This window comes from Pseudochelatococcus lubricantis (assembly GCF_011762225.1).
GTDB classification, from domain to species: domain Bacteria; phylum Pseudomonadota; class Alphaproteobacteria; order Rhizobiales; family Beijerinckiaceae; genus Pseudochelatococcus; species Pseudochelatococcus lubricantis.
Genome location: NZ_JAASQI010000006.1, coordinates 115,343 through 162,616, shown reverse-complemented (window position 1 = coordinate 162,616; position 47,274 = coordinate 115,343). Strand labels below are relative to the sequence as shown.

The following is a 47,274-nucleotide window of genomic DNA, read 5'->3' as shown; positions in this document are numbered from 1 at the left end:
AAACCGTCTGCACTCCTGGCATCCAGCAGGGCATGCAGAAATTCTGCCCGCTCCCCCGGCGTGAGGGCGAGTCTCTCCAGCAACCCCCCGTAAGCCTCGATCGCGGCAGCGCGATTATTCTGCAACGCGATATGGAGGCCCGGCAAACCGTCTGCACTCCTGGCATCCAGCAGGGCATGCAGAAATTCTGCCCGCTCCCCCGGCGTGAGGGCGAGTCTCTCCAGCAACCCCCCGTAAGCCTCGATCACGGCAGCTCTATTATTGTGCAAGGCCATAAACAGTCCCGGGATGCCGCGTGCATCCCGGGCCTTCAACAACTCAGGAAGAAGAGACGCACGTTCCTCCCCTGTAAGGTCGAGCCCCTCCAGTAACACCGTGAACGCCCCGATCCCGGCAGCGCAATTATTCTGCAACGCCATATGGAGGCCCGGCAAACCGTTTGCACGCTTGGCTTTCAGCAAACCGGGAAGAAAATCAGCGCGCTTTTCCGGCTCACCGGCAAACGTGCTCAGCATCTCCCCATAGGCCTTGATCGAAGCAGCGAGGTTATTCTGCAGCAGCATATAGAGCGCCGGCACACCGCCTGCACTCCTGGCCTCCAGCAGAGTGCGACGCTCCGCCTCATCCGGAATCGCCGCTATTTTCTGCCGGACAGCATCAAAAGCCGCCCGATCGCCCCCGGAACTCAGCAGATGGTGAAGCAGTATTTCGGAAACGCCGCGCTCCGACGCCGTTTCAAGCGTTGCAAACCTGGACTGCACCGGATCAGCGTCCGTGCAATCGAACAGGATCGACTCCTTCTCGCGTGCGCCGAAGTAAAGATCGTAGTCGTCGCTGCCGATAAAATGACGCAGCGTATATTGATCGCTTTCGAAACCGGCCGGATCGGCCAACCGGCAGCGAATTTTGACATCCGTCCTGTTGGGGTCGAAAAAGCGCACGACGTGCTCGTCATGACCGCCCGACTTGCCCGGCTTCCTGTGCAGCTCGAAGGCCATGGCGTGGTTGCCGGAACAGATGAGGAATTGCTTCTTCTCCCCGGACTGCATGTCACGGAAAAATGTCGCCAGGTGATGTCCGAACCTGTCATTGCTGACGATATGTTTCGCAGACGCTTCCTGCGTCATTCTTTCGAATTCCGCTTCCGTATCGCGCGTGACGTTTTCCGCTACAAGTTCCTTGCTGCCAAAGAGCCGATGCGGCAGCAGCTTGGCGGTTGCGCGCGCTTCCGCGATGAGGCGCACAGCCAGATGACGGCATGCGATCAAGTCTGCCATCTTCGATCCGCCATTAAAATAGGCCTGTCCGTTAAAATTACCGGCGGTCGCGACGTAACGCTCCGAATAATAGGGAACGCTCTTGTCATGCGCCGGTTGCCCTCCACCGGCGGGGAAAAGTCTGGCACCGTCAAGAAGGCGCACATGCGCGTGTTCGACCACCCGCACCGTGCGCTGTGGGAGAAGTATCGGATTGTCTGCAGCGGCATTGCGCACCGCTTCCGCATCGGGTGTCCGGGCGCTCTGCCAGAGGCGTTCAAACGATGCATGCTTGCGAAGCTTATCATCACTTTCGTTGCGCAAGCGGTTATCTTCAGCCTTCCCAAAATAACACGATTTCGAAATTGCTTTTCTCATTTTATTCCTCAGTGAAAATTGACATCGTTTTTAAATTCGGAGCTGCATAAAATACGAAGAGACAGACCATTGTTGCCTTCCCGAAGAACTTAACACTGGTTTAGATTGTTTTTCATGCAAACCGGTGCATCGAGTTGAATGAGAGTTTCAGTAAAATATAAAGTTAGAGCGCATTCTGTTCAGCTGATTCAATCTGGTCGGAAAGTAGCTTGGCTTGAATCGTGAGTTGATTCTCCAGCTTGTAATAGGCCTCTTTTGTGTTGCTGTTCGCCAGATCCAGGGCCATGGAGCGCAAGCGCCCTTTTCCCAGCGTCTCCAGCATTGCGCCAGCCTGATCGGGGGAAAGCAGGTTCAGCAGTTTCCCATAGGCCTCGATTGCGGCGGCGCAACTATGGGCCACCGCCATGAAGAGGCCCGGGATCTCGTCTGCATCTCTGGCTTCCAGCACATCGCGAAGAAAAGCCGTCCGCTCCTCCGGCGTAAGGGCGAGCCCCTTCAGCAACGCCCCGTATGCCTCGATCGCGGCCGCCCGATTCTCCTGCAATCCTATGAAAAGGCCCGGCACACGCTGTGCATCTCTGGCCTCCAGCAGGCCGCAAAGAAAAGCCGCCCGCTCCTCCGGCGTAAGGGCGAGCGCCTTCAGCAACGCCCCGTATGCCTCGACACCGGCAGCCTCATTACTTTCTAGTGCCGTGAACAGCCAGGGAGCACCGTCCGCATCCCTGGTCTCCAGCAGACCGGGAAGAAGAGCCGCGCGTTCGTCTCCCGTGAGGTTGAGTTGCTCCAGCAACCTCCCGTAGGCCTCGATACCGGCAACGCGATTACCTTGCAATGCCATGGTGAGGCCCGTGGTACCGTCGTCCGGTCGCCTGGCCTCCAGCAGGCGACCAAGAACCGGAATGCGTGCCTCCGGCCCGAGATCGAGCACCTTCAGCAACATTGTATAGGCCTTGATCGCCGCCGCTCCGTCAGTCTGCAGCGCCAGAAAGAGTCCCGGAACGCCGCCCGGATCCCTGGCCTCCAGCAGGCGGCCAAGAAAGGCATCGCGCCCGTCCGATCCAAGGTCCAGTGCCTTCAGCAGCGTCGCGAAGGCCTCTATTGTCACGGCCCGGTTATCTTGCAGGGCCATATGAAGCCCCGAAACACCGTCTGCATCCCTGGCCTTCAGCAGGCGGCGGCGCTCCATGACGTCAGGAATGGCTTCCATTCTTTGCCGGACAACGTCAAAAGCTGCCTGATCGCCGCTGAAGACCAGCAGATGATAGAGTAGTATTTCGGAAAGGTCGTGCTCTTCCCCCGTCTCAAGCGTCACCACCCTGGATTGAGCCGGCACTGCATCCGTGCAATCGAACAGGATCGACTCCCGCTCACCGACGCCAAAATATTCCCTATAGTATCTGTCACCAAGAAAATGGCGCAACGCATATTGATTGCACTCGAAACCGCCCGGATCATCGAGCTGGCAGCGAATTTTGATATCCGTCCTGTTGGGGTCGAAAAATCGCACGACGTACTCGTCATGACCGTCGGCGTTGCCGGGTTTGCGATGCAGTTCGAACGCCATGGCGTGGTTACAGGAACAGATGAGGAAATGCTTCTTCTCCCCGGACTGCATGCCACGGAAAAACGTCGCCAGATGATGTCCGAACCTGTCATTGCTGACGATATGTTTCGCGGACGCTTCCTGCGTCATTCTCTCGAATTCCGCTTCCGTATCGCGCGTGACGTTTTTCGCTACAAGCTCCTTGTTGCCGAAGAGCCGATGCGGCAACAGCTTGGCGGTCGCGCGCGCTTCCGCGATGAAGCGCACAGCCAGATGACGGCATGCGATGATGTCTGCCTCTGTCGATCCGCCCGCGAAAGGAAGCAGCGTATTGAGATTACCGGGGAATGCGACGTAACGCTCCGAATAATAGGGAAGACGCTTGTCGTGCCTCGGCTTTCCCACGCCGACCGGAAAAACCGTGACGCCGTCACGGATACGCACATGCGCATGCTCCACGACCCGCACCTTGCGCTGTGAAAGAAGCGCCGGACTGAGCAGGGCCGGGCTGCCCGCTGCTTTTACTTCAGGTATCCATCTCTTCGGTGCGAGCGGCCCGAATGGTCCGAACGGCCCGGATGGTTTATCTCTGGAAACGCGATTATTATCCTCGTTACGCGATAGATAACTTTGAATATCTCCCGCGTTTCGGCAATTTACCGGTATATCGCTCATATATTTCATTCCAGTATAGAATAATAATATACATCATTATATCACCGGAAAACGGGCTATCCATTTATCCGCTATTACCACATACATGGCTCCTTTTCGCAAGGCAAGTCCCTTGAGCTTTCCTGAAAACGGGCGGTGGGTGTCTGCCATGCCGCGCGCCTGAAGGCCGCGCTCCCGGTCAGGATATCCTCCCGCATACAGAAAAGAATTCCGGGGCGCGCACCGCAGGCGATGCGCGCCCCGCCGACGTCCGGCAACGATGAGGGGGCGTGCGGCCGGACGTCGTCTCCCTCACCCGTGGTGCGTCGGGGAGGAAGCGGCATGTTTCCCCTTTCCGAACAGGTCCTTGACCTTCTCGCGGACCGTCTGGAAGGTGACATAGAGCATCGGGATCAGGATGATGCCCAAGCTGCTCGCCGCGATCATGCCCATGAACACGGGCGAGCTGACGTTCTGGCGCGCAAGCATCGAGGCGCCGTTGGCCGTGACCAGCGGTACGAGGCCGAGAATGAAGGCGAAGGAGGTCATCATCACCGCGCGGAAACGCAGTTTCGCCCCCAGTTCGGCCGCCTCGCGGATGCCAAGACCGCTCTCCCGGCGCTCCTTGGCGAACTCGACGATGAGGATGCCGTTCTTCGCCGCCAGCGCGATCAGGACCACGAGGCCGATCTGGCCGTATAGATCGAGGGTGAGGCCCCAGCCGACGATCGCACCGAACGCGCCGAGCACGGCCACGACGACCGAGAGCAGCACCGGAACGGGGATGGTCCAGCTCTCGTAGAGGGCGACGAGGAAGAGATAGGCGAAGAGCAGCGCCAGCGCGAGGACGACGACCGTCTGCCCGCCCGCCTGCCGCTCCTGATAGGACGTGCCCGTCCATTCGAGTGCGTAGCCCGCCGGCAGCACCTTTGCCGTCACGGCCTCGAACGCATTCATGGCGTTGCCTGACGACACGCCGGGCGCCGGCGAGCCGTTGATGGTGACGGCACGATAGTTGTTGTAGCGGGTGATGACGGCAGGGCCGACGATGGTCTTCAGTTCCGCGATCGCCTGCAGCGGCACCATGTCGCCACTCGCGCTGCGGACGAAGATGTTCCACAGGGCGGGAATGTCGCGGCGGTTGTCGACCTCGCCCTGCACGTTCACCTGCCAGGTGCGCCCGAACAGGTTGAAGTTGTTGACGTAGGACCCGCCGAGCGTCGTCTGCAGGGCAGAAAAGATGTCGTTGATGCCGACGCCCAGCGCCTGCGCCTTCTCGCGGTCGATGTCGAGATAGAGCGAGGGCGCGTTCGCGGCATAGGTCGTGAAGACGCGGCTCAGCGACGGGTCCTGGTTGGCCGCGCCGACGACGGCGTTCACGATGCTGCCCATCGTCGCCGGATCGGCGCCCTCCAGCGATTCCACCATGGCCTCGAAGCCGCCGCTGGTGGACAGGCCGATGACGGGCGGCAGGTTGAACGGCAGGATCATGGCCGAGCGGATCTGCTGCACGCCGCCGAACACCTGGCCGATGATAACCTGAACCTTGTCGGTCGCCGCCGTGCGGTCCTCGAACGGCTTCAGCTGGACGATCATGAAGGCGTTGTTGCTGGCCGAGAAGCTGTCGAGCAGCGAAAAGCCGATGACGGAGGTGACGTTCTCGACCTGGGGCAACGCCCCCACCAGTTCCTCGACCTGGCGCACCGTCTCGCTGGTGCGGGCGACCGAAGCGCCGTCGGGCAGTTGCACGTTGATGAAGAACGCGCCCTGATCCTCCTCCGGCAAAAAGCCGGACGGGGTAATCTGCGACAGGCTGAAGATGCTGAAACCGCAAACGCCCACGATGACGAGAGACAGCACGGAAAGGCGCAGCGTCTTGCGCACGATCCAGGCATAACCGTCGCGCACCCCGTCGATGCGCCGGCTGATCCAGCCCATGATGCCGCGTTTCTCTCCCGTGTGGCGGAGGAACACGGCGCACAGGGCCGGCGACAGCGTCAGCGCGTTGAGCGCCGAGATGAGCATGGCGACGCTGATCGTCACCGCGAATTGCCGGAACAGCTCGCCGGAGATACCCGGAATGAAGCCGATCGGCACGAAGACGGAGAGCAGGACGAGCGTGATGGCGATGATCGGCGCCGTCACCTGTGTCATGGCCTTCTTGGTGGCATCCGCAGGCGACAGGTCCGGCTCCTCCTCCATCACGCGCTCGACGTTCTCCACCACCACGATGGCGTCGTCGACGACGATGCCGATGGCGAGCACCAGCGCCAGAAGCGAGACGGTATTGGCGGAATAGCCGAGCACCAGCAGCACCGCGAAAGTGCCGATGATGGAGACCGGGACGGCGATGATCGGGATCAGCGTGGCCCGAATGTTGCCGAGGAAGACGAACACGACGACGGCGACGAGGACGAAGGCCTCGATCAGTGTATGGATGACCGCCTCGATCGTGTCATAGACGAAGGTGGTCGAGTCATACATGATCTGCGCCTTCAGCCCCTCCGGCATGCGGGTCTGAAGCTGCTCGATCTTGGCCGTCACGGCGCTGGAAACGTTCAGCGCGTTGGCGCCCGGCGACAGATAGATGCCGATGGCGACGGACGGCTTGCCGTTGAGCCGGTTCAGCGAATCCTCGTTCTGCGCCCCGAGTTCCACACGCGCCACATCCCGAACCTTGAGGACGGAACCGTCCGGATTGGCACGCAGCACGATGTCGCCGAACTCCTCCGGCGTGCTGAGTCTTCCCTGCGTCTGCACGTTGAACTGGAACTGCTGGTCGTCCGGAACCGGGCGCGCGCCGATGCGGCCGACAGGCGCCTGCACGTTCTGGGCGGCGATGGCCGTGATCACGTCCGAGGGCACCATGCCGAGGCTCGACAGACGCTCGATATCGAACCAGATACGCATCGAATAGTTCATGCGGCCGAAAAGCGAAGCCGAACCTACGCCCTGCGTGCGCGCCAGCTCGTCGAGAACGTTGATGGTCGCGTAGTTCGTCATGAACAGCGGATCGTACCGCTCGTCCGGACTGCTCAGCGTGACGAACTGCAGGATGGAGGACGACTTCTTCTGCACCGTGACGCCGAGCGCCTGAACCCCGGCGGGCAATTGCGAGAGCGCCGTCTGCACGCGGTTGTTGACGTTGACCGTGTTGATGTCCGCGTCGGTACCGAGCGCAAAGCTGACAGTCAGCGTATAGGTGCCGTCGTTGCCGCTGGTGCTCTTCATATAGAGCGCCTTGTCGACGCCGATGACCTTCGACTCGATCGGCTGTGCGACGGTAGCCTCCAGCACTTCCGCCGAGGCGCCCGGGTAGTTCGCGGACACGGACACTTGCGGCGGCACGATATCCGGCAGTTGCGACACCGGCAGGCTGGTCAGCGCCAGGGCGCCGGCGATGGTGATGACGATGGCGATGACGATGGCAAGCCGCGGCCGGTCGATGAAGACGTCGGAGATCATCGCGGTCAACCTCCCGTTGCCGGTTGGGCGGGAAGCGGCTCGGGCGTAACCGGCGCCCCGGGCCGCACACGCTGGACACCCTCGACAACAATCGTGTCGCCGACGACGAGCCCGTCGACGACGGTTGCTGTGCCGGCGCTCGACTGCCCGATCCTGACCCGCCGCACCTCGGCAACCTTCTCCGCGTTAACGACATAGACGAAGTTGCCCTGCTGATCGGTCAGCACCGCCGCGCGGGGGATCGCCAGCACCTTCTGCGCCGTGACGGACTCCAGGATGACACGCACGAACTCGTCGTTGAACAACTCACGCCGGCCGTTCTCATCGGCCGGATTGGCGATCGATCCACGCAAGGTGATCGAGTCGGTGGCGGCGGCGACGCTCACATCCACAAAATCGAGCGTCCCGACCAGATGGTAGGCGCGCCCGTCGGGCAGGCGCAGCCGGAGCCTCAGCCCCTTGGATACACCGCCTTCCGCCGCGTGCCTCTGCTGCAGCTCGACGAGCTGGCGCGTGGGCACGGGGAACGTGACATGCATCGGATCCTGGCTGACCACCGTCGCCAGCGTGCCTGTGGTCGGCGACACCACGTTGCCGACGGTCGCGGAGACGCGGCCGATGCGGCCGTCGATCGGCGAGTGGATCTCGGTGTAGTCGAGGTTGATCTGCGACACGCGCAGCGCCGCCCGGGCGGCGCGAAGCTGCGCCGCGGCGGTTCTCTGCGCCGCGAGCGCATTGTCCAGCGCGCTCTGCGATCCCGAACCCGACTTGCGCAGCTGGTCCGCGCGGTCGAAGGCGGTATTGGCGTTATCGAGCTGCGCTTGCGCCTGCGCGACAGCCGCCTCTTTCGCCTCGATATCGGCCTCGTAGGGCGGTCGCTCCAGCCGGAAGAGAAGATCGCCACTCTTCACGTCGGCGCCCTCGACGAACAACTGCTCCTCAAGAAAAGCGGAGACGCGGGCAACGAGATTGACCCGGTCGGTGGCCTCAATGCGGCCGTTGAACTCCGTCGTCTCGGTCAGTTCCGTCTCCTGAACCGTCACGACGCCGACCGCCGGCGGCCCTCCCCCGCCCGGCATCTGGGCCAGCGCTGGCGCGGCGAGCACGATAAGGCAACAGGCGGCCACGAGTCCGCGGAAGGATCTACGCATGAAGGTTCCTCGACTGACATTCTCCGCGATTTATATATACAATCGTTACGTTTGTAAATACGTTTAGACAGAAACCCTGCGGCTCACCCGGCGCATGAGGACGCGGAACAGGCGTCATGATTGCCGGATCAACTCGGCGAGCGGGAGGAAAGCATGAAGCAGATCATTGCCATAAAACGGGCTCGGCGCGGGTCGGAGGCTCCACGGGCCTTCCACGGATCTCCAAGGCCGGTCACGGCAAGCCCGGCAAGGAAAATCACAAGTTCTGCGCGCCGGCAGTCGACAACAGGCGCAGGGGTGCCGAGTTCAACACTATCGTGGCCGGGAGTACCGTCAACTAGTGAGGGTTATTGCAATAATAAGAAACGTACCGTATGCCGGAATAAACAGACGATAAAGGCAAGGTGATGAGACGAACAAAAGAGCAGGCGGCCGAGACGGGACGTCAGATCCTCCAGGCCGCTGAGAGCTTATTCCTAGATAAGGGATTCGATAAGGTCAGCCTTGAGGAAATAGCTGCGGCGGCCGGCGTGACGCGCGGCGCCGTCCACTGGCACTTCAGGAACAAGCAGGGGCTGCTCACCGCCCTTCGGGACAGGGCTCAGGAGCCTTTCCGGAAGCTCGCGCAGACCCTTTCGGAGAGCCCCGATGCCGCCTCCCTCGCGAAACTTGGCGACCTTATCGCGGAGATGTTCGAGCGGCTGCAGACGGACCCTCGCCAGCAGGGGATGATCCGCGGCATCATGCGCCTCGATATCGTCATGGCAGACAACGCAGAAGAAGGCGGTTCGACGTTCCGCGAGGAGATGGTCAAGCACTTCGCCCAGATTTTCCAGCTCGTCGAGCGTGACGTCGGCCTGCCGCCTCCCTGGTCCCCCCAGACAGCTGCCGTGACGCTGAACGCCGCCGTCTCGGGCCTCGTCGGGGAATGGGCGCTGGACAAGGGAAGATGCCATCTGGTGCCCGAGGGGCAGGCATTCATCAAGCTGGTACTGTCCTCCTGGACGCGGGAACAGAAGAAAACCGGCGACGACCGACCGGCGCCGGACGGCGACCCCGTCGCTCGACAACCGCCGCATTGACGGGGTCGCGCCGCTTCGACCCACTCACCTCAGGTCGATCCGCACCACGCTTTCCTGCTTGCCCGCTTTCTTGCCATCGCCGTCGTTCTTGACCGTAACGTAGAGGATGTCGCCGTTCTCGCCCAGCGTGAGGCTGTTGGGATGCGGCGGCAGATCAATCGTCTGCAACAGCGCATAGGTGTTGGCGTCGTAAACGCCCAAGGTGCCCTTGCCTTCATCGACACGCACGCCGCCGCGGTTGGTCACGTAGAGACGCTTCCGCCCGGCATCCAGACGCAGGCTGATCGGGTCCGGGCCGGCGGGCACGTGGGCGAGCGTCTTGCCGGTGTCGGGATCCAGCGCGAAGAGCCTGTCTCCGGCGCTGCGGCGCTTGTATTCCACACCGAGCTGCATGTTGCGTACCTGGTCACGATCGATCCCCTGATCGACACCGAACAGGCGGTTCGTCCCGGGATCGTAGACGAGATTGAGCAACTGGTCGGCCTTGATCTCGTATTTTCCGATCACCTCAAGCTTCTGGGTGTCGACAACGATCAACTGGCCCTGCATGTTGGAGACGAAGACGCGGTTGTTCTTCTCGTCCAGCGCGATGCCGACGGCGTTGAAGCCGAAGCCGGGAATGGTTTTTTCCAGCTTCTGCGCCTTCGTGTCGACCACGAACAGGACGCTGTCGATGCCGAAACCCAGGCCCGGCACGAAGAGGCGTCCGTTGTGGCGGTCGACCGCAAGCTCGCGCAACCTGTAGGGATAGTCCTCGACGATCTTGTATTTTTTCAGTTGCTCGGCCGCGTATGCAAGTTGCTTCGGGGAAGCGCCTCGCTCCCGGTACAGATTCTCCAGATTGGCCTTGTCCACCAGCGGAATGCGGGTTTCCAGCGCGTTTCGGTTGGCATCCACGACCGCGATGGCGCCATTGAACGGCTGCGTCAGGTAGAGGCGGCCGGCTCCGGAATCCAGCGCCACGCCGAAGCCCTTGGACGTCAGCGCAATCTCCGCCTCTGTGGCGAGGGTTTCAGGGTTGAGCCGCAGTACCCGGGATCCGGCCTCTTCCTTCCAGTCGGGGGCGGCGACGAAGACCGCGTTTTGCCCGGCGCCGTATTCCAGTTCCACCACGTCGGACGCGACGGGCTGACGCAGGATCTCTTGTGTCTTCACAGCCGCCCCCGCCACTGTTTCGGAAGCCGCGGCGGAAGAATGCGGCGCCCAGAGGATCGCCCCACCCGGGACCGCGGCACCGGCCATGGCCGCGAGAATGGGGGTGATTTGAAGCCATCGTTTCATGTTTTTCTCCCATGATGCATATCGGGCGTTACATATTGTCGAAGCCCCGCCCGGTGCTCGGCTCCGCCCCGTGAGGAGACGCGCCGCCGGATGCCGGCGCTCCCGGCCTCCGGCCGCTCGCGCGGGTTTTGCTCAAGCACCGCACGGTGTGACTCTACCAGCGGTAGGAGAGCGTGCCGGTGATGGTGCGGCGGGGGCCGTAGACGCAACCGTTGTTCACGGCATAGCAGCCCGACACATATTCCTTGTCGAACAGGTTGTTGGCGTTAACTGCGACGTTGAAGCCCTTCAGTTCCCCGAACCGCGCACCGAGGTCGTAAGACAGCACAGCATCGACAAGCGTATAGGCGGGCACGGTGGCGCGCACGGGCGGGAAACCGGCCACGGTAAACCACCCCGTGCTGTCGCCGGGCGTCACGCCGACATAGCGCACGCCCGCGCCGAGCGACAGCCCGCGCAGCGCGCCTTCCGAGAAGGTGTAATGCCCCCACAGCGAGGCCGTGTGCCTGGGCACGCCCACCGGCGTGCGCCCCAGCGTATTGACGTTGTTGTCCTTGGTGACCTTGGCGTCGATGAAAGTATAGGCGCCGATCACGTCGAGCCCGTCGAGCAGGTTGACACGCGCCTCCACCTCGACGCCCCGCGAGCGGATTTCGCCGGTCTGCACACTGAAGTTGGCATTGACAGGATCGCTCGTCAGCACGTTGGTCTGCGTCAGGTTGAAGGCCGAGACCTGAACGGAGCTGTTGAAACCGGCCGGCTGGTATTTCAGGCCGATTTCGTATTGCTCGCCTTCGGAGGGATCGAAGGTATTGCCATAGTAATCCGTGCCGCTGACGGGCTCGAACGAGGTCGAGAAACTCGCATAGGGGGCAAGGCCGTTATCAAACAGATAGACGACGCCGGCATTGCCGCTGAAGGCATCGTCGGTCTCCTTCGTGCGCCTGAAGACGGAACTGCCGGGGCTCGCCTGCGCGTTCTGGCGCGTCTCCACCCAGTCCTGCCGGACGCCGAGCAGAAACGCCCATTTGCCGAGCCTGATCTGATCCTGCGCGTAGAGGCCTGCAAAGTTCTGCTCGCGGTCGGTATAGGCAATCCCCGGCGCTGTAAACGGCTGGAAGTAAACGGGACGTGTGAAATCGATAGACGGGGCGGTTCCGCCGGAATTGAGCGAGCGGTTGGCCCAGCTGTATTGATAGTCGAGGCCGACCAGCGCCGTGTGGCTCAGCGCACCGGTCTCGAAACGCGCCTCGACCTGGTTATCGACGACAAAGCCGTTCATACGCTCGCGCGAGTATCCCGGCCGGCGGACAATGGTGCGCAGGTCACCCGCGATGCCTGCCGCGGCCAATGTCTTGAACTTGGACTCGATATGCTGGAAGCGCGCGTTCTGGCGCACGGTCCACGTATCGTTGAAGCGGTGCGAGAATGCATAGCCGATCTGGGCGGTGTCGCGGCTGAACCCCTCGAAAACCGGATCGCCAGGAAAAAACGAGGTCGGAATTCTGCCGTTCGGGTTGGGCAGCCGCGTGCCGGAAGCCGGCAGGCCGCCGTAGAACCCCGTTTCCGGATCGCGCTGATAGCTCGACAGGATGGTGAACGAGGTCGCCGCCGTCGGCTGCCAGGTCAGCGAGGGTGCGATGTAGATGCGCTCTTCCCGCGTGTGGTCGACCTGCGTATCCGCCGCCCGGCCGAGCCCGACGATGCGATAAAGCAGCTTCTTGTCGGGATCGACCGGCCCGCCGATGTCGAAGGCGCCCTGCAATTTGTTCCACGTGCCGCCCTGCAACTGGATTTCGCCGTGCGGTGTTGACTGCGGCCGCTTGCTGACCTGATTGACGATGCCGCCGGGGCTGACCTGCCCGAAGAGCACAGAGGCCGGCCCGCGCAGGATTTCGATGCGCTCCAGCCCGTAGACCTCGACGGAGGGAATGGCGTAGGAGATGCCGCGCTGCAGCTTCAGCCCGTCGAGATAGTTGATGTAGGCGGCCTGCGTGCCGCCGCCGCCGAAACCGCGCAGGAACACGCTGTCGTAGCGGCCGTTGGTGGGGCGCGTTTCGGAGACGACGCCGGCGGAATAGCGCAGGGCCTGCGAGACGCTCTGCGCACCCTGATCGACGATCTGCTGGCGGGGGATGACGCTGAGGGAGCGCGGCGTCTCGATGAGAGGCGTATCGGTCTTGGTGGCGGTGGCCGAGCGGCGAGCGATATACCCGTTCACAGGCCCGGCGGCGGTTTCCTTCGCCTCCTCCACGACGATGGTCTCGAGAACCGCCGTCTCGCCGTTGGACTGCGCTCCGCTCGCCCGCTGCGCAGCGGCATGAGAGGCTATCGCCAGCAAACTCGCAGTGATCAGCAGTCGCCCGCCTGCCCGCAAGATCGGCGTCGATCCCGATAAATTGCGCATCTGCACCTTCTCCAATGTGATTCCGCGCGAAATCTATCATCGTAAACAGGTATCAAATAGTGCACAAACAACACATAATTTAACAAAGTATTCAATGCATATTTTAATTATTATAAGAATAATATATAATTTTTACAATCGATTACATAAGAAAACAATACGCGGTAGACGCCATCGACTACTTGCCGCCGGCACGCAGGCCGCGTGACGATGTCGGGAGGAATACGGACGGCACGGATCGGGATGGAACCTCCACCCTCGCAACATCCGCTGCCGCCAACTCCGCTCGCCTCCTTCACAAGATATAACGTAAGATATATCTTGAAACCGATACCCCAGTTTGCTACTTACGATATATCGTAAGAACACTGGAGGCCACTATGGGTCATTTTCATCATTCCGAACAACACCAACGCCCTTGCGGCGGCGGCTTCTTCGCATTCATGGGCCCGCACGGCGGCAGGGGCGGCTTCGGCCCGTTCGGCCGCGGCCCGCGCGGCGGGCGCGGTGACGATCCGTTCCGCGTCGGCCGCATGGTCGGCGACGGCGATCTCCGCCTGATCGTGCTGTCCCTGCTTGAGCAGCAGCCGCGCCACGGCTACGACATCATCCGGGCGATCGAGGAGCTGACGAGCGGCGCCTACACGCCGAGCCCGGGCGTCGTCTACCCCACCCTGACCTTTCTCGACGAGGCGGGCCAGGCGGCAGCGACGACGGAGGGCAACAAGAAGGTCTATGCGATCACCGACGCCGGCCGAGCCCATCTCGAAGAGAACCGCGAGGCGGTCACCGCCCTCGTCGCTCATCTGAAACGGATCGGCGCGCGGATCGCCGAAGCCCGCGCCTGGTTCGGCGGCGAGCGGCCGGAAGGCCCCGGCATGCGCGGCGATCGCGACATTCCGGACGCCGTGCCCGAGCTGAATGCGGCACGCCGCGCGCTCAAGGCGGCGATCGCGGCAAGGATCGGCGCATCGGATGCAGAACAGAAGCGCATCGCCGATATCCTCAAGCGCGCTGCTGAGGAAATCGCCGGGCAAACGCCAGAGAACGACGTCGATCTCTGAAACCGCCCGGGAGCTTATACCAACGGCCCCGGCCTTCGACATCACACGTGCGGGATTTCCTTCTGGTTCCCGCACGTCCCGAAAAGGAAGCGGCGATGCGCGATAGCTCCAGCCCGCTACGGCGTAGCGCAAGATTTCCGCAGTCATGCATCGGGCATGGCCATCTCCGGAGACTGGCAGGTCCATAGCCCTGGCCTATCCTTCAAATCACACTATCCGTTTTCTTAATGCTGGCTGGAGCCGGAGGTTGGACCTAAACTGCCTTCTGCCAGAATCAACAACGATGAGCAGGACGATGACGATAAAGAGGCTGCACCCGGGCCCGCGCATGAGCGAGGCGGTGATTCACGGAGACACGGTCTGGCTGGCCGGCCAGGTCGGCGAGCCGGGCGACACGGTTGCCGAGCAGACCCGGCAGGCGCTCGCAAGCGTCGAGGCCCTGCTTGTCGAAGCCGGCAGCGATAAATCCCGCATTCTTCAGGTCATCGTCTGGCTGGCGGACATCGCCGATTTCGAGAGCATGAACGCCGTCTATGACGCCTGGATCGATCCGCAGAACCCGCCCGCCCGCGCATGCGGCGAGGCGCGGCTCGCGGCGCCCGGATACCGCGTCGAGTTCATTGTCACGGCTGCCCGCTGAAGCAGGGCCGTTATCCGGCTAACAGCAGCGAGACGTCCGCCATGATTCCGGACTTGTCGAATGTAGAGACTGCCACTCTCGGGCATTTTTTGCAGCACGGCTTCATGGCGCCGTCGATTCAGGCGCTGTTTCCAAGCCGGCGCATTTTCGGCCCCGCGCTGACCGTGCGCGTTCCCGGCGAGGACGATTCCGCGCTGATAGAGGCGCTGTCCATTGCCGCGCCCGGCGAGGTGATCGTCGTGGACCGCTGCGGCGACCTGCGTCATGCCTGCTTCGGCGCGGTGATGGCACAGGCGGCCCATGAACGCCGCGTTGCCGGCGTGGTCGTGGACGGCTTCGTCACCGACAGGGCCGCGCTGCTGGCGCTTGGCCTGCCGGTCTGGTGCCGCGGACGCTCCCCGATCACGACACGCAACCGGCGCCTGTCGGGCGAGGTCGGCGGCCTCATCACCTGCGGCGGCGTCAGGGTCGGCAAAGGCGACATCATCCTGGCCGACGAAAGCGGCGTCGTCGTGCTCGATCCCGCGCAAGCCGGACAACTGGCTGACACCGCGCTGCAGATGCAACGCGACGAGACCGATATTCTTCGCCGTCTCAAGGCGGGCGAGACGTTGAAACAGATCACCGCGCAGGCGCAGCCCCCGGACGGGCCGTGGCCGCAACGGCGGCGACGGAGTTTCCCGTGAACGGAGCCCGTTTCGCGGGCACCTCGCCCCCTGCTCCCGCAGTGCCGGCTGACAGGGGCTGCGGGCGTTGCCTATGGCGGGCTTTCCCGCACGTTTTGGGCTGCGAATAGGTATTGCTTATCGACGAAACGGATGCATCCTCTCCCCACTGCGGATATTTCGACAGGGGCCGATATGTCGTCACGGCCGGCGACGGCGGAGCTGAACTGGAATTTGTTGCGCATCTTCTGCGTGATCGCGGAGGAGAGCGGCATAACGCGCGCGGCCAAGCGGCTGCAGATGAGCCAGCCTTCAGTCAGCCTGGCGCTGCAGAAGCTTGAGGAGCAACTGGGTTGCCAGCTCGTGTTTCGCGGCAGCCGGCATTTCGCGCTGACCCTGCGCGGCGAGAGAATCTATCAGGAATGCGCCGAGATTCTGCGCGGCGTGGATCGCATCTCGCTATTGGCGGAGGACCGCAACGACGAGGAATTCGGCGAGTTGCGGCTGAGCATCATCAGCGGCCTGCACTCGCCGCTGTTCGACGAGGCACTGCGGCTCTATCATCATCGCTACCCCTCGATCGTCTGGCGCATCGACGTGCGGAACTCGCTGGAAACTGTGCGCCAGATCACCCAGGACAAGGCCGGAATCGGCATCTGCCTGCTGACCAAGCCGATGATCAACCTCGAATGCCGCCACCTGTTCCGCGAGGAATTCGGCGTCTTCTGCGGCGCCGAGCATCGGCTTTTCGGGCGCGAGCAGGTCGATACGCGAGAACTGGCGCAGGAGCCCTTCGTGACCTTCAGTTGCGCGAGCGAGGGGATGGGGCTTGAGCCGATGATCATGCTGCGGGACGGGCTGGGGCTGGGACGGCGCATCAGCGGCTCCAGCCACAACCTTCAGGAAATCAGGCGAATGATCATTGCCGGGCTCGGAATCGGCATCCTGCCCGTGGTTGCGGTCGCGGACGAGGTCGAGGCAGGCCACCTGTGGCCTCTGCGGCTTGCCGACCATTCGTTGGGTGCCGACGTGTTTCTGGTCTACAGCGGCCCGGACCAGCTGACAGTGCCGGAGCGGAACTTCGTCGTGCTGCTCGACGAGCTACTGAAGCTTTACCCCGACATGACGTAGCCGGCCGGACGCCGGAACGGAGAACGCGCCGGGACGGAAAGCGGACGTTCTACAGCCCAGCCACCTGCATGCCGGCCAGCAGATCCTCCTGTGAGAGGCCGACGGATTTGAAGAGCGTGCGTTCCGCGACGCTTTCGCGCCCGGTAACGCGGCCCTGCACAAGCTCGGTCAGGTCGCCCGCGATCCGCGATTCGTGAAACACCCCCGCGGCGATGGGTTGGGACAGGTCCCCCGACAGGACAGCGCCCGCGCGCCCGTCGACATAGACCCGCGCCTGAACGAGCGCGAGGTCGTCAGCCTCCCTCATGTCCGCCTTGAAGCCGCCGACCAGATCGAGATGGCTGCCTTCGGCCAGCCATTCGCCGCGGATGAAGGCCCGGGTAGAGGCCGTTACCGAGCTGACGACATCAGCCGCGCGGCAGCCGGCCTCGATATCGGCGCACAACCTTGCCGGCAATCCCTGCTCCGCGAGCGAATCGGCGACGGCGGCGGCTTTTTCCGGGCTGCGGCCCCAGATCATGATGCGGCTGTAGTCGCGCACGGTCGCGTGGGCTTGCGCCACCGCCGCGGCGAGCTGGCCGGTGCCGATCACCAGAAGCGTGCGCGCATCTTTCCGCGCCAGATAGTCCGCCGCCAGCGCCGAGGCAGCCGCCGTCCGCCGCGCCGTCAGCGCATCGCCGTCCATGGCGGAAACGAAGCGGCCGTCCGCTCCGTCGAACATCAGATAGCCTGCGTTGATGGTCGCCTTGCCCGCCGCCGCGTTGCCGGGGAAGAAAGTGACAACCTTGACCCCGATCGCACGACCGGCTTGCCATGCGGGCATGATCAGCAGCGAGACCTGCTGACCGTCGGGTTGCCCGATGGTGAGGACCTGACGTGCGGGCGCCTCGACGGAGGCGCCGGCGAAACCGTCGCGCAGGGTCTCGATCAGGCCCCGCCAGTCCAGACGCTCCTCGACAGCGTGATGATCGTACAACCGCATCAACGATCCGCCCTGTTCACGACGGCGTGCAACAGCATGTTCAGGCCGGCGCGGAAAGACTCCGGGTCGCAGTCTTCCTTGTTGTTATGGGTAATGCCGTTCTTGCAGGGCGTAAAGATCATCGCGGAGGGGCAGTGCATCGCCAGATGATAGGCGTCGTGCCCGGCCTGGGACTGGATGTCGCGCCAATTGCAGTTCTGGCGCACGGCCTCGCTGCGAATCAGGCCGATCAGTTCGGGATCGAAGATATCGCCGCCCCAGAACCATTCGTCCTCCACCTGGAGCGCGCAGCCGGCCTTCGCCGCGGCCTCGCTCGCCGCCCGGCGCATCTTCTCCGCCATGACGCGGGCGGTTGCCGGATCGGGATGGCGCACGTCAGCCACACATTCCGCGGTTTCGGACAGCGTTCCCGGCTTGTTGGGCCAGGCGGCAAGGCGCGATCCGGTGGCCTTGCCGTCAAGGATGGCGAATTCCCAGCCGATGTCGTCCACAGCCGTCAGAAACCGCGCCCCGGCAATCAGCGCGTTATGGCGCAAATCCATCGGCGTCGGCCCGGTGTGCGCCGTTTCGCCCGTGAAACGCACGCGCATGCCATAGCTGGGATAGCCGCCCGTCACCACGCCGACCTCGCGCCCCTCGGCATCGAGGATGGGCCCCTGTTCGATGTGCAGCTCGAAATAGGCGTCGATCTCGCCCGCCTTGCAGGGAATGTCGCCCTTGTAGCCGATCCGCTCCAGTTCGTCCCCGAAGCGCGCGCCGTCGTCGGCGATCAGGTCGTGGCACCACGCCGTTTCATAGCGGCCGACGAAACAGCCCGAGGCCACCATCGGCGGCGAAAACCGCGCTCCTTCCTCGTTCGTCCAGTCCACGATCGCGATGGGCCGGCGGGTCGTATGCCCGGCGTCGTTGAGCGTGCGGACCACCTCCAGCCCGGCCAGAACACCGGCAATTCCGTCAAAGCGGCCCCCGTTGATCTGGGTATCGAGATGGCTGCCGATCATGACCGGCGGCAAGGTGTCGTCCTGCCCGGCGCGGCGTCCGAAAATATTGCCCATCGTGTCGATCTCGACGCCGAGGCCCGCCTCGCGGCACCAGGCGACGAACTGGTTGCGCACGTCGCGGTCGGCATCTCCCAGCGTCAGCCGCGACAAACCGCCCGGCCGGCCGACGCCGATCTGCGCCGAGCGCTCGATCGTGCTCCAAAACCGCATCAGGTCGACACGGGTCTCTGCCGAAATTGTCATGAACGCCTCTTGATATCGGGGCCGGAATGGATCGGATTGAACCGACAACGACCCTTGAAGATAAACAGGTTCCTGCTATGCATTTGATAATAAATAATTATTACCATATACACGGCAGGCGCCTCATATCGGCGGCCCGCCGGGGCCGCAGCGGTTCCCGCGACGGCGCGCGGGATCAGGCGCCTTGCAGGCCGCCCAGATAGCTCGCCAGATTGTCCCCGAGCGCGGGCTGCATGTAGCCGCCCTCCTGCACGTTCAGGACCGGGAGGCCGAGGCCCGCGATCCGCCGCGCGATGCGCGAGAAACCCGCGGCGGTGACCTTCAGCCCCTGGAACGGATCGTCCTCATGCGCGTCCAGGCCGAGCGCCACGACCACGGCCGACGCACCGAAAGCCGCGATCTGGCCGAGCGCCCGGTCCAGCGCCGCCAGATACGCCTCGTCCCCCGCCCCGCGCGCCAGCGGCAGGTTGAGGTTGTAACCGACGCCGCGCCCCGCGCCGCATTCCTGCGCGCCGCCCGAATAGAAGGGATAGAACTCGGCGGGATCGGCGTGCAGCGAGATCGTCAGCACATCGTCACGATCGTAGAAGATGCCCTGCGTGCCGTTGCCGTGGTGCACGTCGATGTCAAGAATGGCCGGCCGGTGGCCTTTCGAACGCAGGTATTCCGCCGCTATTCCCGAGTTGTTGAGAAAGCAGAACCCGCCGGAGACCTCGCGATAGGCGTGGTGGCCCGAGGGGCGTGACAGGGCGTAGGCTGCCCGCTCCCCGGCGAGGACCAGATCGGCGCCGGTGAGCGCGGTCTGGGCCGACCAGTAGATCGCGTCCCAGCTCGCGGCCGATATGGGGCACGAGGTGTCCGCATTGTGATAGCCGATCTGCGCCTCTGTCTCGTAGGAGTAATGCACATTCCGATCGGGCGCGATGCGGCCGGGCACGACTTCGGCCAGTCCCGCGGCCAGGGCCGAGCGGCGCGCGTGAATGTTCCGCAGATAGTCCAGATAACGCGGCGTATGCAGGGCCGCCAGCGGTGCCATGCCGTGATCGGCAGCTTCCGTCAGCACGAGGCCGGCTTTCCCGACCCCCTTCAACAGTTCGCCCACACGCTCGGGACGATCCGGGTTCACGATAACCTTGCCGTCCTGCAGTCTGAACTGAGGATCGTGCTGCCGCTGGCGTTCATCAAAAACGGCCTTCATTCCCCTGCCTCCGTCGGGATTGCGGACAACGTCTTGCCCGGATTGAGGATGCCTTTCGGGTCCGACGCGGCCTTGATGGCGCGCATCACATCGAGCGCCGCCGGATCCTTGTGGCGCGCCACGGGCGCCAGCCTGGACAGGCCCACGCCGTGCTCTGCCAAAAAGGTTCCGTTCATTTGCTGCGCCGGCGCAGCGATTCCGGCGTGCGGGCGCGGCGCGATATCCGTGTCCAGAACGGGATACGGCTCCGCGAGCCGTTCGGTGAGATCGATCATGCAAGCCCCTCCAGCTCCAGCCCGGGTGCGGCCTCCAGCAGGTTGCGGGTATATTCCGCGCGTGGAGAGAGAAAGACCTGCTCGACCCGTCCGATCTCGACGATCCTGCCCTTTTGCATCACGACGATACGGTCGCAAATCTTGCCCGCGACGCGCAGATCGTGGGTGATGAAGATCATGGTCAGCCCCAGCCTCTGCTTGAGATCCTCAAGCAGATCAAGAACCTGGGCCTGCACCGACACGTCCAGCGCCGACACGGCCTCGTCGGCAACGACGACCTCGGGTTCGAGCGCCAGCGCACGGGCAATGCCGATGCGCTGCCTCTGCCCGCCGGAGAACTCGTGGGGGAAGCGGTCCATCGCGCTTTCCCTGAGCCCCACCAGCTTCAGCAGTTCGCGCGCGCGGGCCTGGGCGGCCTCACGCTTCACACCGTGGGCCATCTGGCCTTCCGTCAGGATGCGGCCGATGCGCGCGCGGGGGTTCAGCGAGGCGTAGGGATCCTGAAAGATCATCTGGATGCGTTTGCGGTGCGCCTTCAGCGCCGCGCCGCGCAGGTGCGAGATGTCCTTCCCGTCCATTTCGATGGTGCCGCTGTCGGGCTGCATCAACTGCACGATGGCGCGACCGAGCGTCGATTTACCCGAGCCGGATTCGCCAACGATGCCCAGAGTCTCGCCGCGCATCACGTCGATGGACACGTCGTCGCTGGCCTTGACCACGCGCTCCCCGATATGAAACGCCTTGACAAGATTGCGCACGCGCAGCAGCGGCACCTCCCGCGTGCCAGAGGGGTGAAACTCGACCTTCGGAATCGCGTCGATCAGGCGCCGCGTATACGGATGATCGGGGTTGACCAGCACCTTAGAAGCCGGCCCCTGCTCCACCAGCTCGCCCAGTTCGATCACCGCCACATCGTCGGCGATTTCGGCGACCACGCCGAAGTCGTGCGTCACGAACATCACGGCCATCCCGTGCCGTACCTGCAGTTCCTTGATCAGCTTCAGGATCTGCGCCTGCGTCGTCACGTCCAGCGCCGTGGTGGGTTCGTCCGCGATCAGAACCTTCGGCTCCAGCGCCAGGGCCATCGCGATCACCACGCGCTGACGCTGCCCGCCGGAGAGCTGGAAAGGATAGGCGTGCTGCGCGCGCTCAGGATCGGGAATGCCGACCTCCCGCAGCAGTTGAAGAGCACGCTCCCCGCGCGCGGAAGGCGTGAGCTGGCCATGCGCCTCGAACACCTCGGCGATCTGGGCGCCGATCCGCATCAGCGGATTGAGCGCCGTCATCGGCTCCTGAAAGATCATGGCGATGCCGGCGCCGCGAAGCGCCTGAAACTGCGCCTCGGTCAGGCCGGTGATGTCGCGGCCCTGAAACAGGATGCGGCCTGCGCCCACGGTCACGCCACGGGGCAGAAGCCCCATGACGGCATTGGCCGACATGGACTTGCCCGAGCCGGATTCGCCGACGATGCACAACGTGCGGCCGGGATAGAGCGCGAGCGATACATCGCGGATGGCGTGGGGCCGGTCCGCGCCTTCGGGCAGGTCGATCGTCAGACGTTCGATGCTGAGAGTCGGTTCCATCCTGATCTCCTCACGACCGGCGGCGCGACAGGCGCGGATTCAGGGCGTCGTTCAGGCTCTCGCCAATGAGGTTCAGCGCCAGCACGGTGATGACGATGGCCACACCCGGGAAGACGGAAAGCCACCAGGCATTGCGGATCACGGTGCGCGCGGCGCCGATCATGTATCCCCAGGACATCATGTTCGGATCGCCCAGGCCCAGGAACGACAGCGAGCTTTCCAGCAGGATCGCGCTCGCCACCATCAGCGAGGCCATCACGATGATGGGCGAGACCGCATTCGGCAGCACCTGCCCCAGGATGATCGAGCGGGCGGACAGCCCCTGAAGGATAGCGGCCTCGACGTATTCGCGCCGGCGCAGCGACATCACCTCGCCCCGCACCAGACGCGCCACCGGCGGCCAGGATACGACGGCGATGGCCAGCGTGATCGACACGACCGAAGGCTGGAAGATTGCCACGATCACGATGGCCAGCGCAAAGCTCGGCACGGTCTGGAAGAACTCCGTGATGCGCATCAGCACATCGTCGACCCAGCCACCGAAATAGCCGGCCAGCGCGCCGACGGGGATGCCGATCAACAGCGCCGCGAAAGTGGAGACCAGGCCGACCAGCAGCGAAACCCGCGCGCCGTGCGCCAGCCCGGCAGCGACATTCCGCCCCACGGTATCGGTGCCGAGCAGGAGTGCGCTGTTCTCGAAGGGCGGCAGGAAGGGCCGCTGCACCATCTTCCACGGGCTCCCCGGGAACAGCAATGGCGCGGCGATGGCGAGCGCCACCACCAGAACGAGCAGCAAGGCACCCACGACCCCGCCACGGTTGCTCGAATACCGGCGCCAGAAATCTTTCATAGCAGCCTCCATTACTGAGCGCGGATACGGGGATCGACGATCCCGTAGATGACGTCGGTGATCACGTTGAACAGGATCACCATCGCGGCCGAGACGAAGAACACGCCCAGAAGCACGTTGTAGTCACGTTGCGTCAGGGCCTCGAACATCAGCCGCCCGATGCCGGGCCAGGCGAAGACTGTCTCCGTCAGCACCGCGCCGCCGACAAGCTGCCCCGCCTGAAGGCCGGCGAGGGTCACGATCGGCAGCAGCGCGTTGCGCAGGATGTGGCGGCGCTGGATGACCGACGGCGACAACCCCTTGGCGCGCGCCGTCTTGACGAAATCCATCTGTGAGACTTCCAGCATCGAGGCGCGCGTCATCCGCGAATAGACCGCCGTGAAGAACAGCCCGAGCGAGATCGCCGGCAACGCCAGATGCCGCGCTATATCCAGCACCTTCGCCATGCCCGTGTAGTCCGCGCCCACCGTCTGGAAGCCGAACGGCGGCAGCCAGCCGAGCGCCACCGAAAACAGCAGCACGCCCATCAGAGCGGCCCAGAAGAGTGGCGTCGCGTAGAAAAGCAGCGCCAGCGTCGAGATGAGCGTGTCGAACCACGTGCCGGCACGGGAGGCGGCGACCACGCCCGCCAGAACGCCGACGATGATCGATATGACGAATGCGGTGCCCGTCAGCAGCAGCGTCGCCGGCAGCCGGTCGAGGATCAGGTCGAGCACCGGCATCTGCTGGCGATAGGAAAAGCCCAGATCGAGCCGCGCGACATCGGCCACATAAGTCCATAGCTGTATATAAAGCGGCTGATCCAGGCCGAACTTCTCGCGCAGTTGCTGCAGAAAAAGCGCATCCGTGGCGCCCGCCTCACCCGCCATGACAGTGGCCGGATCGCCGGGCGCGGCATGGATCAGCAGAAAATTCAGGACAAGAATGGCCAGCAGCACGATGGCAGCCTTGGCCGCTCGCCCGGCGATGCGGGTGATGATCTTCATCTTGGAAAACCTCGGACCGGACCGGAAACGGGATGCCCCGGCAGCACTGCCGCCGGGGCCATCGGGTCACTTCTCGATGTAGGCGTTCTTGAAGCCGTCGTTCAGGCCGATGCCGGTGGTGACCAGGTCCTTGACGTTGCAGCGGGTGATCGTGGGAAAGCTCATGTCCAGAAGCCAGGCGACGGGCACGTCCTCGACGAGCTTCTTCTGGACCTCGGTGTAGGCCGCGCTGCGCTGGCCCTGATCGATGGTGCCCGCGCCCTTCCCGAAGAGAGCGTCAACCTCTGGATTGGCGTAGCCCTCGACGTTGTTCCAGGGCGACCCCTTGGCGATGTTGTCGGAGACATAGGTACGCGACACGCCGAGCGCCGGGTCGCCATACTGGTAGAGATAGGTGGTCGCCAGATCGAAGTCCCAGTCCGACAACCGTTTGTTCCAGCCGGCCACATCCGTCGCCACGAGTTCGACGTTCACGCCGACGTCGGCGAGGTTCTGCCGGATGACCTCGGCCACGCGCTGCCAGGTCTCGCCATAGGGCATGGGAACGAAGTTCAGGACTTCGCCCTTGTAGCCGGACGCCGCGACCAGCTCCCGCGCCTTTTTCGGATCGTAGGAATAAGGCGCTATGGAGCCGTCGTAATACTTCGTCGACTGCGCGAACGGCCCGGTAGAGACCTTGCCGATGCCGTTCCACAGGGCGTCGCGGATGAAGTCGCGGTCAATCGCATACATCAGCGCCTGCCGGAATTCCTTGCTGGCGGTCGGCCCCCGGCGATTGTTCAGCCACACCCACGACTGCGGGCCGAAGAACTCCCAGCCGGCTTCGGTGATGCAGGTGTTGTCCAGCGCCGACACGCGCGGCACATCGAAGTTCTCGATTGCGCCACCGGGAAGGATATCGACCTTGCCGGTCTCGAAGGCAACGGCGCGCGAGGCCGCATCCGGAATCACGTGCCAATATACTTCATCCAGATAAGGCTTTCCCTTATCCCAGTACTCGTCATTCCTGACCAGCTTGATGTAGGAACCCTTGACCCATTCGGCGAACTTGAAGGGGCCGGTGCCGATCGGCCTGTTATTTGCGGGATTCGCGTTGAAATCGGTGCCTTCGTAGATGTGCTTCGGCACGATCGGCATCGAGCCGACCTCGAAGGCATTGAGGAAGGGGCCGAAGGCGCTCTTCAGTTTGAAGACCACGGTGTTGTCGTCCGGTGCCGTGATAGCCTCGACATGAGCCAGCACGGCGCGGAAGCGGGGGTGCCGCTCGCGCAGGAAGACGTCCGCCGAGAACACCACGTCCGCCGCGGTGAAGGGCTTGCCATCATGCCATTTCACGCCCTCCTGCAGGGAGAAGGTGTAGGTCAGGCCGTCCTCTGAAACAGTCCAGCTACGGGCCAGCGACGGCATCGCGTTCAATTTCGTATCGTAGCGCAGCAGGCCTTCATAGATATTCCCCGCAACCATCTGGGTGGGGGTGTTCTGGAACAGCCCCAGCATCAGGCTGGGCGGCTCAGGCTGGATCACGACATTGGCGCGCCCGCCGCGGACCGGGTCGGCCACGGCTCCTCCGACAACGCCTCCGAGTGCAACGAGACTGACGAGTACAGAGGCAAGAATGCGTTTCATCCGAGACTTCCCCTTTGTTTCAGACGTTTATTGCGTCTTCGATCATTAGCAGGCCATCCGCATCGTGAGACGGGCCGCGTTTATGTCAAAAGTATCCGCGAGCACTCGCCACGCCACAAATAGTCCAGGCTTATTGCTGCAATAGCGACGTAATATCTGCGCAAGACACAGGCATCCGGGTATCCGATACGCGGCAGATGCATAATATTTGGATATCTTTTGCCTGATGGCCACGCTCTCGAACAGGCTAAGATTCATATATCGTGATACCGTGTCTGCGTATCCTGATTGGCTATGCTTTTTATGGTTGAGTGGGGAAGAGTTTCAATTTCTGTATCGTCGTAACCTGGAGCACTGCTTTCCCCGGAAGCGTGAGCTTATACCAACACTCCCGGTCTTCGACTGCTCGCGTGTGGGCTTTGCTCAAGCGCCCCACGGGCTTGACTGCCTGAAGGTGTCCGCTGCCGCAAGCGCGAGGCGGCCGTGGCGCCGGGATATGAGTTTGCCATAAAGCCCCCTGACAAAACCTCGCCAAGTCGGCTGACCGGTGATTTCCGCGCCCGCTGCGTCGCCGGTCCTCGCCGATACGACCGGCATCGACCGCATTCGGCGCCAAGGGAAACCAGGTTGGCAGGATGAAAAAAACGCTCGGCCGTCCTCAGCAATAGATACGTTTGGCGAATAATAATATCATATTAGGAATTGTCATCTCCGCGTCACCTCCGGGTGGCAAATGAAACGCCGACGACTGGAGAGCGCGCCGATAGCCGTCATTCCCGGGACAATTCGCCTGCGGCCCTTCCCCGCGGGCAGGTTTTTCAACGCCGCTCTTTCGGGAGCGGGGGCTGATGCAAGCTTCTGATCGCCTTGCGTTAAGGAACGACAAATGACCACTTCCGTGACAGAAAACGCTGCTACCTCTTCCGCGTGGAGCCTCGATGGCTTCACCGACATGAACTACGTCGACGATCTTGCCGGGCTTCGTTTCACCCAGGGCCTGGTCTGGAACGGCGATGCCAATGAATGGATTGCCACCTGGCAGCACGGCATGGCGCGCCTGACGGAGAACCTCGAATTCCTGCAGACCACCGGTTCGCTCAATCCGGTAACCGAGGAGATCTCCACCGGCATTCCGCGGGAACTCTATGACATGGGCCTCGATCATATCGGGGACATCGACTATTATAACGGACACATTTACGTAGCCTTGGACAGCGCGGCCGGAGGCTACCAGAACGGTTACGTCGCCGTCTTCAACGCCTCCGACCTCAGTTATACCGGCCAGCTTCACGCGCTCTACGGTGCGCCGACCAACCTGCGCAACGACGTCGCGACGTTCGTCGCCGTCGATGGCGAAAACGGCGTCGGCTACGGCAAGGAATGGCGGAACGGCAACACCATCAACATCTACAATCTCAGCGACTGGAGCTTCGTCGGTACGCTTGAGATGGACCAGAGCCTCAAGAACGTCCAGGGCGCCAAGGTCCATGACGGCAAGCTCTACATGGCCGCGGACAACAACACCCGTTCGGTCTATAGCGTCGATCTGGCAACCGGCCACGTCGAGGAACTGTTCCAGCTTCCCGTTCCCGAGGACGCCGATTACGAGGTCGAAGGGATCGAGATCGTGCAGCGGGCCGACGGCAGCCTGCATATTGTGGTGGAAATGATCGTCGAGCCGGATGGCGACGAGAACGTCTACACCTATACGCGCCTGTTCGACTACACGCTCGACCGCGACCCGTCCCTTCCGGAAGTCGCGCCGTATCACACCTGGACCGTCAACACGAACGGCGAGAGCGACAACAATTACGACTTCACGATTTCACTGCGCGAAGCAATCACCAATGCCAATCCCGGCGACGTGATCACCTTCGACGCTTCCCTGGCCGGCAAGGTCATTACCCTTGACGAGGCTGAGCTGGCGATCGCCAAGAACCTCACGATCAACGGCGACATCGACGGTGATGGCAAGGCCGACATCACGATCCAGGGCAGCGGCGACTCGCCCGTGATCCATGTGACCGCCGGCAGCGTGGTTCTCGAAGGCCTCGTCATTCTGGGGGCAAACGGTGACGATGCGCGCATCGTCGCCGAAGAAGGCGCAAGCGTGACGCTCGTCAACAGCACGACGAGCACCGATGCCACGACGGGCGACGACGAGCTGACGGGCACCGTCGGTATCGATGCCCTCCATGGCGGCGACGGAGACGACACCATTCTGGGGCTTGCCGGCAACGACATCCTTGACGGCGGCGAAGGCGATGACAGCCTCGACGGCGGCGAAGGCAACGATACCCTGAAGGGCGGCGCGGGCGACGACGTACTTCTCGGCGGCGCCGGCGATGACGTGCTCGCCGGCGGCGACGGCGACGACCTGCTCGATGGCGGCGAAGACATCGACACGGCCGACTACTCGGCCGACACCGCGGGCGTGACGGTTGACCTCACAGCCGGCGAAGCCCACGGCGACGACACCGGCGAGGACGAACTCGTCGCTATCGAGAACGTCATCGGCGGTGCGGGCAACGATACCCTGATCGGCAACGACGAAGCCAACCGGCTTGTCGGCGGCGTGGGCGACGACCTCCTCAACGGCGGCGCGGGCGACGACGTGCTTCTCGGCGGCACCGGCGATGATGTGCTCGTCGGCGGCGACGGCGACGACAGCCTCGATGGCGGTGACGGCGACGACCAGCTTGCCGCCGGCATCGGCAGCGACGCGCTCCTCGGCGGGGCTGGCGATGACCAGCTCGACGGTGGCGAGGGTGACGACAGCCTCGACGGCGGCGAAGGCGACGATCAGCTTCTCGGCGGCGCGGGCAACGACGTGCTCGCCGGCGGGGCGGGTGACGATCAGCTCGACGGCGGCGCCGGCGACGACCGCCTCGACGGCGGGGCGGGTAACGACCAGCTGAACGGCGGTGCCGGCGACGACATCATCCTGGCCGGTGCCGGCGATGACCTCATCAATGGCGGTGAGGGCTTCGACACGCTCGACCTCTCCGAGGCGACGGGTCCGGTCTCGGTCGACTTCGCCGCTGGCCGCGTCTCGGGCGAGGGCATCGGCACCGACATCTTCACCGGCATCGAGAATCTGCTCTTCGGGGCCGGTGACGACATCATCAACGGCGGCAACGGTGACGACTCCTTCGACGGCGGCGCGGGCAACGACACGCTGAAGGGCGGAGCCGGCAACGACACGCTCAAGGGCGGCGAAGGCAACGACACCATCGACGGCGGTTCGGGTGACGACCTTATCGACGGCGGCCTCGGCGATGACACGATCAAGGCGGGCTCCGGCGATGACGTGATCGACGGCGGCGAAGGCAACGACGTGATCGACGCCGGCTCCGGCGCCGATGTCATCCGCGCCGGCGCGGGCAACGACGTGGTCGACGGCGGTTCGGGCGCGGACCGGATCGAGGGCGGCGCTGGCGACGACAAGCTCACGGGCGGCTCGGGCCATGACGTCTTCGCTTTTGCGGCCGGCTTCGGCAAGGACACGGTGACGGACTTCAAGACGACGGGCGCGAGTTCCGACGTCCTTGAGTTCTCGACCGACGTGTTCGCGGATTACGCCACGGCGATTGCGGCAGCCCGGCAGGTGGGCACCGACACGGTGTTCACCCTCGACGCCGACAACACCGTGACGCTCACGGGCGTCCAGCTCGCGAGCCTGCAGAGCGACGATTTCCTCTTCGTCTGACGATCCGCATGGATGTCGTCAACCGGAAGGGCGCCTCACGGCGCCCTTCTGAATATGATCTTCCAGCCCACCATCTGCACGTTGTCATGAGGGGGGCCGGAAGCTCGACGAGCGCGGGCTGTTCGAACGCGAACGACGCATCGCCCAGGCCACCGGGAGGAGATCTACGCCATCGGCATATCACTCAATCACGTCACGGAAGCGAGGTGCGAAGCGGCTCAAGAGGCCCATGTCGCTTGTCGTCGTGAAAAACTATCTTCCGTTTGTCAGGGTGCTAAATTACATTATGATAGATATCATATTATTTAATAGGCGATCGGACCCAAGCGCATGCCCTTACAGTCTGCAAGAGCAACCTACCTGCCAGGAATGAGCCTGCACGCATCGCTCCTCAATCAACTCGGACAGCGTATTCTGCGTGGTGAACTGCAGCCCGGTGCGCCGTTGCCGAATGTCGAGGACTGGAGCGCGGCCCACAACGTCAGCCGCACCGTCATGCGCGAGGTCATCAGGGTGCTGGCCGGAAAGGGCATGGTCGAGTCCCGCCCCCGAACGGGCACACGTGTTCGCCCCCGTAGCGAGTGGAACTTCCTTGATCCCGACATTCTCGCCTGGCGTTATGGCTCGACGGTCGATATCGCCGATGCGCGCGCGCTTTTCGAACTGCGGCGCGCGATCGAGCCGGCGGCGGGGGAATTGGCCGCCCAGCGGGCGAGCGCAGCCCAGATCGCTGAACTGAAAGAACATTTTGCTCTCATGGAGCAATATGCCGATGACGGGGAACGCTTCGCGGAACCGGATCTGGCGTTCCATCAGCTCATCCTGCGAATGACCGGCAACGAACTCATCGGCTCTCTCGGCACTCTCACCAAGGCGGCTGTTATCATCAGTTTTCATCTGTCGAACGCCAATCCCTACGGGCAACGCCCATCACTGCCGCTTCATCGCCGCGTGATCGATTGCATCGAGGCGCGCGACTCCAAGGGAGTGCGGGAAGCACTTCTCGAACTGCTGGACAACGCGGAGGCCGACGTGGAGCGGGGGCTGGGAGCGCGAAGCGGGGTCTAGAATCTGTCCTGTTTACGTTGAAACAGGACAGATTTTCGATTCCCTATTTTGAGCGAATTCTGATCGATCAGATGCTTCCATCTGATCGGAACGCGCTCCGGAGGCTGTTAGTGACCATGGATAGGGTCCCCCGCCATCTGGCTTGAGATGCGCTTCACAGCCGCCGTCGACGAAGGCGGCGACGGGCGGGCTGCCGTCAGACCCAGCCGCCATCAACGATGAATTGCTGGCTTGTGCACATACGGCTGTCGTCGGCCGCCAGGAAAAGCGCCATGCGGGCAATATCCGACGGCTGCAACCGCGTCGTCAGGCATTGCCGTTCCGCGATCTGGCGCTCGCCGGCTTCGTTCACCCATAACCGCATTTGCCGTTCGGTCATGACCCAGCCGGGCACCAGACAGTTTACACGGATGTTCGCGGGGCCGAACTCGCGGGCCAGCGCACGGGTCATGCCATAAATCGCGGCCTTGGCAGTGACATACGCAGGACAATCGGGGTCGCCGACGATCCAGGTAATGGAGCCGAAGTTGATGATCGAGCCCCCACCCGCCAGCCGCATCCCGGGCACAACGGCTTGAGCGGCGAAAAACTGATGACGGACGTTCACAGCCATGCGGTCGTCCCAATAGGCAACGTCTACCGTTTCCGTTGCGTGCCGGTCGTCATTGCCCGCGTTGTTGCAGAGCACCCGAATGGCGCCATGCGCGGCGCTGGCTTCGCCGATGGCCGCCCTCAATGCGTCGATATCGCGCAAATCGCAGTGAATGAAGAGCGGTCGCGAGCAGCCGGTATCCGCGGCATGCTCGACAACGGCCCGTGAGGCATCCTCCGCGATGTCGACGAAGGCGACCCGCGCGCCCTGGGCCGAAAAGTGCATGACGAGGCTTTCGCCGATACCGCTTCCGCCTCCCGTGATGAAAACACTTTTTTCCTTGAGGCTTGGGTAGGTCGCAAAAGATTCCCGTGTCATTTCCTGATCCGCATTCGTTGAATTAACGCTGGAACGGTTCCATCGCCGCCGCCGGCAGGCCACCGCTGCATGCTTGTCCAAAGCCGCTCCAGACGACGATAAACGGCAAGTTTGACGCTTTTTCCAACATGTTGGCAGAATTGCCCATATGGTATGAATAATAATATGATTGTCATTTGGTTGTTAGATTACGCTGCTTACTGGCGCCAGCTTTTGTCGGGTGCGCTTGTCGCGCAGCCCTCCTGCACCTGGGCGAACGGAGACGAAAATGCTGGAGAGAATTGTAGCCATCGCGGAGGAAGCAGGCAGGCTCGCCCTCGATCATTTCGAAAAGCGAGGCAGCCTGCCGGTCACCTCGAAGGCTCATCTCAACCTCGTTACCGAGGCAGACAGGGCCGTGGAAAGCCTGATCGCCAGCCGGCTGCGCGCGGCCTTTCCCGATGACGGTCTCTTCGGCGAGGAAAGCGGCGGCCAGACAGGCGGAAGCCGCCGCATCTGGGTGGTCGATCCGATCGATGGCACGTTCAATTTCGTGCGCGGCGGAGATCAGTGGGCCGTTTCCATCGGCCTTTTTGAAAACGGCTGCCCCGTGCTCGGGGTTATCCATGCCCCGGTTCGCGGCACGATGCTCGCCGGAGGGAAAGGGAGCGCCCCGACGCTGAATGGCGCACTCCTGGCACCATTGACGCCTTTTGCGCCTGATCGCGGCTCAATCGGCGTGGGCCTCGACAGCGGCGCGCCGGTCGATGAGCAGATCGAGGTCCTGCGCTTTCTGATGCGCGACGCGCGGCTGATGATTCGCTCCTGCAACTCCGCCACCATGGCGATGATGGAAGTCGCGACCGGAGAGGCCGACGTTTACCTCGCGATGGGCGATTCAAGCTGGGACGTGATGGCCGCCTGGCCGATCCTGATCGCCCTCGGCGCCCGCGCGACGTTCGGGTGGGATAATGTGCCGCTGACGGCCGGGCTGAAATTCGCCATCGGCAAACCGGAAGCCGTTGACCTCCTCGCGGCGCTTGGCCTGGGGAAACCGACGATGGACTGACCGACATCGCGGCGCCCGATCATTCCGGCCCGCCGCGCGCCTCTCGTACCAGTCTGAGCCACATTTTTGCTGCGTCCGAAAGATAGGTGCCCCGTCGCCAGGCGATCGCCATGTTCCATTCCATGTCGGGCGCTTCGAGCAAGACATGACGCACCGCCACGTTCCACCTCGCGGAGGCGACAAGGCGGGGCAGCACAGCAACCCCCAGCCCGGCAGCGACCAGTTCGATCATGAACTCGATCTGGCTGCTGCGCGTCACGACGTTCGGCTCGAACCCCGAATTTCTGCAGGCTTCAACGATGGTTTGCTGCAGGTCTGCGCCGCTGTCGAAAAGGATGAATGGCGCATCCCTGAGATCAGCAAGCGAGATCGCCGGCCTGGCGGCAAGACGATGGTTTGCAGGCAATACCGCCATCAGGGGCTCGCTGCGGACAGACTCCCAGTCCAGATCTTCCGAAGCCGATAACGGCAGACAGGCGAAGTCCATGCGGCCCTCTCGCAGAATTTCTTCGAGATGATCGCTGTCATGCTCGATGAGCCGTATCTCGATTTTCGGACAACGCTGACGATAGACGGCCAGAAGCGGCGCCAACAGCGCGCCGCTGCCCAGCGGTGACAGGCCAAGCCTCAGGACGCCACGCTTGAGGCCACGGATTTCATCGAGTTCGGCAAGGAGATCGTCGCGGTCGGCGAGCAGCTTCGCACCACGGCGATAGACCACCTCCCCGGCTATGGTGAGTTCGCTGCGGTGCCCGATCCGGTTGAGCAGCGGCGTGCCAATCTCGTTCTCAAGCTGTCTCACAGCCTTGCTGACGGCTGACTGGGTGGCGAGCACCGTCCTGGCGGCGTGAGAAAACCCGCCCTGACGGATGACCTCGACGAAAGCGCGTAACTGTCGGAATTCCATCTTCAGCCTGTGTCTGAATGTGTGTCTGGGGATCGATGATTTTTCGCCGGGCGTATCGCTGGAAGCGTTCGCCCCGCGTCGTCATTCATGCGTCGTCATTCGGAAGCTGTCTCCGGCTGCTGCGGAGAGGAAGAGCCGGCCCCTGCGTTGCCGCTCAGCGCGGCGCGCAACCTGTCCTCGTCCAGTTCGCCTTCCCAGCGCGCCACAACGAGACACGCCACCGCGTTGCCGACGAGGTTCGTCAGCGCGCGACATTCGGACATGAAGCGATCGACGCCGAGGATCAGGGCCATGCCCGCGACCGGGACGGAGGGCACGACTGAAAGCGTCGCGGCGAGCGTGATGAAACCCGCGCCCGTGATGCCGGCCGCGCCTTTCGAACTCAGCATGGCCACGAGCAGCAGCACGACCTGTTCCCCGAGCGAAAGGTCTATCCCGACCGCCTGCGCGATGAACAGCACCGCCATGGTCATGTAGATGTTGGTGCCGTCGAGATTGAAGGAATAGCCCGTGGGGATGACGAGACCGACGACGGACTTCGTCGCCCCGGCCGCCTCCATCTTCTGCATCAGGCTCGGAAGCGCCGCCTCGGACGAACTCGTGCCAAGCACAACCAGCAGTTCCTCCTTGATGTAGCGGAGCAGCGAAAAAATCGAAAAGCCGTTAAACCGCGCGACGGCGCCAAGGACGACCACGACGAAGAAAAAAGCCGTGAAGTAAAACGCGATCACCAGCTTGACGAGGTTCGCGATCGAACCGACACCGTATTGCCCGACGGTAAAGGCCATGCCGCCGAAAGCGCCGATGGGCGCGGCGTTCATCAGGATCGAGACGAGCTTGAAGATCGGCGCCGTCACAGCCTGAAGGAATTCCAGAACTGGTTTCCCCGGTTCGCCCGCCGAGGCGAGCGCAAGGCCGAAAAGCACGGCGATGAACAGCACCTGCAGGATGTTTCCCTCGGAGAAGGCCCCCATCATGGTGTTGGGAATGATGCTCAACAGAAAACCCACCAGCGTGCTCTCGTGGGCATGGTCGGCGTAACCCTGCACCGCCGCGCCGTCGAGCGTCGCCGGGTCGATGTTGAGCCCCGCGCCCGGCTGCGCGATGTTGCCGACACAAAGTCCGATCATCAGCGCCAAGGTCGAAAAGAACAGGAAGTAGACCATGGATTTGCCCACGACCCGGCCAACCTTCCCGAGGTCGCTCATGCTGCCGATGCCGGTGGATACGGTGAGGAAGATGACCGGCACGATGATCATCTTCACCAGCTTGATGAAGGCGTCGCCCAAGGGCTTCATGGCCGTTCCCGCCTCGGGCCAGAAATGGCCGAGGGTGATGCCCGCGACGATCGCAAGTATCACCTGTGCATAGAGGTGCCGATAGAACGGCTGTTTGCGTATCGGTTTGGCGGTTTGCGATATCAACACCGGCTTCTCCCTCGGCCATCGCTGTCCCGATGAACGGGACTTCTTCTGCATGACTTCGTTCGCAAGCCGCATGCCAATGTTATAATCATTTGAAAAACATGGATTTTCCGCGAATTAATGCCTCACCGCCGCCGATCCTGTCCGGTAATCCGTAACTGGTCCCGGCGCGTTTTCCGGTTTTCCGCACGCCCGGTTCGGGACAGGGTTGAGCCAGCCGCCGGCTGCCCGCAAACGACGAGGCCGGCTTCTCGCCGGCCCGCCCGTACATCCTCGGCAACCGTCCGTCCTGGTCCGGTCAGGCCGGTTTCTCCAGCTCGCGCACGACGCTGTCACGTGTTATTTCCCTTATCGAGCGCGCTCCGGTAAGCGTCATCGCCACCCGCATTTCGCGGGCGAAGATATCGAGGAGGTTCTCGACCCCTTTCTGGCCGGCCGCCGCCAGTGCGTATACGAAAGCGCGGCCGAGAAGAACGGCGTTCGCCCCCTGCGCCAGCATCCGGACGACGTCGAGGCCCGAGCGCACGCCCGAGTCGGCAAGCACGGCCAGATCGCCGGCAACGGTGTCGGCGATCGCCGGAAGGGCGCGAACGCTGGACAGGACGCCATCGAGCTGGCGTCCTCCATGGTTCGACACGACGATGCCGTCAGCGCCGAAACGCACCGCGTCGCGCGCGTCCTCCGGGTCGAGAATTCCCTTGATGATCATCGGGCCCTTCCAGAAATCCCTGATCCATTGCAGGTCGCTCCAGCCGATCGAGGGATCGAAGTTGGCGCCGAGCCAGCCGACGTAGTCCTCCAGCCGGGTTTTCCGGTTGCGATAGGCCGATACATTGCCCAGATCGTGCGGCCGTCCGAGAAGCCCGACATCGCAGGCCCAAACGGGATGCGTGAAAGCCTGCAGCAGGCGCCGGGCCGCTGCGTTCGGCCCCGACATGCCAGAATGGGCATCGCGGTATCGGGCGCCGGGAACCGGCATGTCGACGGTGAAGACGAGCGTACGGATGCCGGCCGCCCACGCCCGGTCCAGCACGTTCTTCATGAAGCCGCGATCCTTCAGCACGTAAAGCTGGAACCATATCGGCCGTGCGCTGCGGCCCTGCACTTCCTCCAGGGAGCAGACGGAAACGGTGGACAGCGTGAAGGGCAGCCCCTTCGCCTCCGCGGCACGCGCGGCCAGCACCTCTCCCCGGCGGGCATACATGCCCGTCAGGCCCACGGGCCCGAGCGCCACCGGCATGGCGAACGCCTCGCCGAACACCTCCGTCGAGAGATCGACCTCGCCGACGCTCTTCAGCACGCGCTGCCGGAGCGCCAGCGCGGAAAGGTCCCCGACGTTGCGCCGCAAGGTCTGTTCCGCATAGGCACCGCCGTCGATATAGTGGAACAGGAAGGGCGGCAAACGCCGCTGTGCGGCTTCCCGGTAATCCGTGGAAGAAGAAACGATCATATCAGGCATTCCCTTGCGTCATCGCATCGTGCCGAAAGATTGGGGAAGTGACATGCCGGCGGGCTCAGACGCCGGGCGTCGCATATTCCTCCGGAAATGTCTGGAGGGAGCTTTGCACCACCGTGACCGCGCCATCGATCAGCGCGCACCGCCCGCTGCCCGGCAGGATGAGGCAGAGATGGCCGAGCGCCCGCCTGTCCGCCTCCGTGCCCCGCCCGGTCGCAATGCGGTCGAGCAGGCGCGCCATCTGGAAGGTGCCGCATTTGCACGGCGGGCATTGCCCGCACGAGCCATTGGCGAAGAACTCGACATATTCGGCGACCTTGCGCACGATGCTGGTGCCTTCCGAAATAACGATCATGGCCCCCGTACCCAGGCGGGACTGACGGCTGCGCACCGAATCGAAATCGAGCGGCACGTCGAGATCGCGCGCCGTCAGCAGCGTGTTGGACGGCCCGCCGGTGAAAACCGCCTTGAAGGCCCGGCCGCCCAGCATGCCCCCACCGTGGGTGAAGATCAGTTCCTGGAGACCGGTGCCCATCGGCAATTCATAGAGGCCGGGTTCGAGCACATCCCCCGAGAGGGAGAACAGCTTGGTGCCGCTCGCGCCGCCAATGCCGAGATTGCGGTACCAGTCCGCGCCGTTCTTCAGGATATGCGGGACGTTGGCGAGGGTCTCCGTGTTGTTGATCAGCGTCGGGCGGTCGTTGACACCTTTTTCAAAAGGAAACGGCGGCTTGCGGCGCGGAAACGGGAAGCTTCCGTTCAGCCAGCGTACGACCGCCGACTCCTCCCCGCCGATGTAGCGCCCTGAACTCGGCGCCACCGACAGCCGCACATTCCGTCCCACGACACGCTCCACCTCGGTCAGCAGGCCGCTGTCCGTCCACTCGGCCACCGCATGGCGCATGGCCTCGATGCTCTCCGCCTGGCGGGGATTGATGTAGAAGATCACTGTGCCGGCGCGGATGGCCACAGCCGCGATCAACGCGCCTTCGATGACCTGATGTGGCGTCCGCCGCAGAAGGTAGCGGTCCTTGAACGTCCCCGGCTCATCCTCGTTGCCGTTGCATACGACGTACTTCTCGCCGTCCGCCATCTCGGCCGCCGCCGTCCATTTGCGCCAAGTGGGAAAGCCGGCACCACCCATGCCCCGCAGGTCCGCCGCCCGCAGCGTGGGGATGATGTCCTGCGGTCGGTCCAGCGCCCGCGCGAGCCCCTCGCCGCCTCCCGCGCTCGTCCAGGCGGCGAGGTTCGCGCCAACCCCGATCGCCGGATCGAGAAGAACCGAATTGAGCCCTGCCATGATCTTCAACCTTTTCCACCAGCCGCCATATGGCTGCGCAGTTCGAAATTGCCGTAGGCCGGATAAAGAACGGGAGAGAGCGACCCGCCGGTCACGCCGGCGCGGGTCAGTTCACGCCGCCACCGCTGTACATGCCCTAGGCCGATCCGCCCGTGGGCGAGGGGCGTGCCCGCCTGACCGGCCGCCGCCGCGCCGGCGCGCCTGCCGAAGACGAAAATGTCGAGCAGCGCGTTGCCCATCAGGCGGTTGCGACCGTGAACACCCCCCGCCACCTCGCCGGCGCAGTAAAGGCCCTCGACGCTGGTGGCGCCGTTCCCGTCGATCGCCACGCCCCCGTTCTGGTAATGCAGGGTCGGATAGACGAGCAGCGGATCGACGCACGGATCGACACCGCAACGGTGAGCAAGGTGCTTCAGCGAGACGAGCTGCTTGTCGAGGAGTTGCGGCCGCTCTTTCAGCAGCCCCGGCGTATCGAGAAACACGCCGACCGATCCGTCACGCCCGACGCCGCGGCCTTGCGCGCATTCCCGCAGGATGGCGGCTGTCACCACGTCTCGCGGCGCCAGCTCATCGATGAAGCGTTCGCCCAGCCCGTTGATCAGCCTGGCGCCGACCGAACGCACCGCTTCGGAGATCAGCCCGCCGGCAAGATGCGGCGGATGGGCCACTCCGGTCGGATGATACTGGAACGAATCGACCTCCCGCAGCCGCGCGCCAATGCGATAGGCCAGCGCCAGACCATCGGCAGTCGCCCCATAGTGGTTCGATGTGGCGAAGCCCGTCAGGTGCAGGCGCCCCGCCCCGCCCGTCGCCAGTATGACGGCGCCGGCGCGCACCAGCTTGAAGACGCGGTGTTCGAGATCGTAGAGCACCGCGCCCGCACAACGGCCATATTCGTCCGACAGCAACTCGATGGCGGGAGACCGGTTGAGCACCGTCACGCCGCGGTCGAGTTCCACCGCCTCGCGCAGCACGCGCATGATCTCCAGACCGGTGAAATCGCGGTGACTCAGGATACGCGCGGCCGTTGTGCCGCCGGCGCGTTTGCGCATGAGGCGCGCGCCAGGGGCAGCCCCCTCGGCGAGGTCGAAATCGACGCCGAGCCCGATCAGCCAGCGGACGACATCCGGCCCGTCGCCGGCGAGCCGCGCCACGAGTGCGGGATCGGCCGCATGGTGGCCGCCTCTCATCGTGTCGTCGAAATGGCGTTGCAGGCTGTCGTCTTCTCCCACAGCCGCCTGTATGCCGCCCTCGGCCATCACCGTGTTGCTGTCGCCGATGCGCAGCTTGGCCGCGACCACGACCTCGGCCCCGGCGGCGCGCGCCGAAAGCGCGGCGGCCGCGCCCGCGCCACCGCCGCCGACCACCAGAACGTCCGTGCTCATGGGCGCGATTGCGGCGAGGTCGACGTCGCCAATCAGCGCATCGCCTTCCACGACGCGCGCCAGCGCAGGATGGCAGGGATCGCCCCTGTTGGGACCGACCCTGAGCGATACGCGCGCCTCCGGCCCGGCGTCGGGATGATAGGCTTCCAGCAGTTCCTCCCGCGACAGCGGATCGGGACGCAACACCGGATCGGCGTCGCGGACCAGCGACGCCATCGCCTGCTCGAAAGCGATTGCGGATATCATGATGTCAACCTTTCCGCGCCGCGCCAGCGGCTGCGTCGTGATCGTCCCGGCCGGAGAAATCGATCGGCTGCTGGCCGCGCTCGATTTCGGCGAGCCGCGCGATGAGATCGGAGGGGCGCAGGCCGAGCGCCGTCACGGCGCGGCGCACCATGAGGCCCAGATGGTTCGGCCAGATGTGCTCCGGACAGGCGAGCGTGCAGAGATTGCACATCACGCACTGGTCGAAGATATCGGCTGCCCCCGCCAGATTGCCGGCCGCCGCCAGCGCCACGCCGCGTTGCACCTCAAGCCCTTTCGGACAGGCCCTGTCGCATCCGCCGCAATGGCGGCAATGGTCCGCCTCGGGAAAGACATCCCTCACCGCGTCCGCGATGCGCCAGCTATCGGTGATGCCGGCAATGTCGTAAACATGCGGCCTGTGCGGGGTGAAATAGTCGATGAAGCTGACCTGCATGCCGTTTTCCGCGCTGGTTTCGCAGGCCAGCACTGTGGAGACCTCCCTTTCGCCTTCCCGGCGCACCAGACAGCGGCACGCCCCGCAAACGCCCTGCCCCATGCAGCCCACATTGGAGGTCAGGGGCGTGCCGTCCGCCGTCGCGGCCTGCAGCAGGGACAGAGGCGGTTCCACCGTCAGTTCCCGGCCGTCTATGCTCAAGCGAATACGATCTGACATGAGAAGGAAACTCCCCGATTCCGTTGACCGACAGGCGCACAGAGGTCGGCCATGTCTTCTTCGGAGGCGTCGCAAGCGCCGTGCCAAGGCTGGAGTTTTTCTCAATTCATTGTACGCGGGGATTTATCCCGGCTCCGTCCGTGCCGCGGCAGCAGGATCGTTCGGGTTTCCGAACACCGCCGCCGGCGTGACAGTCGGAAATCCGAACGCGCAGAATCCGTCGCCCGAAAAAAGCCAGCAGAACAAGGCAGAAGGCCGCCGTGCCCGAGTGGCATCCGTTTTGCTGAATATTGATCGAGCGCCGGCTGAAGACGGGTGATGCGATCTCCCGCAAACAGGCGATATGCCAGGACTGCTTCGGGCGGCCAGAGCCTGAAAAGGACAGGACAGGTGAACCACGATGACGGCAACAGCAATCAACGACGGTCAGGATACCGCCGCACGCAACGCGCGGACGATCCCGTGCCGCTATGCGGGACGTTGCAGCATCGCGTGCCATCAATTCGACGACTATCCGCTGGACCCGGGCGCCTTCGGCGAGAAGGAGTGCATACTGCGCCACCGCCGAAGGGGCACGCTGATATTCGCACTGGTCACGGCGCTGCTGGTGATCCTCTGCTTCGCCGCGACCTTCGTCTGGTCGGAGCGCAGGGAGTTCGCCGACCTGAAGGTGCTCGGCGAAGAACGCCTGCGCCAGTCGATCGCCCGTCTGGAGCATGAAATCGATAAGTTCAACATCCTGCCGCTGGCGATCGCGGCCCACGAGCAGACAGGTGCGTTCCTGCTCTCGCGCGACCGCGCGGGCGCCGTGGCGGACATGAATGCGTATCTTGCCCGGATAAACGAGGCCGCCGGCACCGTGGGAATCTTCCTGATCGATACGAGCGGCACCATGATCGCAGCCAGCAACGGAGGAGAGAAGAACAGCTTCGTGGGGCGCGACGTCTCCTATCGGCCCTACTTCCAGATCGCGAGGCAAGGGAGCGTGACAGGCTATTACGGCATCGGAACCACCGACAATCTTGCCGGCTATTATCTCGCCACGGCGGTGGAGAGGGATGGTCACCGCGTCGGCGTGGTGGCTGTCAAGATCGATCTGGAGCGCATCGAGCAGGACTGGCTGATCGGCAACGATCCGCTGATGGTGGTGAGCGACACCAATAACATCGTCCTGCTCTCCTCTCGCGCGGACTGGAAATATCTCAGCCTCGGGCCGATCGAGCCGGGCAAGATCGAGCAATTCAACCAGACGCAGCAGTATAACCGGCACATTCTGGAAGCTCTCGACTGGAGAACGGACAGCCTGGCGAGCGACGGCAGCCGGTTCGTATCGATAACGGAAGGATCGCGCACCCGGACATACCTTGCGGGCTCACGCTTCCTGCCGAACGTCTCGATGACGCTGACGGTCCTTTCCGACTATTCCGGGATCGCCCGCAAGGCCGCCCTGCCCGCGACGATCGCCGCGATCATCGTCGTCGTGGTCGCCCTGAGCCTCTATATCTTCAATCAGCGGCGACTGGTCATCCGGGAGCGTCTGCTGACGCGCGATGCGCTGCAGGAGGCCTATACGCGACTTAAGGATCAGTTCGAGGACCGCAACCGGCAACTGCGCGCGGCCAACGAGGACCTGCGGCGGGAGGTGGCCGAGCGCATACAGGCCGTCCAGCGGCTGAAGGATTTTCAGGAAGAGATGATACGGACGGAAAACCTAGCGGTAATCGGCCAGCTCTCGGCGGGGCTGGCGCATGAAATCAACCAGCCGCTGGCGGCGCTTTCCACCCTGTCGGAGAACGCCGTGCGCTTCCTCGAACTCAACGACCTGGGCACGGTGCGCCACAACCTCCAGCGCATCTGCGATCTCGTCCACCGCATGGGCGTGCTGACAGGACAGCTGCGCTCTTTCGCCCGGCGCACGGATGGGGAGGTCGGCAGCGTGGATGTCGAGCGTTCCGTCGAACGCGCCGTGGCGCTGCTCAATCACCGCATCCAGAAAGAGAAAGTGCGCATCGATGTCCGCCGGCCGGAAGCCCCGATCAAGGTCCTCGGCGATGCCGTGCGTCTCGAACAGGTTCTGGTCAACCTCATCAGCAACGCCATGGATGCGCTGCAGGGGAACGGCGAGCCTTGTATCGGGATCGCCGCCCGGGTAGACGGCAACCGGGCGGTCATCGAGGTCGCGGACAATGGTCACGGGCTTAGCGCAACGGTCATCGAAAAGCTCTTCATGCCCTTTTTCTCAACCAAGAAAACGAACGGCCTTGGCCTCGGGCTCGCCATATCGCAAGACATTGTCCGCCGCTTCGGCGGAGACCTGACGGCAGCCAATCGCCCTGCGGGCGGCGCGGTTTTCCGGATCACGATGCCCCTCGCCAACACCCCGGAGAAGGACAATGCTTGATCATGACGTGCTGGTGATCGAGGACGACGAGGACGTGCGGCTCGGCTGCCTGCAGGCGCTGGCCCTCCACAACATCAAGGCCATCGGCTACGAGGCGGTGGAAAATGTGCCGAGGGCGCCGATGCGCGACTTTCCCGGCATCATCGTTTCGGACATCAACCTGCCGGGCATGGACGGCCTGAGCTATTTTGCCCAGCTCAAGGACAAGGACCCGGATCTGCCCGTCATCATGATCACGGGACACGGCGACATCGCGACGGCCGTGCAGGCGATGCGCGACGGCGCCTATGATTTCATCGAGAAGCCGTTCGCGTCGCAACATTTCGCCAGCGTCGTGCAGCGGGCGCTGGAGAAGCGGCGGCTGGCGATGGAAGTCCGGCGGCTGCGCCGGCAGCTCGCGGCCATGGGCGACATCGAAAGCCGCATCGTCGGCACCTCGCAGGCGATCGTGGAGCTGCGCGAACTGGTTCAGGAACTGGCGGCTGTGCCGACCGATGTCATGATCCTCGGTGAGACCGGCACCGGCAAGGAGCTGATCGCCCGATACCTGCACGATCTTTCCGGCCGCAAGGGACCTTTCGTGGCGCTCAACTGCGGGGGCCTTCCCGAAACGCTGTTCGAGAGCGAGATCTTCGGCCACGAGGCCGGGGCTTTCTCCGGCGCGACCAAGCAGCGCATCGGCAAGGTCGAATACGCCAACAGGGGGACGCTGTTCCTCGACGAGATCGAGAGCATGCCGATGTCCATGCAGGTGAAGCTGCTGCGCGTGCTGCAGGAGCGCGTCGTCGAGCGGCTCGGCTCCAACAAGGTCATTCCCGTCGACTTCCGCGTCATCGCCGCCACCAAGGCCGATCTGCTGCAGCTTTCCGTGGAGGGCAAGTTCCGCAGCGATCTGCATTTCCGGCTGAACATCGCCAGTATCGAGCTGCCGCCGCTTCGCAACCGGCGCGAAGACATTCCGCTGCTGTTCGAGCACTTCGTCGATCAGGCTGCCCTGCGCCTCAATCGCGAGCCGCCGCCGATCAGGGAACAGGTAATCCTCGACCTGATGGCCCATAACTGGCCGGGCAACGTACGCGAGTTGCGCAATCAGGCGGAACGTTTTCTCCTCGGCCTCAAATCCGGACCCGGCAGCGAGGCCGGCTCCGGCCCCATCTCGCTGACAGCCGCCGTCGAAAGCTTCGAGCGCAGCCTCATCCAGGAGGAGCTGAAGCGCAACAACGGAAACATCTCCCGGACCGCAGAAGCCATGATGATTGCCAAGACCACGCTGTTCGACAAGATCCGCAAGTACGACATTCGCATCCGCGAGACCTGAGAGCCACCGTCCGTCCGGAACATGCCGCGGCCGCGCCGCCCCCGAACCCGGGGCGGCGCGGCCTTTTGTTTTCCAAGCCGCTGCCAACCGGCAACGGCATCCCTGCGACATGTTGACCCGCAGACCTGCTCCTGGCGCGGATTTTTCCCTTTTTCCATCCTCCCGCAGCCATTTATCGGCCCGCGGACGGCCCGCGGAAGCGCCGTGGTCGGATACCCGAAAACCGGAAAACGGCGATTTTCGGGAAATCGGCCGAATGCCGGAGAGCATTCGGCTAATAATTTAAAATAATCTTTATTTATCAATAGTTTGATAGAAAATCTCATCCTGGCACCCGCGTTGCAAAGGTGTAGGCGAGCCCGGCGGTGGACGTCGCGGCTCGCGGACACGCACAGGAGAGGAAGTTCAATAATGGCTGCAATCACCGTCACCAACGCGGAACTGAGCCAGGACAGCAATGACATCGGATTGACGTTGCTGCACGATCCCGTCCAGAACAAGGGCACCGCCTACACCCGCGAGGAGCGCCACCAGCTCGGGCTGGAGGGGCTGCTGCCGCACGCGGTTGAAACGCTCGACCGGCAGGTCGAGCGCGTTCTCGATCACCTCGGCCGCCTGAAGGACGATCTGGACCAGTACAACTATCTCATGGATCTCGAGGCGCGCAACGAGACGGTCTTCTACAAGACCGTCATGTCCGACCCCAAGCGCTTCATCCCGATCCTCTACGATCCCACGGTCGCCGATGCCTGCGAAGCCTTCGGCAACCTTTATCGCCGCCCGCGCGGCATGTACATCACCCGCCACATGAAGGGCCGCATCGCGGACGTGCTGCGTAACTGGCCGCAACGGGACGTGCGTTTCGTCTGCGTGTCGACGGGCGGCCGCATCCTCGGCCTCGGCGACATCGGTGCCAACGGCATGGGTATCCCGATCGGCAAGCTGCAGCTCTACACCGCTTGCGCCGCCGTTCCCCCGCAGGTTCTGCTGCCAGTCCTTTTCGATATCGGCACGACGAACGAGCACCTGCGCGCCGACCCGTTCTACCTCGGCACCCGCGAGGCGCCGCTGCCGGAAAAGGAACTCGACGAGCTGACGGAAGAGTTCATCGAGGCCGTCAACGAGGTGTTCCCGGGCTGCTGCGTCCACTTCGAGGACTGGAAGGGCACCGACGCCATCCGCATGCTGGACCGCTACAAGGACAAGGTCCTGTGTTACAACGACGACATCCAGGGCACGGCCGCCGTCGCTCTGGCGGGCATCTCCGCCGGCCTGAAGCAGGCGGGCGGCAAGCTGCAGGATCAGCGGATCCTGTTCCTCGGCGCCGGTTCCGCCGGTCTCGGCATCTCCAAGCTGATCGCCGCCGAGCTGCAGACCCTGGGACTTTCGGCGGAGGAAGCCCGCAAGCGCATCCGCCTGTTCGACGTCAACGGCCTCATCGAATCCTCGCGCACGGACCTCACGGACGCGCAGAAGCCGTGGGCGCAGGACGAGGCGCCCTCCAAGAACTTCATCGACGTGGTGGAGCGCTTCAGGCCGACCGTGCTGATCGGCGTGTCGACCAAGGCCGGCGCCTTCACGCGGGAAGTCATCGAAACCATGGCGCGGCACACGCCCCGGCCCATCATCTTCGCCCTCTCCAACCCCACCCACAAGGCGGAATGTACGGCGGAACAGGCCTACACCTACTCGAAGGGCAAAGCGCTGTTCGCGGCCGGCGTTCAGTTCGACGAGTTCGTCTATGAGGGCAAGACCTATCGCCCGGGACAGGCCAACAATTTCTACATCTACCCGGCCATCGGCCTTGCGACCTACGCCGCGCGTCCGACCCGACTGAACGACGAGTGCTTCATCGTCGCCGCCCACGCAACGGCCGATCAGATCGGCCCGTCGCTCCAGGCCAAGGGCATGCTCTATCCGAGCCAGGACCAGATCATGGAAACGGAGATCACCACAGCCACGCGCATCGTCGAATACATGTTCGATTCCGGCCTTGCCACGGTTGAGCGGCCTCCCGAAATCCGGTCGTGGATCGAGAACCTGCTCTACAACCCGACCTACTGAGCGTCTTCTTCGTCCGGTCGAGACAATACGAACCGTCTCGGCCGGGCATTCCGAAGGATCCGTCATGAGTTACTTCGTCACAACCATCCAAAAGTACCCGGAGATTGCGCTCTTCCTGACGATCGGCATCGGCTTCATGTTCGGAAACGTCCGTCTCGGCAAGTTCAGCCTTGGTGTCGTCACAAGCACGCTGCTGGCGGGGCTGCTGGTCGGGCAGATCGGCATCACGCTGCCGACCGTGCTCCAGTCCACCTTCTTCGCGATGTTCCTGTTCGCGGTCGGTTACGCGGTTGGCCCGCAGTTCATCCGTGCCATGAAAAGCGATGGCTTGCCTCAGGTCGTTTTCGCGATCATTCTTTGCCTCGTCGGTACTGCGACCGCGATCGTGCTCGGCAAGCTCCTCGGCTACAATGCCGCGCTCACGGCGGGTCTGCTGTCGGGCGGCTATACCAACTCAACCGTGCTCGGCGTCGCCGCGGATCTGATGAACCAGTCCGGCCTTGCGGAGGCGGACCTGAGAGCGTCCCTGGCGTTGTTGCCGGTCGCCTACGCGGTGACCTATCCTTTCGGCACCATCGGCTCGGCCGTGCTGCTGGCCAACATCGCGCCGAGGCTGCTCGGCTTCGATCTCGCCAAGGTCAGCGCGGATTACGAGCGCGCCAACGGCGGCGCCAGGATCGGCACGACGGCCTATCGCGAATACTCCGCCCGCGCCCTGCAGCTCGCCAACAGCGCGCTTCTGGGCAAGACCGTCGAGCAGGTCGAAAAGATGTTCAACAACGAGATCTTCATCCGCCGTATGCGCGCGGGCCGGGATGAGGCGATCGTGGAGTGCACGCGCGATACCGTGCTGACCGAAGGGGCCATTCTGGCCGTCTCCGGCGGTCTCGGCGCCTTGCTGGCCTACCGGGACGATTTCGGGCCGGAACTCAAGGACGTCGCGCTGCTCGACTTCTCCACCGAACAGCTCGATCTCGTCGTCACCAACAAGGCCTACGCCAACAGGACGCTCGGCGAGGTCATCCGCACCCTGTTCGGCGAGCCGGGCCGCGGCGTGTTCCTGCTCAAGCTGACCCGCTCCGACACCGTGATGCCGATGCGGGAGGAGATGGAAGTCCACCGCGGCGACGTGCTGACCATCCTCGGCGCCAAGGCGGACGTCGCCAAGATCGCCAAGGAAATGGGGTACGCCGACCGTCCGGTGGAGCGTTCCGACATGGCCTTCATGGCTTTCGGCATCGTGGTCGGCAGCCTGATCGGCGCGATCACGATCCATATCGGAGGCATTCCGCTGTCGCTCGGCACCGCCGTCGGCGCCATCGTGGCGGGCATCATCTGCGGCTATCTGCGCTCGACCATGCGCACCTTCGGCTTCATTCCCGGTCCTGCCATCTGGGTGTTCAACAACGTCGGCCTCAACGGCTTCATCGCCTGCATCGGCCTCAACGCGGCGCTCGGTTTCGTGGGCGGCATCCAGCAATACGGGTTGACGCTGTTCTTCGCCGGCACGCTGGTGACGCTGATGCCGCTCGTCGTGGGCTTGCTGCTTGGACACTACGTGTTCAAGTTCCACCCCGCGATCATGCTCGGCGCCTGCGCAGGCGCGCGCTCCACGACCGCCGCCCTCGGCGCCCTCCAGCAGGAGGCGAAGAGCAACGTGCCGGTCATCGGCTATGCGACGGGCTACGCCGTCTCGCGTCTGGTAATGGCACTGCTGACGATCGTCGTCATGAATGTCTTCTGACGAACATCTCCGCGAACCTCGCCATGGCCGCGCCGTGGCGAGGCCCGGCCATGGAAACGAAAGAGGAGATCACCCATGGGCAAACTCACCCGCCGCGTGC

At 63.6% G+C, this 47,274-nt stretch carries 34 protein-coding genes (1 of these 34 running past the window's edge); 13 read left to right on the top strand and 21 right to left on the bottom strand.

The features are described 5' to 3' along the window. The 4 genes from FHS82_RS13480 to FHS82_RS13465 all read right to left on the bottom strand — a co-directional run. Positions 1-1,634: ShET2/EspL2 family type III secretion system effector toxin (locus FHS82_RS13480; RefSeq protein ID WP_166953676.1), on the bottom strand; the 1,634-nt coding region annotated here is incomplete at its 3' end. 163 nt (positions 1,635-1,797) lie between these two features. Then, positions 1,798-3,852: a ShET2/EspL2 family type III secretion system effector toxin gene (locus FHS82_RS13475; protein WP_166953675.1), complete on the bottom strand. Its 2,055-nt coding sequence runs from the start codon at positions 3,850-3,852 to the stop codon at positions 1,798-1,800. Positions 3,853-4,143: 291 nt separating this feature from the next. Continuing rightward, the gene (locus FHS82_RS13470; protein WP_166953674.1) at positions 4,144-7,296 is read right to left on the bottom strand and encodes an efflux RND transporter permease subunit; all 3,153 of its coding nucleotides are present in this window, start codon (positions 7,294-7,296) and stop codon (positions 4,144-4,146) included. Positions 7,297-7,301: 5 nt separating this feature from the next. After that, positions 7,302-8,447, bottom strand: a complete 1,146-nt coding sequence (locus FHS82_RS13465) for an efflux RND transporter periplasmic adaptor subunit (protein WP_166953673.1) — start codon at positions 8,445-8,447, stop codon at positions 7,302-7,304. Positions 8,448-8,854: 407 nt separating this feature from the next. Between FHS82_RS13465 and FHS82_RS13460 the strand changes: the two genes are divergently transcribed. Next, entirely contained in the window at positions 8,855-9,529 is a 675-nt protein-coding gene (locus FHS82_RS13460) for a TetR/AcrR family transcriptional regulator (protein WP_166953672.1), read from the top strand. Between the two features lie 24 nt (positions 9,530-9,553). Here the strand turns inward: FHS82_RS13460 and FHS82_RS13455 are convergent, their stop codons facing one another. Both FHS82_RS13455 and FHS82_RS13450 read right to left on the bottom strand, forming a co-directional pair. Continuing rightward, positions 9,554-10,810 (bottom strand): YncE family protein, encoded by a 1,257-nt coding sequence (locus FHS82_RS13455; RefSeq protein WP_208394238.1) that lies wholly within the window; start codon positions 10,808-10,810, stop codon positions 9,554-9,556. 154 nt (positions 10,811-10,964) lie between these two features. Continuing rightward, positions 10,965-13,217 carry a TonB-dependent siderophore receptor gene (locus tag FHS82_RS13450; protein ID WP_166953671.1) on the bottom strand — a complete coding sequence of 751 codons (2,253 nt, stop codon included), beginning with the start codon at positions 13,215-13,217 and terminating at the stop codon, positions 10,965-10,967. 380 nt (positions 13,218-13,597) lie between these two features. Here FHS82_RS13450 and FHS82_RS13445 point away from each other — a divergent pair, with 380 nt between their 5' ends. The 4 genes from FHS82_RS13445 to FHS82_RS13430 all read left to right on the top strand — a co-directional run bounded on the left by FHS82_RS13445 (position 13,598) and on the right by FHS82_RS13430 (position 16,717). Then, positions 13,598-14,281 (top strand): PadR family transcriptional regulator, encoded by a 684-nt coding sequence (locus tag FHS82_RS13445; protein WP_208394237.1) that lies wholly within the window; start codon positions 13,598-13,600, stop codon positions 14,279-14,281. Positions 14,282-14,576: 295 nt separating this feature from the next. Continuing rightward, entirely contained in the window at positions 14,577-14,921 is a 345-nt protein-coding gene (locus FHS82_RS13440) for a RidA family protein (RefSeq protein WP_166953670.1), read from the top strand. Between the two features lie 104 nt (positions 14,922-15,025). Further along, a complete protein-coding gene (locus FHS82_RS13435; protein WP_246225341.1) occupies positions 15,026-15,607 on the top strand; it encodes an RraA family protein in 582 nt (193 codons plus the stop codon). 174 nt (positions 15,608-15,781) lie between these two features. After that, positions 15,782-16,717, top strand: coding sequence for a LysR family transcriptional regulator (locus FHS82_RS13430; protein WP_166953668.1), 936 nt, complete (start codon positions 15,782-15,784; stop codon positions 16,715-16,717). A gap of 49 nt (positions 16,718-16,766) precedes the next feature. Here the strand turns inward: FHS82_RS13430 and lhpI are convergent, their stop codons facing one another. The 8 genes from lhpI to FHS82_RS13390 all read right to left on the bottom strand — a co-directional run bounded on the left by lhpI (position 16,767) and on the right by FHS82_RS13390 (position 25,461). Continuing rightward, entirely contained in the window at positions 16,767-17,699 is a 933-nt protein-coding gene (lhpI, locus tag FHS82_RS13425; RefSeq protein WP_166953667.1) for a bifunctional Delta(1)-pyrroline-2-carboxylate/Delta(1)-piperideine-2-carboxylate reductase, read from the bottom strand. Next, complete coding sequence (locus FHS82_RS13420) at positions 17,699-18,943, bottom strand: Zn-dependent hydrolase (protein ID WP_166953666.1); 1,245 nt, start codon at positions 18,941-18,943, stop codon at positions 17,699-17,701. The genes lhpI and FHS82_RS13420 overlap by 1 nt, the downstream gene beginning before the upstream one ends. A gap of 175 nt (positions 18,944-19,118) precedes the next feature. Beyond that, positions 19,119-20,141, bottom strand: coding sequence for a histone deacetylase family protein (locus FHS82_RS13415; protein ID WP_166953665.1), 1,023 nt, complete (start codon positions 20,139-20,141; stop codon positions 19,119-19,121). Further along, a complete protein-coding gene (locus FHS82_RS13410) occupies positions 20,138-20,416 on the bottom strand; it encodes an FAD-linked oxidase C-terminal domain-containing protein (protein WP_166953664.1) in 279 nt (92 codons plus the stop codon). Before FHS82_RS13410 ends, FHS82_RS13415 begins: the two co-directional genes overlap by 4 nt. Beyond that, positions 20,413-21,999: an ABC transporter ATP-binding protein gene (locus FHS82_RS13405; RefSeq protein ID WP_166953662.1), complete on the bottom strand. Its 1,587-nt coding sequence runs from the start codon at positions 21,997-21,999 to the stop codon at positions 20,413-20,415. The genes FHS82_RS13410 and FHS82_RS13405 overlap by 4 nt, the downstream gene beginning before the upstream one ends. A 10-nt stretch (positions 22,000-22,009) precedes the next feature. Then, entirely contained in the window at positions 22,010-22,849 is an 840-nt protein-coding gene (locus tag FHS82_RS13400) for an ABC transporter permease (protein ID WP_166953660.1), read from the bottom strand. Positions 22,850-22,860: 11 nt separating this feature from the next. Next, positions 22,861-23,835: an ABC transporter permease gene (locus FHS82_RS13395; protein WP_166953658.1), complete on the bottom strand. Its 975-nt coding sequence runs from the start codon at positions 23,833-23,835 to the stop codon at positions 22,861-22,863. A gap of 66 nt (positions 23,836-23,901) precedes the next feature. Beyond that, entirely contained in the window at positions 23,902-25,461 is a 1,560-nt protein-coding gene (locus FHS82_RS13390) for an ABC transporter substrate-binding protein (protein ID WP_166953656.1), read from the bottom strand. Positions 25,462-26,347: 886 nt separating this feature from the next. On the opposite strand from FHS82_RS13390, the gene FHS82_RS13385 reads away from it, so the two are divergent. Both FHS82_RS13385 and FHS82_RS13380 read left to right on the top strand, forming a co-directional pair. Beyond that, complete coding sequence (locus FHS82_RS13385; RefSeq protein WP_208394236.1) at positions 26,348-29,170, top strand: calcium-binding protein; 2,823 nt, start codon at positions 26,348-26,350, stop codon at positions 29,168-29,170. A gap of 330 nt (positions 29,171-29,500) precedes the next feature. Then, a complete protein-coding gene (locus FHS82_RS13380) occupies positions 29,501-30,238 on the top strand; it encodes a FadR/GntR family transcriptional regulator (protein ID WP_166953654.1) in 738 nt (245 codons plus the stop codon). Positions 30,239-30,434: 196 nt separating this feature from the next. Here the strand turns inward: FHS82_RS13380 and FHS82_RS13375 are convergent, their stop codons facing one another. Beyond that, positions 30,435-31,208, bottom strand: a complete 774-nt coding sequence (locus FHS82_RS13375; protein WP_166953919.1) for an SDR family NAD(P)-dependent oxidoreductase — start codon at positions 31,206-31,208, stop codon at positions 30,435-30,437. Between the two features lie 268 nt (positions 31,209-31,476). On the opposite strand from FHS82_RS13375, the gene FHS82_RS13370 reads away from it, so the two are divergent. Beyond that, positions 31,477-32,256 carry an inositol monophosphatase family protein gene (locus FHS82_RS13370; RefSeq protein WP_166953652.1) on the top strand — a complete coding sequence of 260 codons (780 nt, stop codon included), beginning with the start codon at positions 31,477-31,479 and terminating at the stop codon, positions 32,254-32,256. A gap of 19 nt (positions 32,257-32,275) precedes the next feature. On the opposite strand, the gene FHS82_RS13365 is transcribed toward FHS82_RS13370, so the two are convergent. The 6 genes from FHS82_RS13365 to FHS82_RS13340 form a co-directional block, all read right to left on the bottom strand. Next, positions 32,276-33,163, bottom strand: coding sequence for a LysR family transcriptional regulator (locus FHS82_RS13365; RefSeq protein WP_166953650.1), 888 nt, complete (start codon positions 33,161-33,163; stop codon positions 32,276-32,278). Between the two features lie 95 nt (positions 33,164-33,258). After that, positions 33,259-34,590, bottom strand: a complete 1,332-nt coding sequence (locus FHS82_RS13360) for a dicarboxylate/amino acid:cation symporter (RefSeq protein WP_343042577.1) — start codon at positions 34,588-34,590, stop codon at positions 33,259-33,261. 295 nt (positions 34,591-34,885) lie between these two features. Continuing rightward, positions 34,886-36,037 (bottom strand): FMN-dependent L-lactate dehydrogenase LldD, encoded by a 1,152-nt coding sequence (lldD, locus tag FHS82_RS13355; protein WP_166953646.1) that lies wholly within the window; start codon positions 36,035-36,037, stop codon positions 34,886-34,888. Between the two features lie 64 nt (positions 36,038-36,101). Further along, positions 36,102-37,343 (bottom strand): complex I 51 kDa subunit family protein, encoded by a 1,242-nt coding sequence (locus FHS82_RS13350; protein WP_166953645.1) that lies wholly within the window; start codon positions 37,341-37,343, stop codon positions 36,102-36,104. A gap of 5 nt (positions 37,344-37,348) precedes the next feature. Further along, a complete protein-coding gene (locus FHS82_RS13345; RefSeq protein ID WP_166953643.1) occupies positions 37,349-38,974 on the bottom strand; it encodes an FAD-binding protein in 1,626 nt (541 codons plus the stop codon). Positions 38,975-38,978: 4 nt separating this feature from the next. Further along, positions 38,979-39,647 (bottom strand): 4Fe-4S dicluster domain-containing protein, encoded by a 669-nt coding sequence (locus FHS82_RS13340; protein ID WP_166953641.1) that lies wholly within the window; start codon positions 39,645-39,647, stop codon positions 38,979-38,981. Positions 39,648-40,047: 400 nt separating this feature from the next. Between FHS82_RS13340 and FHS82_RS13335 the strand changes: the two genes are divergently transcribed. From FHS82_RS13335 to FHS82_RS13315, 5 genes are all read left to right on the top strand, one after another. Then, the gene (locus FHS82_RS13335; RefSeq protein WP_166953639.1) at positions 40,048-42,048 is read left to right on the top strand and encodes an ATP-binding protein; all 2,001 of its coding nucleotides are present in this window, start codon (positions 40,048-40,050) and stop codon (positions 42,046-42,048) included. After that, positions 42,041-43,366 carry a sigma-54-dependent transcriptional regulator gene (locus FHS82_RS13330; protein WP_166953637.1) on the top strand — a complete coding sequence of 442 codons (1,326 nt, stop codon included), beginning with the start codon at positions 42,041-42,043 and terminating at the stop codon, positions 43,364-43,366. Before FHS82_RS13335 ends, FHS82_RS13330 begins: the two co-directional genes overlap by 8 nt. A gap of 411 nt (positions 43,367-43,777) precedes the next feature. Beyond that, a complete protein-coding gene (locus FHS82_RS13325; protein ID WP_166953635.1) occupies positions 43,778-45,430 on the top strand; it encodes an NAD-dependent malic enzyme in 1,653 nt (550 codons plus the stop codon). A gap of 64 nt (positions 45,431-45,494) precedes the next feature. Then, positions 45,495-47,174, top strand: coding sequence for an aspartate:alanine exchanger family transporter (locus FHS82_RS13320; RefSeq protein WP_166953633.1), 1,680 nt, complete (start codon positions 45,495-45,497; stop codon positions 47,172-47,174). Positions 47,175-47,249: 75 nt separating this feature from the next. Continuing rightward, positions 47,250-47,274: the 5' portion of a DUF411 domain-containing protein gene (locus FHS82_RS13315; protein WP_166953631.1), read on the top strand. 440 nt of this gene lie beyond the right edge of the window; the window shows 25 of its 465 coding nt (coding positions 1-25); it begins with the start codon at positions 47,250-47,252; its stop codon lies off the right edge, out of view.

Coding starts and splice junctions, on each gene's coding strand:
- FHS82_RS13475 (WP_166953675.1), bottom strand. CDS start 3,852: ATGAGCGATATACCGGTAAATTGCCGAAACGCGGGAGATATTCAAAGT.
- FHS82_RS13470 (WP_166953674.1), bottom strand. CDS start 7,296: ATGATCTCCGACGTCTTCATCGACCGGCCGCGGCTTGCCATCGTCATC.
- FHS82_RS13465 (WP_166953673.1), bottom strand. CDS start 8,447: ATGCGTAGATCCTTCCGCGGACTCGTGGCCGCCTGTTGCCTTATCGTG.
- FHS82_RS13460 (WP_166953672.1), top strand. CDS start 8,855: ATGAGACGAACAAAAGAGCAGGCGGCCGAGACGGGACGTCAGATCCTC.
- FHS82_RS13455 (WP_208394238.1), bottom strand. CDS start 10,810: ATGAAACGATGGCTTCAAATCACCCCCATTCTCGCGGCCATGGCCGGT.
- FHS82_RS13450 (WP_166953671.1), bottom strand. CDS start 13,217: ATGCGCAATTTATCGGGATCGACGCCGATCTTGCGGGCAGGCGGGCGA.
- FHS82_RS13445 (WP_208394237.1), top strand. CDS start 13,598: ATGGGTCATTTTCATCATTCCGAACAACACCAACGCCCTTGCGGCGGC.
- FHS82_RS13440 (WP_166953670.1), top strand. CDS start 14,577: ATGACGATAAAGAGGCTGCACCCGGGCCCGCGCATGAGCGAGGCGGTG.
- FHS82_RS13435 (WP_246225341.1), top strand. CDS start 15,026: ATGGCGCCGTCGATTCAGGCGCTGTTTCCAAGCCGGCGCATTTTCGGC.
- FHS82_RS13430 (WP_166953668.1), top strand. CDS start 15,782: ATGTCGTCACGGCCGGCGACGGCGGAGCTGAACTGGAATTTGTTGCGC.
- lhpI (WP_166953667.1), bottom strand. CDS start 17,699: ATGCGGTTGTACGATCATCACGCTGTCGAGGAGCGTCTGGACTGGCGG.
- FHS82_RS13420 (WP_166953666.1), bottom strand. CDS start 18,943: ATGACAATTTCGGCAGAGACCCGTGTCGACCTGATGCGGTTTTGGAGC.
- FHS82_RS13415 (WP_166953665.1), bottom strand. CDS start 20,141: ATGAAGGCCGTTTTTGATGAACGCCAGCGGCAGCACGATCCTCAGTTC.
- FHS82_RS13410 (WP_166953664.1), bottom strand. CDS start 20,416: ATGATCGATCTCACCGAACGGCTCGCGGAGCCGTATCCCGTTCTGGAC.
- FHS82_RS13405 (WP_166953662.1), bottom strand. CDS start 21,999: ATGGAACCGACTCTCAGCATCGAACGTCTGACGATCGACCTGCCCGAA.
- FHS82_RS13400 (WP_166953660.1), bottom strand. CDS start 22,849: ATGAAAGATTTCTGGCGCCGGTATTCGAGCAACCGTGGCGGGGTCGTG.
- FHS82_RS13395 (WP_166953658.1), bottom strand. CDS start 23,835: ATGAAGATCATCACCCGCATCGCCGGGCGAGCGGCCAAGGCTGCCATC.
- FHS82_RS13390 (WP_166953656.1), bottom strand. CDS start 25,461: ATGAAACGCATTCTTGCCTCTGTACTCGTCAGTCTCGTTGCACTCGGA.
- FHS82_RS13385 (WP_208394236.1), top strand. CDS start 26,348: ATGACCACTTCCGTGACAGAAAACGCTGCTACCTCTTCCGCGTGGAGC.
- FHS82_RS13380 (WP_166953654.1), top strand. CDS start 29,501: ATGCCCTTACAGTCTGCAAGAGCAACCTACCTGCCAGGAATGAGCCTG.
- FHS82_RS13375 (WP_166953919.1), bottom strand. CDS start 31,208: ATGACACGGGAATCTTTTGCGACCTACCCAAGCCTCAAGGAAAAAAGT.
- FHS82_RS13370 (WP_166953652.1), top strand. CDS start 31,477: ATGCTGGAGAGAATTGTAGCCATCGCGGAGGAAGCAGGCAGGCTCGCC.
- FHS82_RS13365 (WP_166953650.1), bottom strand. CDS start 33,163: ATGGAATTCCGACAGTTACGCGCTTTCGTCGAGGTCATCCGTCAGGGC.
- lldD (WP_166953646.1), bottom strand. CDS start 36,037: ATGATCGTTTCTTCTTCCACGGATTACCGGGAAGCCGCACAGCGGCGT.
- FHS82_RS13350 (WP_166953645.1), bottom strand. CDS start 37,343: ATGGCAGGGCTCAATTCGGTTCTTCTCGATCCGGCGATCGGGGTTGGC.
- FHS82_RS13345 (WP_166953643.1), bottom strand. CDS start 38,974: ATGATATCCGCAATCGCTTTCGAGCAGGCGATGGCGTCGCTGGTCCGC.
- FHS82_RS13340 (WP_166953641.1), bottom strand. CDS start 39,647: ATGTCAGATCGTATTCGCTTGAGCATAGACGGCCGGGAACTGACGGTG.
- FHS82_RS13335 (WP_166953639.1), top strand. CDS start 40,048: ATGACGGCAACAGCAATCAACGACGGTCAGGATACCGCCGCACGCAAC.
- FHS82_RS13330 (WP_166953637.1), top strand. CDS start 42,041: ATGCTTGATCATGACGTGCTGGTGATCGAGGACGACGAGGACGTGCGG.
- FHS82_RS13325 (WP_166953635.1), top strand. CDS start 43,778: ATGGCTGCAATCACCGTCACCAACGCGGAACTGAGCCAGGACAGCAAT.
- FHS82_RS13320 (WP_166953633.1), top strand. CDS start 45,495: ATGAGTTACTTCGTCACAACCATCCAAAAGTACCCGGAGATTGCGCTC.